Origin of the sequence: Coprococcus sp. OM06-34AC (genome assembly GCF_003462545.1) — a bacterium.
GTDB lineage: Bacteria > Bacillota > Clostridia > Lachnospirales > Lachnospiraceae > Coprococcus > Coprococcus aceti.
The window spans coordinates 115343-173013 of the sequence record NZ_QTZF01000005.1 but is presented as its reverse complement, the minus strand read 5'-3'; the positions used below and the strand labels follow the sequence as shown (position 1 = coordinate 173013).

Here is a 57671-nt window from a genome sequence, read left to right as displayed (position 1 = left end):
ATTTTTGGTTATGCTTGCTGGCGCAACACTCAGTGTACCTGTGAGTGCACCCGGAGTAGTGCTTACTGTATTGTCACTTATCGTGGCTAGATATGTTCTCATGAGAATGGGACAGCCGCTGTCGGTGGTGTGGAACATTGCAGTTCCTGTGACGGTATTTGCCGCGTGCCTTGTTGTCACCCTTCTTGTATATGACAGCGTATACGACAGAGGTGTGAAGGAACAAGGGAAACTGCTCGACATGGTGGACAATATGGAATATTTTCTGTCGGGGGAAAGTAACAAAGGATATTCAGGTTACTATAAGGTGGATGATTCTGAGGTCAATCCCGGTGATGAAGTTGTGGATGAGATAATCAGGGAGGATAAGCCTCAGGGAAATCTCTACGTCAAGTCGAGAAGCTATGTTACATATGAGAATGGGTCGTGGCACGGAAGGGCGGATGGACACAGCCCTGATGATGAGGTCATGGTGTATTATGATAAGGATACATTTGCAAGATACGAATCAGAGATACAGGGATATGCGCCAGATAAGAAGTTTTCCAATGAGGTCATGGACAAATTGGTGACATATATAAGACAGCATATGTCATATACCACAGCACCAAAGAAATTTACCGAGGGTGAGGATCCGGTCAACAGTGCGATGTATGACGTTCATGAGGGATATTGTGTTCACTTTGCTTCTGCGGCGGCGGTGGGCTTCAGGATACTGGGAATCTCCACCGTGTATAATACAGGTTATGTGGTGCCGTCGTCTGCGTGGATAAAGCAGTCGGATGGAACATACCGTGCGGTGGTTCTGGATAAATACAGTCATGCGTGGATTGAAGCGTACAGTGAGGATGCCGGTGACTGGGTGATCGTGGATGCCACACCGCTTGGAGACAGGGCGGATACTTTGGGGATACCGAAGGAACCGGATTACAGCGGTGATAATACTGCGGACAATTCATCGGATGATACAGAGGAGCCGGAGACTTCTGAGGAGACTTCAAGTCCGGATGTAACAACGGAGGCGACAACTGATTCGACAACCCAGATGTCAGAGAATACAGAAGTCACTACGGAGACGGATGGTGATTCTTCAAATGGCACAGGAGAAAATGGTAATCAGGTCGATGTCCCGAATGATGGCAGTGGAGATGCGCAGTCGGGATCACCAGGGGATGCCGGGGATGGTCTGTCGGAGCTTGTACAGAACAGAGTGTTCAGAACAGTCGTTGTTGTGCTTGCCGTGATACTGATATTGTGGGGCGCAGTCATCTTCAGAAGAAGGACGATAGTTGCGCGCAGGAGACGCAGGCTTGTGGGAAGAAACAGGATATCAGCTATATACGAGATGTCCACGGCGATGTATGATATGATGGTGTTTTCTGGTGCCATAGAGAACGTCAGTGAGAACGACACGGAGTATGCCGACACTGTCACGGAGTCGTGCAGCTTTATAAAGGGCGATGAGTTCACAGAGTTTATAAAATGGGTTCAGGCTGCTGTATACGGACGCGTTGAGCCGGATGACAGGCAGATCGCGGCTGCCAGAAAGCTGTATACAAAGGTAAGGGCATACACATATCTTGGCCTTGGGTTCAAGGACAGATTTGTGTGGAAGTATGTAAAGTGTTACGACTGCGGAGGACGCAGAAGGAAGAGATAACATAATTTGTCACGAAAGAAGTAGTATTTAAGATGGAATTTAGAAAAGGGTTAAAGGATGGAATACCGATAGCACTGGGGTATTTCGCAGTAAGTTTTAGTTTTGGTCTGCTGGCGGTAAAGGGCGGACTCACAAGTTTTCAGGCGGTCATCATAAGCCTGACAAATGTAACCAGTGCGGGACAGTTTGCAGGACTCAAGATTATCCTTGCAGGGGGAACGCTGGTTGAGATGATACTCACCCAGTTCATAATCAATCTGAGATATTCTCTCATGAGCCTGTCACTTTCACAGAAGCTTGGGGAGGCAGTTGGAATCAAGGAGAGACTCGTAATAGCATTTGCAAATACTGACGAGATATTTGCGGTGGCGATGGGCCATGTGAAGAAATTGACATTTGGGTATATGATAGGACTTCAGCTCCTTCCGATAGTCGGCTGGACGGGCGGAACGCTGTTCGGTGCGGTGGCATCCGGGATCCTTCCGAAGTCCATCAGCAGCGCATTAAGCTTGGCACTCTACGGAATGTTCGTTGCCATAGTCATGCCGGTCGCTAAGAAATCGAGACCGGTTGCCATAGTTGCGCTTGTGGCGGCAGTCATATCATGCGTGCTGTATTACGTTCCGATATTCAAATTCATATCGACGGGAATCGCCATAATCATAAGCACTGTGGCAGCGTCTGTGATCGGAGCTATATTCTTCCCTGTGGGAGCTGAGAAAGAAGAGGTGCAGTGATGAATATATACATATATATAATAACCATGGCGGTCGTCACCTACCTCATAAGAATGGTGCCGCTGGTGGCATTCCGCAAGAAGATAGAGAACAGATTCGTCAATTCATTCCTCTATTATGTACCGTATTCATGTCTCACGGCGCTGACACTTCCGTCTATACTATACAGTACGGAGAGTGTCATAAGCGCTGTGTGTGGATTTGCGGTTGCACTCATACTTGGAATAAAGCAGAAGGGACTTATAGTTGTGGCTGCTGCGGCGTGTGTGACGGTGTTCGTGGTTGAGTGGATATTAAAACTGATGTAGAAATTTATGATGTCTGGAGATTTGGACCGGATGTCTGAATATGATAAAACGATAAGAAGGAGGTAAGCAGGAAATACCTGTGTATGATATATGAGATTTCCGAAATTTATAAAAAGGGGCGATGCGATAGGTTTCGTTGCGCCATCATTTGGCTGTGATACAGAGCCGTATAAGACTGCATTTGGCAGAGCGCAGGAGAACTTCAGGAATATGGGTTTTGGTATACAGATCGGGCCAAACTGTTATGTCGGAGAAGGCATAGGAATCAGCAACAAGCCGGAGCTGTGCGGTCAGGAGATAAATGACTATTACACATCGGAGAAGAACGATGCACTCATATCCTGCGGCGGCGGAGAACTCATGTGCGAGATACTTAACTATGTTGATTTGGACAGACTGAGGGCAGCAGATCCGAAGTGGTTTATGGGATATTCGGACAACACAAATCTCACATTCCTGCTCACGACATTGTGCGATACGGCGTCCATATATGGTCCGTGTGCGGCGGCATTTGGACAAGAGCCGTGGCACCGATCAGTTGCGGATGCTATGGCGGTCCTTCAGGGACAGAAACTGTCATTTGCCGGATATGACGGATGGGAGAAGGAATCCCTCAGGGATGAGGAACATCCATTCCTGCCATACAACATCACAGAGCCAAGAGTGATAAAGGGCTATCCTGAGAAGTTCCAGGTGAGCGGGCGAATGATAGGTGGCTGCGTGGATTGTCTGGTGAACCTTATAGGAACAAAGTTTGACCATGTTGGCGAATTCCTTGAGAGATATAAGGATGATGGATTTATCTGGTTCCTTGAGTCATGTGATCTGAACGTCATGTCCATAAGGCGCGCCATGTGGCAGATGGATGGTGGCGGATGGTTCAGATACTGCAAGGGATTTATGATAGGCAGACCGCTGCAGTTCGGACAGGAGATGATGGGCCTTGACCAGTATCAGGCTGTGCTGGGGATCATAGGAAAATACAATGTGCCTGTCGTGATGGATGTGGATCTCGGACATCTGTCACCGATGATGCCTGTGGTATGCGGCAGCATGGGAACTCTTATGGTGGACGGCCAGGATATGAGTCTTTCCATGGAGATGAGGTAGAGAGAAGTCTGTTGGCTGTTTGATTGGCTGAAAATGGTTGAAAAAATAAAGACAAAAAAATAAAAAATACTATTGTGAAAAAAAATATATCGTGCTACACTAGGTGGCAGATATGACAAAGGCATAGACGGAAAGAGTAGTGTGGTGGATGCATCCAGAGAGAGCTGCATATGTGAATCGGACTCAGATATGAATCAGACGTGAGCCAGAACATATGGTGGGAGCAGCTTATGATATATCACATGAAGACCACTCCCGAGCCGTGCGCGATATAAGCGTCACCGCGTAGCTGCGTTAAAGGCATAATTGAGTTAAAAGTTAAGGTGGAAACGTGCATACGCACCCTTAGATAGATTATATCTAAGGGTGCTTTTTTAGTTGTTACATGCAATTTATTTTCACTTTATAAGAAGTAAGAAGGAGAACTGACATGGTTAATTTCAAAGAAGACGAACAGCTTAAGACACTGAATCATTCCTGTGCACATCTTATGGCACAGGCTATCAAGCATCTGTACCCACAGGCAAAGTTCTGGGTAGGACCGGTAGTTGCAGAAGGATTCTACTACGATGTAGATCTCGGCGATGACGTTATCAGAGGCGAGGAAGATCTCGCAGCCATCGAGAAAGAGATGAAGAAGGTTGCCAAGAGCGGCAAGAAGATCATCCGCAAGGAGATATCCAAGGAAGAAGCTCTTGAGATGTTCAAGGATGACGAGTACAAGCTCGATCTTATAAATGGACTTGAGGATGGAACGATCACATGCTATGAGCAGGGTGATTTCACAGACCTCTGCCGTGGACCTCACGTAGACAATGTAAAGCTTTGCCGTAACTTTAAGCTCATCAGACATTCAGGAGCTTACTGGAAGGGCGACAGCAAGAACAAGGTTCTTCAGAGAATATATGGTGTGTGCTTCCCTACAAAGGAGGAGCTTGAGGAGCATCTTCAGTTACTTGAAGAGGCTAAGGAGAGAGACCACAGAAAGATCGGCAAGGACATGCAGCTCTTCATGGTTGATGACCTCGTAGGACGTGGACTTCCAATGTTCCTTCCAAAGGGATATACAGTATGGCAGGAGCTTGAGAACTATATCAAGCGCAAGGAGAGAAAGCTTGGCTACCTCCACGTTATGACACCTTGTGTAGGTACAGTAAACCTCTACAAGACATCAGGTCACTGGGATCACTACAAGGACAACATGTTCCCGGCAATGGAGATGGAGGGAGAGTCATTTGTACTTCGTCCAATGAACTGCCCACACCACATGATGATATATGCAAACAAGATGCACTCATATAAGGATCTTCCTATCAGGATCGCTGAGATCGCACACGACTTCAGATTTGAGGCAAGTGGTACACTCAAGGGTATTGAGAGAGGAAGACACTTCTGTCAGAACGATTCACATATATTTGTGACACCAGACCAGATCGAGGAAGAGTTTGCAGGAGTTGTTAAGCTCATATTTGACACATACAAGGATTTCGGAATCACAGATTACAGATGCGTACTGTCACTCCGTGACCCAGAGGACAAGGTAAAGTATCACGATGACGATGAGATGTGGAACAAAGCAGAGAATGCACTCAGAAGAGTTCTTGATGATATAGGAATCGATTACACAGAGGAGATCGGTGAGGCTGCATTCTACGGACCAAAGCTTGATGTAAATGTTAAGCCGGCCGTAGGAAATGAGTATACACTCTCGACATGTCAGCTCGACTTCTGTCTGCCAGCTAAGTTCGATCTGAAGTATATCGACAAGGACGGCGAGAAGAAGACACCTGTAGTTCTCCACAGAGCTATCCTTGGATCTCTCGACAGATTCATGGCTTACATCCTTGAGGAGACAAAGGGCAATCTGCCAACATGGCTTGCACCTGTACAGGTAAGAGTTATGCCTGTAAAGACAGACAACGAGGATCTTATGGCTTATGCTCACAAGGTTGTTGATGCCCTTGATGCCATCGACGTTCGTGTAGAGCTTGATGACAGAGCAGAGAAGCTTGGTTATCGTATGCGTGAGGGTCAGGTTCAGAAGGTTCCATACCTTCTCGTAATCGGATTCAACGAGGCTGAGAACGGAACAGTATCATACAGACTCCACGGTGAGGCTGACACAACAGTTCTTCCACTTGACGAGTTCGTACAGAAGATCGACACAGAGATCAAGACAATGGCTCACAAGTAAGAGCGAAAATTTTATACCACAGGTTCACTTACCCTGTCCGCAAGGACAGGGTATTATTTTTTGTAAATAAATGCATAATTTGAGGGAGGTATATGATCTCTGTGAAAAATATGGTGAATACATAGATAACAGGTATTATATGTACCGTGAGGAACACGGATTTGAGATGCCGGAAGATGTGTTCCCTGGGAATGGTGTAAAGCCGTATGTTGAGAAAGTTGTACGGATTTTGAAGTCAAAAATATAAAAATATAACAAAAGCATGTATATATGAATCCCAGCTGCCCTGCTGGAAATCATATATACATGCTTTTATGCTTTGATAGGGCAAATATGATTTAAATGCAATAGTTATCTGCCGCCTCAGGTCTTTCTGCCACAAGGTCAGCGATGGTGGTGGTGTCTACCACGTCCCGGATCGCTTTGTCCAGTCTGCGCCAGAGACCTATGGTGGAGCATCTTGCCTCGCGTTCGCACTGGAATTCATCTGCATCAAGGCACGCAACAGGAGATATGCCGCCCTCAGTGAGCCTTAAAACCATTCCAACTGTTATGTCTTCAGGGGCTTTTCGGAGAAGATAACCTCCCTGTGGACCTCTGGTGCTCTTCACCAGCCCGCCGGAGTTCAGCACAGAAGTGATCTGCTCAAGATATTTCTCGGATATTTCCTCCTGTGCGGCAACATCCTTGATGCTCACTGGCTTGCCGTCTGTCCTCGATGCTATATTTATAAGGAAACGCAGAGCGTAACGCCCTTTTGTGGATACTTTCATAATATAAACCTCCCAAATGCCTGTATTTACTGATGATTTCACATCATTTACACGTCTATTATAACATCTGAAAAAAAACAATCAAGATAATTCATAAAAAACCTATTGACAAAGTGGGAATTAGGCTGTAATATACAGCTATGCTTAATTCATAGTTTCCGAGTAGGAATTATGTGAAAAGTAAAAATAATCACAGAAATGATGCGATCAAGTCAAATTTCAAAGACGAAAATCGAGAAAGAGGTGTTGATATGCTGGGAAGTACATTTAAACCACAGTACCTTAACGAAGACAGACGAATGTGTTTCATAGAAGTCATGTGTTGCTGCTGTTAAAGCGAACACAGAACAAATAATCATGACACAGATATAAATAACAGATCATACATAATAGACAGAAGATAATAAAGAAGAGTATAATGCCACATGAGCTCATATACATGACAAGATGAATGGGCAGGTGCGCATGACAGATAAACTATTTGAATTTAAGGAGAATAAGATCATGGCAAAGAAGACAAGAGCAGAGAGAAATTTAAAGTTTGAGACATTACAGTTACACGTAGGACAGGAGACAGCAGACCCGGTTACGGATGCAAGAGCGGTACCAATCTACCAGACATCATCATTCGTATTCCACAACTCACAGCATGCAGCTGACAGATTTGCACTCAAGGATGCCGGCAACATCTACGGAAGACTTACAAACCCAACAGAGGATGTATTTGAGAGAAGAATCGCAGCCCTCGAGGGTGGCGTTGCAGCACTGGCAGTTGGCTCAGGCGCAGCAGCAGTAACATACACAATTCAGAACCTTGCACTTGCAGGAGACCACATCGTAGCAGCAAAGAATATCTACGGCGGAACATACAATCTCCTTGCACATACACTCAAGGATTACAATGTAGATACAACATTCGTTGATCCACTTGATCCACAGGCATTTGAGGATGCTATTCAGGAGAACACAAAGGCTCTCTACATCGAGGTCCTTGGAAATCCTAACTCAGAGGTTTCAGATATCGAGACAATTGCAAATATCGCTCACGCACACAAGATTCCACTTGTGATCGACAGCACATTTGCAACACCATATCTCGTAAGACCTATCGAGTACGGCGCTGACATCGTAGTTCACTCAGCAACAAAGTTTATCGGTGGACACGGAACAACTATCGGTGGCGTCATCATCGACAGCGGTAACTTCGACTGGAAGGCATCAGGCAAGTTCCCACAGCTCACTGAGCCAAATGAGAGCTACCACGGCGTAAGCTTTGTAGACGCAGCAGGTCCTGCAGCATTTGTCACAAGGATCAGAGCTATCCTCCTCCGTGACACAGGTGCTACGATCTCACCAATACACTCATGGATATTCCTTCAGGGACTTGAAACACTGTCACTCCGTGTTGAGAGACATGTATCAAATGCACTCAAGGTAGTTGAGTACCTGAACAATCATCCACTTGTTGAGAAGGTAAACCATCCTTCAGTTTCAACAGATCCTGAGCAGCAGAGACTGTACAAGAAGTACTTCCCTAACGGTGGTGGTTCAATCTTCACATTTGAGATCAAGGGTGACGCAGAGACAGCCAAGAAGTTCATTGACAATCTGGAGATATTCTCACTTCTTGCAAATGTCGCTGATGTAAAGTCACTGGCTATCCACCCGGCATCAACAACTCACTCAGAGCTGAATGAGGCTGAGCTTATCGATCAGGGAATCAAGCAGAACACTATCAGACTTTCAATCGGTACTGAGAACATAGACGATATCATCGAGGATCTTGACGAGGCATTCAAGGCAATTCAGGAGTAATCGATATAAATAATGAATATAAGAGAAGACCACAAATAGTGAGCATAATAAATATCAGGAAAGGTAATGGTACGATAATATGAGTAATATATATAAGAGTGCAGCAGAACTTATAGGTAAGACTCCACTTCTGGAGCTTTCAAACATAGAGAAGAAGAATGATCTCAAGGCAAATATCCTTGCAAAGCTTGAGTATTTCAACCCAGCAGGAAGTGTAAAGGACAGAATCGCATTCCAGATGATCGAGGATGCTGAGAAGGATGGAACACTTAAGCCGGGTGCAACCATCATCGAGCCTACATCAGGTAACACAGGTATCGGTCTTGCATCCATAGCAACAGCCAAGGGTTACAAGGCGATCATCGTTATGCCTGAGACCATGAGCGTTGAGAGACGTAACATCATCAAGGCATACGGTGCTGAGATAGTTCTCACAGACGGAACAAAGGGAATGAAGGGAGCCATCGCAAAGGCTGATGAGCTTTCAAAGGAGATCCCTGGCAGCTTTGTAGCTGGACAGTTCGTAAATCCATCCAATCCAAAGGCACACAGACTCACAACTGGTCCTGAAATCTGGGAGGATACAGACGGCAAGGTAGATGTATTTGTAGCCGGTATCGGAACAGGTGGAACTATCACAGGCGTTGGCGAGTATCTGAAGGAGAAGAATCCAGATGTAAAGGTCATCGCCGTTGAGCCTGCCACATCACCAGTCCTCTCAAAGGGCGTTTCAGGAGCACACAAGATACAGGGAATCGGTGCAGGATTTGTTCCTGACACACTTAACACAAAGGTATATGACGAGATCATCGCCGTTGAGAATGATGACGCATTTGTAGCAGCAAAGGAGATCGCATCAGCAGAGGGAATCCTCGTAGGAATCTCATCAGGTGCAGCTTACTTTGCAGCAAAGCAGATCGCAGAGCGCCCTGAGTATGCAGGCAAGAATATCGTAGTACTTCTTCCAGACAGTGGAGACAGATATTACTCAACTCCGTTATTCGGCTAAATGGATATATAGTAATTGCTGTGATATAGAATTTATATGAAAAAGCCACCACATCGTGTTTTGATGTGGTGGCTTTTTTTGAAAGTACCCTTAATTAGCTGCATAAATAGTATACAATTGGATAACCTTAAAACTGATAGAACTTTGAGGGGAAATGCCCTTAATTGGGTTGACTTTCCCTTAAAATGTGCTAATATTTAAGGGAAAAGGAGCAAATTAAGGGAATGAGAACTTTTAATTACAGTAAAATAAAAGAAGAAAAATGGGATTCTGAAGTGCTTGGACTCATAGCTGCAATATATAGATATGCAGGTAAACAGGAACTGTATTTAAGACAGCGTCCGGATGAACTGGATAAGCTTGTTGAGATAGCAAAGATCCAGAGCACGGAGGCGTCCAATGCCATAGAGGGTATAGTCACAACAAATACAAGAATAAAGCAGTTGGTTGAGGAGAAGACCACACCGAAGAACAGAGCCGAGGAAGAGATAGCAGGTTACAGGGATGTGCTGGGGGTTATACATGAAAGCTTTGATGCAATACCTATAACTCAGAATTATATACTTCAGCTGCATAAGATGTTGTACAGTCATATGAATAACCCATTTGCAGGAAGAACAAAGACGGTGCAGAATTATATCAGCGCAACTTATCCTGATGGGCAAACGGAAGTCCTGTTCACGCCGATGGCTCCATTTGAGACACCGGAAGCGCTGGACAGGATATGTGGGGAATACAACAGGGTGATCGGTAATTTCGAGGTGGAGCCGCTGATCGTCATTCCTGTTTTTATACATGATTTTCTGTGCATACACCCGTTTAATGATGGCAATGGCAGAATGAGCAGACTGCTCACAACGCTTCTGCTATATAGAAGTGGATTCTATGTTGGAAAGTATATTTCTCTTGAGGCAAAGATAGCGGGGAATAAGGAGTTATATTATGAGTCGCTTGGGAAAGCCCAGGCAGGCTGGCACGAGGGCACAGAGGACGTGATCCCGTTTATAAAATATCTCCTTGGGACAATACTGGCTGCTTATAAGGATTTTGAGGAGCGCTTTGAAATCGTAGAGGAAAAGTTGCCGGCGATTGAGATGGTGCGAAAAGCAATACTGCTGAAAATAGGAAAGTTTACAAAGCAGGATATAATGGAACTTTGTCCGTCTCTCAGCATCAGTTCGGTAGAGGGAGCACTCAGAAAACTCGTAAAAGAGGGCGATATAGGCAGAGGCGGTACAGGCAAGTCTACCTATTATGTCAGAATGAAATAACAAATGCTTGTTTTTTTCACTTTAGCTTGTTAATCTATTGTACGAAACATGAGATCAGCCGCTAATTGCCGGTGCATTTGAGATGGTGGGCAGATTGGGATAAGACTGATCTGAATGAATTGATATTAGGGGAAAAGGGATATAAGACTATGAAAAAACTATCAGATAGACAGAAAACACTTATAAAATGGTTGTGTGTGCTGGTGCTGGTCGGACTTATCATATATGTGTTCCGTGACATGGCAGGCCCTATAATGTCGCAGCTTGTAAAGACAAGTCCTGTGGTCGTGGCAGCTATTCTCGGAGCGACGCTTTTATACGGAGTGATAGAGAGCTGCATAACGTTTATCCTCATGCGACAGGTGGAGAACAATATGACATTTTTCGATGCAAATATTATGACGTATTTTGTGTCATTTTACAGGGTGTCAACGCTTGGGAGCGGTACCATAGTGGCATCCACATTGTTCATGAAACACTGCAGAATACAGCCGTCGAAAGCGCTTGGTCTGTACTCTATTGATTATGCGATACACAAGATGACCATATGTGTTATGGCGGTGGCATTGTTTCTTGCGAACAGAGAATATATGCTTGGAGTATTTGGCAAATACAGTTCATATGTTGTCCTCGGCGTTATAGCGACCATACTCATAACGATGGCGATAGTGCTCTTTGCGTGCTGGCCGCCGTTTCACAGATTCCTCAGATGGCTTCTTGAAAAAGCTGATGCTTTGTTTAAAGGACGATTTGCAAAGCAGATTGACAGTTTAAGTGGGCAGACAGCTATGATGGAGGATGCCACCAGGGTTGTACTTAAGAAACCGTGGCTTATAGTGGTAGTCATGCTACTTGATATATGCAAGTTCGCGTGCTGGTTTGCCATACCTTATATAGTGTGTCACAACTTGTGTGATATGAATATTGTCACGTCAATAGGTATAACAGCCATGAGTGTCATGCTGGCGGCAGTCATTCCTATGCCGGGAGGAATCGGATCAAGTGAGCTTGTTATGACAGCGATCTATTCGGGACTTGTTGGTTCTGCTGCAGCCGGAGCCATGGCACTTCTCTATAGATTTGCCACATTCATGTTCCCTTTTATCATAGGTGCATTTACAGCCATATTCTTCAAGAGGTTCAAGAGATATAAGGCGGCGCAGAATGAAAAACAGGGAATCCCGGATGGCGATAGCATGGCGGATACAGACTCATAGCTGAACCGATAAATGAGTTTATAAAGAACCGATATATATCAATGGTCAGCAAGATGCATGGCAGGTGATATATATCGGCTGGTGAAGGGAAAAAGATACATATGAAGAACATAGTCGCGGGCATACTGGCCCACGTTGATTCGGGTAAGACCACCCTGTCGGAGGCGATGCTCTATCAGGCAGGACAGATAAGAAAGCTTGGACGTGTGGATCATCAGGATACATACCTTGACACGGACAGTCAGGAAAAGGACAGGGGAATCACGATATTTTCCAAGCAGGCGGAGCTTAACTTTGGTGATATGCATATAGCACTGCTTGACACTCCAGGACATGTGGATTTCGGAACGGAGATGGAGAGGACTCTTCAGGTCCTCGATTATGCAGTTCTGGTCATCAATGGCATGGACGGTGTTCAGAGCCACACGGAGACTCTGTGGAAACTGCTTGAGAGATATGAGATTCCTGTATTTATATTTGTAAATAAGATGGACATGACGGGGTATGACAGGGAGTATCTAATGGACAATATCAGACACAGACTGAGTGATGGCTGTGTCGATTTTTTATGTGAAGATTCAGGAGAGCAGATCGCCATGTGCGATGAGGCCATGCTTGAACATTTCCTTGAGACTGGGGCAAATGATGAACAGGACGTGGTAAATGCCATTGCGGGCAGAAAGCTGTTCCCATGTTACTTTGGCTCTGCACTCAAGAATGAGGGCGTGTCAGAGCTTCTTGACGGCATGAACAGATATGTAGTGGAACCTGTGCGCGGGGAAGAATTTGGCGCCAGAGTGTTCAAGATAGGACGTGACGATAAGGGCGAGAGACTTACCTACATGAAGGTCACTGGAGGAGTGTTGAAGCTCAAGGATGTGCTGACGCTCAGAAACAGTCAGGGGGAGGATAGCCATGAGAAGGTCAACCAGATAAGGGTATACTCCGGTGCAAAGTATGACATGGTGGATCATGTCACTGCGGGCTGTGTATGTGCTGTTCCGGGACTGGTGAATACCTACGGCAGACAGGGAATCGGTGCCTGCCCGGATGGAGAGCTTCCAAGTCTGGAGCCGGTTCTCAGCTATAAGGTCATGTACCCGACTGATGTGGATGCGGTCACGATGGTGTCAAAGCTCAGACAGCTTGAGGAAGAGGATCCATTGCTGCAGGTGCAGTGGAATGAGGCAGCCGGTGAGATATACATCAAGGTCATGGGCCAGGTGCAGCTGGAGGTCGTGGCGCAGATGGTCAGAGACAGATTTGGCATAGCCATCACGTACGGTCAGGGCAGGATATCATATAAGGAGACGATTGCAGCTCCGGTCATGGGAGTGGGACACTTTGAACCGCTCAGACATTACGCTGAAGTACATCTGCTGCTTGAACCTATGGAAAATGGCAGCGGTATGTGCTTTGACAGCATTTGCAGCGAGGATGTTCTGGACAAGAACTGGCAGAGATTGATCCTGACTCATCTACAGGAAAGGGAATTCAGAGGGGTGCTGACGGGATCCCCGATCACGGATGTGAAGATAAGCATCACCGCAGGCAGGGCACATCAGAAGCACACTGAGGGTGGAGATTTCAGACAGGCGACTTACAGGGCTGTGAGACAGGGACTTATGATGGCGGAAAGTGTCTTGCTTGAGCCAGTGTATGCATTTAAAATAGAGGTACCGCAGGAGTATGCGGGCAGAGTGCTTGCTGACATAGTGAAGATGAGCGGCAGCATGGACGGGCAGGAGATCGCAGGCGAGACAACGGTTATCACTGGACATGCCCCGGTATACACTATGAGAGAGTATTATAGTGAGCTCACGGCATTTTCCAGAGGTACAGGCAGGCTTCAGGTGGATATAGACGGATATCAGCCGTGCCACAACACCGAAGAGGTTCTGGCTGAGAGACATTATGATCCTGAGCTTGACAGGTTTAATCCATCATCATCGGTATTCTGTGCCCATGGTGCAGGTTATCTGGTTGATTGGTACGATGTGTATGAGAACATGCATGTGAAGGAGGATCCGGGATTTGAGATCTCAGGTCAGCTGGGGTATACAGAGGATGGTGATGTTACGGATATTCCTGTGAACAGGCCGGGAAAGAGCGTGTCGGATATGTCCATCACGGACGAGGAACTCAGCGAGATATTTGCAAGGACATTTGGCGGAGATTACAAGGATAAGGATGTGGCACTGAACGGAAGATTCAGGAGAACTACATCTGAATATAAGGTAAATGGAACTTCCGGCAGAGGAAGTGATGGCATAGCCGGAAACGGTATGTCTGCTGGTGCCGCAGGGACATCGGTCCAGTCTGAATATCGAGGCGGTGCACGGTACAATAGAAGTCAGTCGAGAGACAGGCAGCCCGGAAATGGACCGTTTGTGGGCAGCAGACCCGCTGATAGAGGTATAGCCACGCCTGGAGCATTCAAGCGCAGAAAGAGTGGCGAGGACTATGTCATAGTGGATGGCTACAACGTCATATTTGCGTGGGATACACTTCGGGAACTGTCGGAGCACAACATAGACTCCGCCAGAGGTAAGCTCATGGACATACTGTCAAACTATCAGGGATATATGAACTGTAAGTTAATAGTGGTATTTGACGGCTACAAGGTGAAAGACAACAAGGGCGAGAGATTCCCTTATGATGATATAGAGGTGGTGTACACCAAGGAGGGTGAGACCGCGGATGCGCATATAGAAAAGCTCACACATGAGCTTGCGAGAAAGCACAAGGTCACTGTGGTCACATCGGACGGACTGGAGCAGATAGTCACCATGGGACAGGGCGCGATCCGCATGTCCTCACGGGACTTCAAACTAGAGGTCGAGAGGGTGAACGAACATTTGAGAGAGAACTATCTGAAAAACGATTGAGAAAATTTGATCAAAACAATTAAGCTGAACTATTTGATTCTGGCTTATTTGATAGATACTTAAAAGAAAGAAGGAAAAAAGGTTTGTCAGGGCAAAATTGCCCGACGAACCATACATAATTACGGAGAACAGCGAGGCTTAACAGTGTATATAAACCAAGCTGATGGGTATGCCTTCGCAGGGGCATTTGAGCCCGCCGGTCCTTAGATGGTGCGCTAAGCAGCATCTTAGTACCGCTGCAGGGCGAAACGAGCGGGAGCGTCCCCTGAGAAGGCATACCCATCAGTTTGGTTGCAAAACACTAGAACCGAGCGTCCGTGTTAATAGGAGGGCAATTTGGCAGATTATATAATGGCGCTGGATCAGGGAACGACCAGCTCAAGGGCGATAATATTTGATAAGGAAGGCAGGATATGCTCAGTGAAACAGAAGGAGTTCACCCAGCATTTCCCGAATAACGGCTGGGTGGAGCATGACCCTATGGAGATATGGGCAACCCAGATGTCGGTGATGATGGAGGCGAGGGAGACCATGGGAATCCGCACCGAGGACATAGCCGCAATAGGAATTACCAACCAGAGAGAGACAACCATAGTGTGGGATCGAAAGACCGGTAATCCGGTGTACCATGCCATAGTGTGGCAGTGCAGGAGAACTGCGGACAGGATAGAGCAGCTTAAGGCTGAAGGATATGACAAGGTGATAAGAGAGAAAACGGGACTGATAGTTGATCCGTATTTCTCTGCAACGAAGATAGAGTGGATACTTGACAATGTGCCGGGAGCCAGGGAACGCGCAGAGGCAGGGGAGCTGATGTTCGGAACTGTTGACACATGGCTTATATACAAGCTCACAGGCGGAAGAGTCCATGCAACGGACTACACAAACGCATCGCGTACCATGCTATTCAACATTCATACACTGGAGTGGGACAGGGAATTGCTTGCAAAGTTCAACATACCGGAGAGCATGCTTCCGGCAGTGAGAAATTCCAGTGAGATATACGGATACACGGACAGAGAGATATTTGGCGGTGAGGTGCCTATAGCGGGAGTTGCCGGAGATCAGCAGGCCGCGCTGTTCGGACAGTGCTGCTTTGAGGCCGGTGATGTGAAGAACACCTACGGAACAGGTTGTTTCCTCCTCATGAATACGGGGGATAAGGCAGTTGACTCGCAGCAGGGACTTCTCACCACCATAGCCATAGGACTTGACGGAAAAGTCAGCTATGCGCTTGAGGGAAGTGTGTTTGTGGCTGGAGCAGCCATCAAGTGGCTCAGGGATGAGATGAAGCTCATAGACAGTGCGGCGGATACTGAGCGCATTGCTCTGTCGGTGCCGGACAGTAATGGTGTATATGTGGTACCTGCGTTTACTGGCCTTGGCGCTCCTTACTGGGATGCGTACGCCAGAGGGGCAGTGTTCGGCCTCACAAGGGGAACAAATAAGGCGCACTTTGTCAGGGCGACAGTTGAATCACTGGCATATGAGACATCGGATGTTCTTGCGGCTATGGAGATGGATGCAGGACTTTCAATCACAAGCCTTCGAGTGGACGGTGGTGCAAGTGCCAACAACTTCCTGATGCAGTTCCAGGCAGATATAGAGAATGCCGAGATAGTGCGGCCTGTGATCACGGAGACAACAGCTCTGGGAGCTGCATATCTGGCTGGACTTGCGGTTGGCTACTATGACAGTCTGGATGAGATCAAGGGCTACTGGAAGGCCGACAGAAGATTTAAGCCGGGGATAACTGAGGATAAGAGGGAGAAGCTCCTTGCAGGCTGGAAGGATGCTGTGGAGAGAACGAGAGTGACAAGGTGAATATAAAAAAATATATAGAAAGAAAAAAACAATGGGTAATGAGAAAAGTAGGAGGGACTTATGTATTTAGTATTTGATGTAGGGGCAACATTTATAAAGTATGCGTTAATGGACGATGAGGGCAATATATCGGGAAAGGGTAAGACTCCAACCGACAGATATGCCGAGGCTGGAACTCCGGCATTTGTGGCGCAGATCAAGAAGGTGTATGACGAGAAGGTACTGGACTGTGACATAACAGGAATTGCCATGGGGCTTCCTGGACAGATAGATGTCGAGCGCGGCATAGTGTACGGCGGTGGCGGGATCAAGTATCTTGATGGTGCACATCTTGGTGATCTCATATCAGAGGCATGCGGCGGTGTGTCTGTAGCCCTTGAGAACGATGGCAAATGTGCGGCCCTCGCAGAGTTGTGGCTGGGCAATGCCAGCACGGCTACAAATGCAGCAGTCATTGTCGTGGGTACAGGAATCGGCGGTGGAATAATCATTGACAGAAAGATCCACAGAGGCAAGAGACTTCTGGCAGGTGAATTGTCATATGCCCTCATGAACATGACAAGGGAAGAAGCTGATAATGTCAGATGCTGTGAAGAGCTGACTGTTGAGGAGACATTTGAATATAACCCGTTCATGGTAACCTCAACATGTACTGCAAGCTCCATTACATACAAGGCATCCAAGATAATGCATATGAAGCCAGAAGAGGTGACCGGTGAGATGGTATATCAATGGATAGATGAGGGCAATCAGGAGATCATAGATATGGTTGAGGACTCATACTTCTCCATAGCAAAGCTCTGCTGTAACCTGTACATGACGATAGATCCGGATGTCATACTTATCGGAGGTGGAATGAGTGCCAATCCGAACTTTGTTCCGGGGGTTAAGAAGTATGTGGACAAGATAAGAAAGATTACAAAGACCTACGATGGCATGGTTATCGACACATGCAAGTTCCGCAATGATTCGAATCTTCTTGGCGCGCTTTACAACTATAAGCAGAAGTATGAGGGCGTGAAATAAAATCGCAATAAAACAAACGTAAGATGGAGATGAACTGGAACAGATGGTTCATCTCTTTTATAAATACTATTGAAAATGTAAATCCATGGAGGGAAAATTATGATAATCACAAAGAAACATGGACTCCCGGAGAATTTTCTCTGGGGAGCATCGACAAGCGCATATCAGGTTGAGGGTGCCAATCTGTCACACGGCAAGGGTCCAAGTGTGCAGGATATCAAGACAGTTCCAGCGGGAACAAGTGAGCTGGATGTGTGTGCTGATTTTTATCACAGATATGCAGAGGACATAGCCCTCATGGCTGAGATGGGATTCAAGACATTCAGATTCTCCATCGCGTGGAGCAGAGTCCTCCCAGAGGGAACCGGCAGAGTCAACCAGGAGGGAATTGACTTCTACAACAATGTGATAAATGAGTGCCTCAAGTACGGAATCGAGCCGCTTGTCACAATGTTCCATTTTGATCTTCCTGCGGCTCTTGAGAAAAAAGGTGGCTGGTCGAGAAGAGAGAGTGTTGACGAGTTTGTTGAATTTGCAAAGCTTCTCTACACAAATTATGGCGACAGAGTAAAGTACTGGCTGACTATCAATGAGCAGAACATGCTCACACTTGTGGGTGACGTGATCGGAACCTGCAACATGGAGGGCGTGACAAATAAATACAAGAAGCTTTACCAGGAGAATCACCACATGCTCCTTGCTCAGGCAAAGGCCATGAAACTTCTCCACGAGATGTGCCCTGGAGCAAAGATTGGTCCTGCCCCGAACATCTCTCTGGTATATCCTGCCACATGTAAGCCGAAGGATGTCCTGGCAGCACAGAACTTCAACGCGATAAGAAACTGGCTTTACCTTGATATGGCAGTGTATGGAAGATACAACGACCTGGTGTGGAAGTTCCTTGAAGAGCATGACGCTATCCCTGTTATTGAGGCTGGAGATATGGATATCATGGCGCAGGCAAAGCCTGATTTTATAGGTTTCAATTATTATAACACTGCAACGGTTGAGTGGGATGACAGCCCGGTTGCTGTGACGGACTCAGAAAAAAAGGATCAGCAATCAGCCGGTATTGAGCCGGGGGTATACAAGGCGTATCCAAATCCAAATCTTCTCCGCACAGAGTTTGGCTGGGAGATAGACCCTGACGGCTTCAGGGCAACTATAAGAGAGATGTACAGCAGATATCACCTTCCTATGATTGTGACAGAAAATGGTCTTGGCGCATATGACAAGCTTACAGAGGACGGCAAGGTACACGACGACTATCGTATAGAGTACTTAAGAAAGCATATAGAGCAGATTAAGCTGGCAGCAGACGAGGGCGCAGAGATGATGGGTTACTGTCCTTGGTCAGCAATTGATCTCGTGTCCACCCACGAGGGAATCACCAAGAGATACGGCTTTATATATGTCAACAGAGATGAGTTTGACATGAAGGATCTTGCGAGATACAGAAAGGATTCCTTCTACTGGTACAAGAAGGTCATCGAGACTAACGGCGAGGATCTGAGCTAAAAATTATCCAGAAATCAACAATTTAGGCCTAAAAGATACAAAGTTCCAGAAAATTGTATCTTTTAGGCTGTTTTATAATTTTTTGCGAGAAAATTATTTTGGGATCTTGATTTTCATTGTATTTTTTGAATAAAGTCCTTGCATTAATTTTTTTATGTGCTATACTGAACAAAGTCACCAACATACACCAACGCGTTAAAGTGACGCAAGTTTAAATTGAGAAAACATCGGCCGTTATCAAAAATCCCATTGAAAGGTTGATGTAAAAAAGAAGAAGGAGGACACTATTATGATAGGCGGAGATCTGATCACCTACAGACCTGACATTCAGGTACTTGACGCAACAATAAGAGATGGAGGACTTGTCAACGATTTCTATTTTACTGACGAGTTTATAAGAGCCCTCTATGAAGCGAACATCAAGGCGGGGGTTGATTATATGGAATTCGGCTATAAGGCCTCCAAGGAAATGTTTGATGTGAACAAATTCGGCAAATGGAAGTTCTGCAACGAGGAGGATATAAGAGCCATCGTTGGAGAGAACAATACAGATCTGAAAATTTCAGTTATGGCTGATGTCGGAAGATGCGACTACAAGAAGGATATCATCGACAGAGCCGACAGTGTTATCGATCTGGTGAGGGTGGCGACATACATCAACACCATGCCTGCAGCCATCGAGATGATTGAGGATGCACATGCAAAGGGATACGAGACTACATGCAATATCATGGCAGTTTCAAAGGATCAGGAGTCGGATATCGATCTTGCCCTTGAGCTGCTTGGTAAGAGCAATGTAGATGGAATATACATTGTTGACAGCTACGGTTCACTGTACCCTGAGCAGATCAAGAAACTCGCGGAGAAATATGTCGCAGTTGGAGAGAAGTATGGCAAGAAGATAGGAATACATGCACACGACAACTTAAAGCTTGCCTATGCCAACACTGTTGAGGCAATGAGGAGTGGTGCGAGCATGCTCGATGGAACTGTAAGCTGTATGGGCAGGGGCGCAGGAAATTGTGCGCTTGAGCTTCTTCTTGGATTCCTCAGAAATCCAAAGTACAACCTGTACCACATCTTGAAGTTCATAGAGCAGTACATGGTTCCGCTCAAGGCAAAGGGAGATGCAGTATGGGGCTATGATGTGCCATACATGCTGACCGGAATGCTGAATCAGCATCCAAGGGAAGCCATCGATTTCATCAAGAATGAAAGACATGATTATGCAGATATGTACAGCTACCTTATGTACAGAGAGTAACATGCGGATTGTGGAACAACATATTTTACACTGTAGAATATGTGTAGCCGATAGAGATGCATAGTACAACATATATAGTGGGTTGGGTGCTTATTATGGTGCTCAAGATAAAGGGGAGGACTCCTGGTGTCAGTTATCGCTGGCATCAGGAGTTTTTCTTCTATTTTCCCGTCTGTGTGTTATAATCTGATATGTAGTGTCAAAATATGTCGAAAACAAAAAGAGATGTACTTTTGAAGATATATATGCAGTGTCAGCGCTGGAAAACAGATAGAAAAAACAGGAGGATGACAGCATATGAACATAGGAATATTAGGCGCAGGCAAGATTGCCGGCGTTATGGCGGACACGATAAACAGGATGACTGATGTGAAGCTGTATGCTGTAGGTTCGAGAAGCTGGGAAAAGGCAAATGCATTTGCCAACGAGTTTGCAATAGATAAAGCTTACGGAAGTTATGAGGAACTGGTCAGTGACGATGCGATAGATCTGGTATACATTGCAACGCCGCATTCGCATCACTATGAGCAAATGAAGCTCTGCATAGAACATGGAAGAAATGTGCTATGCGAGAAGGCATTTACCTACAATGCTGCACAGGCTGAGGAGATCGCAGGTCTGGCAGCAAAGAAGAATGTGTACGTGGCAGAGGCAATATGGACGCGGTATATGCCGTACAGACAGATGATAAATGAAATTCTGGAATTTGGCGTAATAGGTGATGTCAGGACTATGACATGTAATCTGTCCTACCCGATATCAAATATAGAGCGGCTTACCAACCCGGAGTTGGCAGGCGGAGCACTTCTGGATGTGGGAGTTTACGGATTGAACTTCATTGTCATGCATATGGGAAAGGATATCTCGGATATTGAGTCCTCTGTTATGATGCACGAGACTGGAGTAGACGGACAGGAGAGTATAACCGTCAAATACAGAGACGGCAGGATGGCAGTGACAACCCACAGCATGTACGGAAGATCAGACAGAAAAGGCATCTTTTACGGTGAGAAGGGATACATGATAGTCCAGAATATAAATAATCCACAGTGGATAGATGTATTTGACTGCGAGGACAGGCTTATCAGACACGTGGATGTGCCGGAACAGATAAGTGGTTATGAGTATGAGATCATGGAAAGCCTTGATATGATCAGACAGGGACAGTTCCAGAGTAAATCGATGCCTTTGTCAGAGTCTATATATATGATGAAGCTTATGGATGATATTAGAAAAGGGTGGAATAAAAAGTGATAATTATATATATACTTGGCGGAATCATAGCCATATTTCTGATGTACATACTTTTTCTCTTCGTGTGCAGTCTGTTCGTGAGAACTGACAGGCAGTATACGGAGGACAGCAGGTTCTACAGGCATCTGCTGTATGGTGTCACCGGATTTGCCATGTGGTTTCTAAGAGTGAAAATGCATGTGACTGGCATGGAGAAGATTCCAGTGGATGTCAAACCACTCTTTGTGGGAAATCATCTGTCAAATTATGATCCGCTGATAGAATGGCAGGTATTTAAGAAGTGGGATGTGGCATTTATATCCAAGCCGGAGAATTTTAAGATACCGATATTCGGCAGGATCATCAGAAGATGCTGCTTTATGCCGATAGACAGATCAGATCCGGGTAAGGCATTGTCTACGATCAAGATGGCTACCGAGATTCTCCAGAAGGGAGATATGGCAGTTGGAGTATACCCGGAGGGAACGAGAAACAGACAGGGCGGACTTCTGCCATTTCACACGGGTGTTTTCAGAATAGCCCAGAAAGCGCATGCGCCGATAGTCGTCATGGCGATACATGGAACGGAGAACATCTACAGGAATGTGCTGAGGCGCAGATCTGACGTCTATATAGATGCGGTGGATGTGATACCTGCCGATGAGGTAAAAGCAATGAAGAAGAATGAGATCAGCGACAGGGTGAGACTTGTTCTTGAGAAAGATGAAAAGGGTAAAAACTATGGGAAGGAAGTACATTTTATATAATTCACTGGCGGGCAACGGCAAATGTATGTATGACGTGCAGGCACTTGCAGATACATATCCTGATGCGATACTCAAGAAGATGACAGAGATCGCTTCATATGCGGAGTTCATGGGATCGCTTGCAGAGGATGACGAGGTTATCCTGTGCGGCGGTGACGGAACGCTGAACATATTTGTGAATGACATAAAGGACATGGATGTGAAGAATACCATCTACTATTATGCCTCCGGAAGCGGCAATGACTTTGCAAAGGACATAGGACATAACAGTCATGACACTCCGGATTACCAGATAAATCAGTACATACAGCATCTCCCGGAGGTGACGATCAACGGCAAAAAGTGGCTGTTCATCAACAATGTTGGATTCGGAATAGACGGTTACTGCTGTGAGGAGGGCGACCGCCAGAGGACAAAGAATGAGAAAACTCATAAGAACAAGCCTGTGAACTATACGGCTATAGCTATCAAAGGCCTGCTCTACGCATTCAAACCGAGAAATGCTGTGGTGAAAGTGGATGGAGTCCGTCATGAATATAAAAATGCCTGGCTCGTGCCAACTATGAATGGCAGATATTATGGCGGCGGAATGATGGCTGCCCCCGGGCAGGACAGACTGAATCCGGAGCATACAGTTTCGGTTATGGTGTTCCGCGGCAAGGGCAAGCTTGGAACCCTTATGATCTTTCCTTCTATATTCAAGGGAGAGCATGTCAAGTACGAAAAGTATGTTGATATATTCAACGCAAAAGAGGTTGAGGTTGAATTTGATCGTCCGACACCACTTCAGATAGACGGCGAGACGATACTTGGAGTTACATCATATAAAGTTAAAGCGTGGAGCCTGGATCAGAAATAAAAAAGTTTTGAAAATCCGAATAATATAAAGTTCAAAAAACTTGCAAATATGCTGACGTCATTTATACTATTTTAATAGATTGTACGCTGAAAAAGGAGGTATTGTATGCGGGAGATGCGGAGAAGTGACAGGATGATAACAGATCGTGAAGAGATAGTGGATGTACTTGATTCGTGTAAGGTGTTCCGGATGGCGGTTCACGATGAAGAGGGAATGTACATAGTTCCGCTGAATTTCGGTTATACCTACGAGGAGGATGTTCTGAAGCTTTATTTCCACTCTGCCGGTGAGGGCAGGAAGGTGGATGCTCTGGCAGCGGATCCGAAGGTGGCCATAGAGATGGACACAGATCACTATCTGGTTGAGGGACCAAATGCCTGCAGCTTTGGTTATCTCTACAGCAGTATCATGGGAAATGGCACAGCCAGAAAGCTGACAGATCCTGAGGAAAAGTGCGAGGCACTCAACTGCCTTATGAATCATCAGCTTGCGAGAAATACCGAGAATATGAGATCGTTTGACAAGGTAGAAAAGAAGAAGTATAACTACTCAGACCAGATGCTGGCAGCGGTAAATGTGTATGAGATAGTTGTGGAAAATTTTACGTGTAAGTCAAGGCGATAAGTATATGGAATCTATGCAATTGCCATTGTGGTTTAAGGAATTGACGTAAAACATAATACAAATTATAATCAGACAGGATATAATGAAGCAATCATCAAGCAGACTCTTGATGATAAGTGATATAGCAGAAAGGTGAAAACAGGAGATGGATTACAACAAATTAGCGGATTTGATATTTGCAGATATAACAGATACAGTGGATGACCTTGAGAAGAGATTTCCGGAGAGAGAGCTTCCAGAGGGGGCAAGGGTAACAAGATTTGCGCCAAGCCCTACAGGATACATGCACATCGGTGGACTGTATGCAGCCATGATCTCAAGAAAGCTTGCAAAGCAGAGTGGCGGCGTGTTCTACCTCAGAATAGAGGACACTGACAGAAAGAGAGAGCTTGAGGACGGTGTAAATGAGATCATCAATTCGCTGAAGAAGTTTGACCTTGGATTTGACGAGGGACCATTTGAGGGCGGTGAGACTATATATGGTCCATATAAGCAGAGTGAGAGAAAAGAGATATATCAGACATGTGTCAAGAAGCTTATGCAGGAGGGATATGCATATCCTGACTTCACAACAGCCGAGGAGCTTGATGAGATCAGGGCAAAGCAGGAGGCTGCAAAAGTTGACATAGGATATTACGGCGAGTATGCAGTAGGAAGAAATCTGACATATGAGCAGATAGAGGAGAAGCTTGCAGCGGGCGAGCCATATGTTGTTAGACTTAAGAGTCCGGGCGAGGCAGGAAAGACTGTTATCTACAGCGATCCTATCAGGGGCAAGATCGAGATGCCTGAGAATATCATGGATGTGGTACTTCTGAAGTCAGACGGAATACCTACATACCATTTTGCACATGCAGTTGACGATCATTTCATGAGGACAAATCTTGTCATCAGAGGTGACGAGTGGCTTGCATCATATCCACTTCACAAGCAGCTCTTTGATCTGTGTGGATTTGCGCTTCCAAAGTATGCGCACATCGCACCTATCATGAAGCTTGAGGTTACAGTGGACGAGGAGGGCGAGCACCAGAGAAAGAGAAAGCTCAGCAAGAGAAAGGACCCGGAGGCTGCGGTTGGCTTCTATGCAGAGCAGGGATTCCCATCAGTCAGCGTGCTTGAGTACCTTATGACAATAGCAAACTCCAACTACGAAGAGTGGCATGCAGCACATGCAGACAAGACAATAGACGACTTTACATTATCACTCAAGAAGATGCCTGTCAGCGGTGCACTTTTTGACATGGTGAAGCTCAATGATGTCAGCAAGGAGATGATCTCAAAGCTCACAGCCGAGGAGTGTTACGACCTCATCATGGAGTGGGCAAAGGAGCATGACGAGAATATATACACATTTGGCACACAGGATAAGGACGGCTTCATGAAGACCATCAACCTGTGGAAGATGTCAGGCAAGAAGGTCCGCAAGGACGTCGGCAAATGGTCAGATCTGCGCGCGATGTTCGGTTATCTGTACACACCTGAGGACGAGCTGGATCTCCAGTATGAGATAGACGAGAAGTACACACCGGAGATGATCACAGAGGTTATCGAGGAGTACAAGAAGGATCTCTTCCTTGACTCAGAAGACTGGTTCTCAAGCATGAAGGTCATGGGTGAGAAGATCGGCTACTGTCCAAATGTCAAGGAGTACAAGCAGAATCCTGACGGATACAAGGGAAGCATCACAGATGTATGTACTATAGTCAGAGTTGCCATCACAGGCAAGCAGAACTCACCTGACCTGTTCACAATCATGAACGTGATAGGAAAAGACAAGACCATGGGCAGACTGGACAAGTTCCTTGCGTGGGTGAATAGATAGGATGTATCAATTGGCTGCGAACATTAAGTTGGCATCCAATTGATGAAGATTGGTTAAAATACATTTTAGAAGGGATTGGATTACTATGAACAAGAAGATATATGACGGTTATACATATGTAGACGGTGGCGTGTGCGCGGCCAAGGGTTTCACGGCAAATGGACTTAACTGTGGACTGAACCCTGACAAGAACAAGAATGATCTTGGAATGGTATTTTCAGAGGTGCCATGTGTGGCAGCAGGCGTGTATACACAGAACAAGGTGAAGGGCGCGCCGGTTACAGTTACCAAGGAGCACCTGAAGAAATCTGGCAACAAGGCACAGGCAGTCATTGTGAACTCCAAGAATGCCAACACATGCAACGCAGATGGAATAGAGAAGGCTGAGAAGATATCCCAGCTTGCAGCGGATGCCCTGGGTATAGATGTGAACCTTGTCATCAATGCTTCAACAGGCGTCATCGGACAGATCATCCCTATCGAGCCATTTGAGGAGCATATGAAAGAGCTTGCAGACGGTCTCTCAGCAGACGGCAACGACAAAGCTGCAAATGCTATCATGACCACTGACACAGTGGACAAGCAGGTTGCGGTCCGGTTTGATATAGACGGAGTGACATGTACTCTCGGCGGTATGGCAAAGGGAAGCGGAATGATCCATCCAAACATGGCTACAACGCTTAACTTCATCACATCAGATATAGCCATCACATCAGAGCTGATCCAGAAGGCGCTCTCAGAGATCGTAAAGGTGACTTATAACTGTCTCTCCGTAGACGGGGACCAGTCCACAAATGATACCCTGACAGTCATGGCAAATGGCATTGCGGGCAACAAACTCATCGACACGGAGAACGAAGCTTATGAGAAGTTCAAGAAAGCACTCTACATAGTTATGGAGTGTATGACCATGATGCTTGCCTCAGACGGCGAGGGCGCAACCAAGATGATAGAGTGTACAGTCGCAGGAGCACCTGACCTTGACACAGCCATCATCGTGGCAAAGAGCGTTATCCGTTCCCCACTTACAAAGTGCGCTATGTTCGGCGAGGACGCCAACTGGGGACGTATTCTCTGTGCCATCGGATATGCGGAGGCTGACTTTGATATAGACAAGGTTGCAGTTGATCTTGAGTCAGAATTTGGCGTGGTTCCTGTATGCCGCAACGGCGCAGGTGTACCATTCTCAGAGGAGAAGGCAGCCAAGGTATTGAGCTCAGATGAGATACACATCAACATAGATCTCGGAATCGGCGATGTAACAGCCAAGGCATGGGGCTGTGACCTGACATATGATTACGTGAAGATCAATGGGGATTATCGTTCTTAATATATCAAACAAATCAGGGAGACAGCCGAATGCCATTTAAGATTATTAGAAGCGATATAACAAAAGTTCATGCAGATGCGATAGTAAATACGGCAAATCCGCACGTTGCCGTGGGAGCTGGAGTGGACTCTGCAATATATGCGGCTGCGGGGCGTGACAGGCTTCTGAAGGCAAGGGCAAAGGTTGGAACTATGGCTGCGGGAGAGGTAGGGATAACGAAAGCATTTGATCTTCCTGCGAGATACATCATTCATTCAAGCGGACCTGCCTGGGTGGATGGAAGACATCAGGAGCCGGAGCTTCTCAGAAGGTGTTATGACAAAGCATTAGTTATGGCATATGCACACAGATGTAAGTCGATTGCATTTCCACTGATGGCTACGGGCTCTTACGGCTTTCCTAAAGAGCTTGGAATTCAGATCGCAATTGATGCATTTACATCATTTCTGCAGGAGCATGAGATGGACATCACGCTTGTGGTGTTTGATGATCATTCATATCATGTATCAGGAAAATGGTATGATGATGTGAAGAGCTTCATAGATGACGAATATGTTGCTGAAAAAAATCTGAGTGAATATCGCACCTTGTCAGCGTGTGATGAATGCCAAGACACTGCAAGGTTCGCTGAAGAATATCTTTGCGGTCAGCAGAGACCTCAGTTTATGGGATATGGAGCACCGGCACAGTCAGCTAAGAGTTCGGGAATACATGAAAACACCTCAAATGGTTCTCTGGACGAAATGCTGAAGGGCATTTACACAGACAGCTTTGAAAAACATCTACAGCAGTTAATCAACAAAAGGGGACTTAAGAATTCAGAGGTTTACACTGCGGCAAATATAAGCAAGCAGTATTTCTCAAAGCTCCTGAAGGGCAGGATAAAGCCGTCGAAGGAAAAAGTTCTGTCACTGGCAGTCGGGCTTCGCCTAAATCTTGATGAGACTGTTGACTTCCTGGGGCTTGCCGGATACGCACTCTCACCGATCTCTCAGACGGACAAGATCGTGGAGTATCATATAGTACATAAAGAATACAGCGTCATAAAGATCAATATAGTTCTGTTCGACTATGGACTTGCCTCGCTGTCAGAATAAAACAAAGTAAAATGAGAAGGTCGCCTGCGGGGTGACCTTTTTGTTTGTTATACAGGTTATTATTAACTCATATTAAGGGAAAGCAGAGTGGACATGCCAAGGTTAATTTCTAAAACGCACGTGCATGCAGATTGTTTACACATTTGCATTTCCTGACACATAAAAACAATAAGATAAAAGAATGTGAGGTTGATGATTATGAAAAAAGGACTTACGGAGATAGTATTTATTCTGGACAGAAGTGGTTCAATGCACGGACTTGAGGCTGACACGATAGGTGGATTCAATTCAATGATGGAAAAGCAGAAGAAAAATAGCGGTGATGATGGAGAGGCGTACGTTTCGACTGTGCTCTTTGACGACTTCAGCAGAGTACTGCACGACAGGATTCCTATTGAGAATGTACCAGAGATGACGGACAATGACTATTACGTGGGTGGCTGCACAGCACTGCTTGATGCGCTTGGAGGTGCGATTCACCATATCGGCAATATCCACAAGTATGCAAGAAAAGAGGATGTGCCTGAGAAGACATTGTTCGTGATAATCACAGACGGAATGGAGAACGCCAGCCGGAATTACAGCTATGAGATGATACAGAAGATGGTTAAGCGCCAGCAGAAAAAGTATGGCTGGGAATTCATCTTCATCGGAGCAAATATCGATGCTGTCATGGAGGCAGGACGCTTTGGAATAAGACCGGAGCGGGCGGTGAATTATGTGTGCGACGAGGCTGGAACAGAGAATGTGTATGGAGCTGTAGGGAATGCGGTGCATGCGATGCGCTCATCCGAGCCGATGGCGGGGGCTGCCGCCCTCGATGACAGGGAATGGAGTACAAAGCTTGATGAGGATTATATAAAGCGTGGCATATGACAAACAACTATATCTTCCGTTTCCGGCAGTATGAATGGGGAGTAAACTGTCTGACTCGCTTGCGTTTTGCACAGCAAAAAGTTAAAGTTTTCCATATCAAAGTTTACTTGTATGATGTACAATATCACCATATGGAATTGAGCAAAGATATATTGGGAGGTAGGCAGATGGAAGATAGAGTACTTGACTGGGCGGTCTATGAGAAGACAGCTCGTGAGATGGCTGCAGAGGGCCTGGTTCTGTTAAAGAATGACAACAAGGCTCTGCCGCTTAAGCAGGGAGAGACGGTTTCTGTATTTGGACGTATGCAGAACCATTATTATAAGAGTGGAACCGGTTCGGGTGGCATGGTGAATGTTGCCAAAGTGGTAGGAATCATTGATGCACTTAATGAGTGCAAGGATGTAAATGTCAATCAGAAACTGGCAGAGACTTATGCCGCATGGGATAAGGAACATCCTGTGGAGCTGGGACTTGGCTGGGGACAGGAGCCGTGGTCACAGGCGGAGATGCCGGTTACAGAGGAGCTTGTGCAGGAGGCTGCCGGCGAGTCGGATTCAGCCATAGTGATAATCGCAAGAACAGCTGGCGAGGACAAGGACAATACACTTGAAAAAGGAGCATTTATGCTCACTGATATAGAGACTGATATGCTTAGACTTGTCAGGGAGAATTTCCAGAAGATGATCGTTCTCTTGAATGTCGGCGGTCTTATAGATATGTCATTTCTCGACACGATTTCCCCGGATGCCTGCATGTATGTATGGCAGGGTGGAATGGTCGGAGGATACGGAGTGGCTGATGTCCTCGTAGGAGATGTCAGCCCTTCAGGAAAACTCACAGACACGATAGCCTACGATATCAAGGATTATCCTGCGTATGACAATTTCGGCGGCGAAGAGAGAAATTTCTACGCCGAGGATATCTATGTTGGATACCGTTATTTTGAGACATTTGCAAAGGATAAGGTCAGATATCCGTTTGGATATGGATTGTCATACACAGACTTCAAAATCGGTGTAAAGCATGCAAGCATGGATTTTGAAAAAGGTGTGGCGAATATCTGTGTCAAAGTCACAAATACAGGAAAGAGACTTGGCAAGGAGGTTGTCCAGGTGTACGGTGAGATGCCACAGGGCAGGCTTGGCAAGCCATCCAGAGTACTCATTGATTTTGCGAAGACAAAGGAGCTTGTTCCGGGACTCAGCGATGAGCTGAAGTTTGAGATTCCGCTTGACCGTATGGCATCATTTGACGATTCAGGGGCGACAGGCCATAGAAACTGTTATGTGCTTGAAGCTGGAGACTACACTATCCATGTAGGAAACAGCATAAGAAATACAACAGAGTGTCTGTTCTTTGAGCTCGCTGAGACAGTGGAGCTTCAGAAACTTCAGGAGGCACTTGCACCATATGAGAAGTTTGACCGCATGAAACCATTCTGTGATGAGAACGGCAGGATGCTTATAGAGTATGAGGAGGCACCTCTAGTCACTGTTGATATGTATGACAGGAGAGAGCAGGAACTGCCGGAGGAGATACCGGTTACTGGTGACAAGGGAATTACGCTTCTTGATGTAAGGGAAGGCAAGGCTTCCATGGATGAGTTCATAGCGCAGTTTGATGATGAGGATCTGGCATGCTTTGTTCGCGGCGAGGGAATGGGAAGTTCTCTTGTGACGGCGGGAACAGCGTCAGCATTTGCCGGGGTATCGCCAAATTTGATCGCACATAAGATTCCGTCGGTGTGCTGTGATGACGGACCATCGGGAATGAGACTCGACTCAGGTATGAAGGCATTCTCACTTCCAAATGGCACTCTGTGCGGATGTTCATTTAACAAAGAATTGAACACCAGACTTTACGCACTTCTCGGACTTGAGATGACAGCAAATAAGGTTGAGGTTCTTCTCGGACCGGGAATGAATATCCACCGTCACCCGCTTAATGGACGAAACTTTGAGTATTTCTCCGAGGATCCATACCTTACGGGTTCCATTGCAACTGCACAGTTAGAGGGACTTAAGTCCAGCGGCGTGTCCGGAACGATCAAGCATTTCTGCGGAAATAATCAGGAGTATCACCGCCATACGACGGACTCGGTCATCTCCCAGAGGGCACTCAGGGAGATATACCTGAAGGGATTTGAGATAGCTGTCAAGTCGGGATATGCCGACTCTGTTATGACAACATATGGTCTGGTAAATGGTCTCTACACCGCAGGAAGTTATGATCTGAATACCACGATACTCAGAAATGAGTGGGGATTTACAGGCGTGGTCATGACAGATTGGTGGGCATCCATCAACCGCAGGGGTATGGAGCCGGATGCAAATGACTTTGCGACTATGATACAGGCACAGAATGACATGTATATGTGCTGCCCGGACGGCTCGAAGAACATGGGCGGAGATAATGTCATAGAGGCACTTCAGGACGGACGTATATTGAGAGCTGAGCTCCAGAGAATTGCAAAGAATGTGTGTAACTTTGCCATGAATACGAATGCATTTAAGCGTCTTGTGGGAGAGCCTGTAGAGGTAGAGATAATAAACCGTCCAAAGCAGGCGGACGATTTTTCAATTGATGATGTGGAATACATCAATGTCGACAGAGACATACTTATAGATCTGACAGAGAAGGCCAGCACCGCCGACACGAATTATGTCATAGCCCTTGATGTTGAACATCCGGGAGAGTATGAGGTGAGCCTGAGGGGAAGCTCGACACTCGAAAAGCTTGCCCAGCTGCCGTGTACCCTGTTTTTCAACGGATTCCCTGTGAGCAACTTCACATTTAACGGAACTGACGGCAAGGATGTTGTGATCAGGAAAGAGGTCAAATTTTACGGCAGATTCAATGTGCTCCGACTGTATGTGAAATCGAATGGACTTGATCTCAAGGATATTAAGTTCAGTTTTGAAAAAGAATTTTGATCTGAAAATAAATATTGACATAGACTGCCATAGATGGTAACCTAAATTAACTCTTTGCACTGCATATAAATCTACAGTACAAACTGAGCAGACCATTGGCGAAAGCCAAGGAGTCGGGCCATCATGGCAGTGGAATCTTTACATCCACGGGACAGTAGTTACTAATACTGAGTCGTGGGTGTTTTTTTATACTCTTTTAGACATTCTATAAAATCTCCCACATATATTTAGTGATAAGAGCTTTCTGAAATTTATTGATCGCACAGTATCGGTCTTTTGATTAAGGTGATTATCAATAGACTGGTGTTCATTTAAGAAAGGATGGCTGATTATATGGAAAGCGCAAACAAAATAAACACGATGGCGGCATCTGCCGTATCAGAGGATGAGTTTAAAAAGGTTGCAAATAAAGTATCGTTTATAACGATAGTACAGAACGTACTGTTGTCAGTATTCAAATTATTTGCGGGAATATTTGCACATTCAAATGCAATGATAAGTGATGCGGTACATTCAGCATCAGACGTGTTCAGCACCATAATAGTCATAATCGGGGTGAAGCTGGCGTCGAAGGAATCCGACAAGGAACATCCTTACGGCCATGAGAGGCTTGAGTGTGTGGCAGCGATCGTGTTGTCTATAGTGCTGTTGTATACCGGTATCAAGATCGGCTCGCAGGCGGTTAAGGACATAATCGGTGGCAATTACCAAAGCCTGCAGAAACCGGGGGTGCTGGCACTGGTGGCGGCTGTTGTATCCATTGTCACAAAGGAGATAATGTACTGGTACACAAGACACTATGCGAAGAAGATAGATTCAAGTGCACTTATGGCAGATGCATGGCATCACCGATCAGATGCGCTGTCATCGGTCGGCGCGCTTGTCGGTATCGGTGGTGCGATGATGGGATTCCCGGTTATGGATTCCATTGCAAGTATTGTTATCTTTATATTCATAGCTAAGGCGGCATACGATATCTTCAAGGATGCCATGGACAAGATGGTGGATCACTCCTGTGATGATGAGACAGAGAAAGAGATGAGGGATTTTGTGCTCGCCCAGAAAGAAGTTCTCAGTGTTGATCTTCTCCACACAAGGATATTTGGCAACAAGATATACGTAGATGTGGAGATAGGTGTAAACGGTTCATATACATTGCGACATGCGCATGAGATAGCGGAAGAGGTCCATGAGGGCATAGAGAAGAATTTTCCAAAGGTAAAGCATGTGATGGTGCATGTAAATCCTGCGGATGTGGCAGAATAATCATAGATTGATAACGCAGAGTAAGGCACGGATCAGATTTGGTCGGTGTCTTATTTTGTGTGCTGGAAGCTGCAAAACGAGTACCAAACCTGCAAATAGTCAAAAACAATCAAAATAATTCAAAAATCTTCAAAAATATGCAGAATAATGATTGACAATCTTCATTTGCGATGATATTATGCATATAGATTGATTGAAAGTGACTGAAATCAAGTGAAAACCACCTTGAAACAATCACAAATAATTGAAAACAGTCAAAAAATATGTTATCCTAAAGAAAAGTTAAAAGCACCGGATGCAGATATATGCATTCTGAAAAGCCACGAAAAAAGAAAATACACAAACACGAAAAACACATATACAGGAGACATACTTAAAAGGCAGGAGGCAATTATTATGATGACCGAGGATAGATACACAACGATTTTAGATGCACTGAAAGAGAAAAAGTCTATGACAGTTGCAGAGTTCACGGAGATCACGGGAGCGTCCGAATCTACTATAAGAAGAGATTTGATAGCTCTGGACGATATGGGTAAGATCAAGAGATTCCATGGTGGTGCCAAGGCGATCGAGCATGAATATATCACCAATGAGGCACCGGTTTCAGCCAAGGCACAGCTCAACGTCGAAGAGAAAAGTGCCATTGCAAAATATGCGGCAACGATGATCAATGATGAAGATTTCATATTTATAGATGCAGGAACCAGCACGGAGCTCATGATCGACTATATCGGCGAAACAAATGCTACATTTGTCACCAATGGAATAGCACATGCCAAGAGACTTCTGAAGAAGAACCTCAGAACATACATGATAGGCGGACTTGTTAAGCCGATCACAGAGGCGATCATCGGAGCCGAGGCAGTCAATTCCATGAAAAAGTTCAATTTCACAAAGTGCTTTCTTGGAACGAATGGAATCCATATGGATTACGGATTCACAACGGTTGATGTGGAAGAGGCTATGGTGAAGATGGAAGCGGTGAACAGATCTTATGCGAGCATAGTCCTTGCTGACAGCAGCAAGTTCGACAAGGTGACAGCGGTGACATTTGCGGCAATCGAAAAAGCCTGTATTATCACTGACAGACTTGTAAATGATAAGTACATAGATGCCACAGTTGTAAAGGAGGTACTCAGATAATGATTTATACGGTGACATTCAATCCGGCGCTCGATTATGTTGTCAAGATGGACAGCCTTGAGCTTGGAATGGTGAACAGAAGTAAGTCAGAAGCCATATTCTATGGCGGCAAAGGTATCAATGTCTCAACCGTACTTAAGAACATAGGAGTTGATTCCGTAGCTCTCGGTTTTGTTGCCGGATTTACCGGTAAGGAGATTGAGGACGGAGTCAAGGCCATGGGAGTTAAGACAGATTTTATCCAGCTGAAGGATGGTCTCAGCAGGATAAATGTCAAGATCAAGGCAGAACAGGAGACGGAGATCAACGGCCAGGGACCCGACATTAAGAAAGATGAGCTTCAGCAGATGTTTGATAAGCTGGACAAGCTTCAGTCCGGAGATTGCCTGGTACTTGCAGGAACCATACCAGCATCACTTCCAGCTGACATATATGAGCAGATCATGGAGAGGCTTATGAACAGGAACATCGATATCGTGGTGGATGCGACAAAGGATCTTCTGCTCAATGTATTGAAGTTCCATCCATTCCTCATCAAGCCTAATAACCATGAGCTTGGCGAGATGTTCGGAGTAGTCTTAAAGAGCGATGACGAGATCGTTGAGTATGCGAAGAAGCTTCAGGTCATGGGTGCAAGAAATGTACTCATATCCATGGCGGGAGATGGCGCAATACTCATCACAGAGACAGGAGAGGTTCACAAGATCGGAGTTCCAAAGGGAACAGTTGTGAACTCAGTAGGGGCAGGTGATTCTATGGTGGCAGGATTCACAGCAAGCTACCTGAAGGATCACGATTACATGGAAGCATTGAAGAGAGGAACAGCAACCGGAAGTGCCACAGCATTTTCAGAAGGCCTCGCCACAGCGGACAAAGTAGAAGAACTCTATAAGCAGTTATAGTAAATTGTACGTGTTCCGTCATGAGAGGGAATACTTAGGAGATTCAGATATCGCACAGTAGCATATGTGGATGCGGCTGATTATTTAAGAGGAGGTTACGCTTATGAGAATTACAGAGCTTTTATCAAAGGAAAGCATTGCTCTGGGTGTAAAGGTAGATTCAAAGGATGCAGCGATCGACTACCTTGTAAACCTGCATGATGCAGCAGGCAACATCTCAGACAAGAAAACATACAAAGAAGGAATACTTAAGAGAGAGGAAGAGGGCTCAACAGCTATAGGAGAAGGAATAGCAATCCCTCACTCCAAGAACAAGGCAGTCAAGAGACCTGGACTTGCAGCTATGACAGTTCCAGATGGAGTTGATTACGACTCACTTGACGGACAGCCATCAAACCTGTTCTTCATGATCGCAGCACCGGAGAGCGGATCAGATGTACATCTTGAGGTGCTTTCAAGACTGTCTATGCTCCTCATGGATGAGGACTTCAGAGCAGAGCTTCTGAAGGCAGCAGACAAGGATGCATTCCTTGCAGTCGTTGACAAATATGAGAACGCAAAGTTCCCAGAGGAGACAGCAGAGAAGCCTGAGGAAAAGGCAGTTGAGAAGGCTCCTGAGAAGAAAGGCTTTAGAGTGCTTGCCGTTACAGCGTGTCCTACAGGAATAGCTCACACATATATGGCAGCCGAGGCACTTGAGAAGGCCGGCGCCAAGATGGGATATGCCTTAAAGGCTGAGACAAATGGTTCAGGCGGAGCAAAAAATATACTTACTGATGAAGAGATCGCAAACTGTGATGGTATCATAGTTGCAGCTGACAAGAATGTTGAAACAGCAAGATTTGATGGAAAGCCAGTTCTTTTCACAAGAGTAGCAGATGGAATACACAAGCCTGAGGAACTCATACAGAAGATCGTGGATGGTCAGGTTCCTGTTCACCACGAGGAGGGCGGCAGAAAAGAGTCAAGCAGTGCAAATGGCAGTGTGGGAAGTAGGATCTACAAGCATCTTATGAACGGAGTATCACACATGCTCCCATTCGTAATCGGCGGTGGTATCCTCACAGCTCTTGCATTCCTTATAGATACACTTTGTGGATTCGGTGCAACAGGTGGATCCAACTTCGGTTCCATGACACCGCTCTCAGCATTCTTCAAGTATGCCGGTGGCCTGGCGATGGGCGTGATGGTTCCGGTACTTGCAGGATTTATAGCAGAGTCCATAGCGGACAGACCTGGACTTGCAGTCGGATTCCTCGGTGGTATCCTGGCATCTTCCGGAAATGCAGCCTTGTCTGGTTATGTATGGGCAGGAGATAACCTTGGCGGATTCCAGTCATTTATATCAAAGTTTGGATTTGTAGCAGAGGGCGGCGGAAATACAGTATCAGGTTTCCTCGGCGGTATCGCAGCAGGTTTCCTTGCAGGATATGTAGTTCTTCTTCTTAGAAAGATCTGCTCCAAATTCCCTAAGTCACTGGAGGGAATTAAGCCAACACTTATATATCCACTTGTTGGTATGTTTATAGTTGCAGTACTTATGATATTTATACTCAATCCAATTATTGGATTGATCAATACAGGACTTTCAGATATGCTGACAGCCCTTGCAAATAAAAATCTTCTCATCCCACTTGGAATTATCCTCGGCGGTATGATGGCGATAGACATGGGCGGCCCTATAAACAAGGCAGCTTATGTATACGGAACAATGGTTCTCGCAACAGCGTCAGAGCTTGTCGCAGGCGGCGCACAGCTCTCAGATCCAGCAGTTCAGGCATGCTATATCTCAATGGCATCAGTTATGGTAGGTGGTATGGTACCTCCACTTGGAATTGCTCTTGCATGTATCTTCTTCCCTAAGAAGTTCACAAAGGCAGAGAGAAACTCAACAGTATCAAATATTGTAATGTCATGTGGATTCATCACAGAGGGTGCAATACCATTTGCAGCAGCAGATCCACTCCACGTAATACCATGTACGCTCGTAGGCGCAGCAGTTGCAGGTGGAATGTCAGCAGCATTCAAATGTACACTGATGGCACCTCACGGCGGAATCTTTGTATTCGCAACAGTAGGCAACTGGTTACCATACATCATCTCATGGCTTGTAGGATCAGTGATCACATGTATCATGCTCGGTCTTATCAAGAAAAATGCTCAGGATTAAAAATTGCACAAAAGTAATGCACAAAAAACGACAGAATGTTATAATTTATACAATTGGGGTTTGCGAAAGAAATCTGATAAAAATATGGATCAAGTAAAGATGGCAGGTCATCTGGCTGTGATACCATATGGTTAGAATGAAACAGGATTATTTCACGAAATTCCACAAATATAAGATTTTATTAAGAGACAGGACCACGCACAGAATAGATTGGCTGCTGGATACTGGATGTGTCATTAGCCCAAAGCTTCATAATGAATACCGGTGGTCCGTCCGTAAAAGGAGGAGAAGAAATTATGGTAGCACAGACAGTAAAAGTAGTAAATGAACAGGGACTTCACATGAGACCAGCAGGAGTGTTTGCAAAGGAGATGACAAAGTTCTCATGCGCAGTAACTCTTGATGTGGCAGGCAAGAAGATCAATGCCAAGAGCGTAATGCTCATCATCGCAGCATGCATCAAGTGTGGTGCTGAGGTTACAGTAGAGTGTGACGGTGCAGACGAGAAGGAGGCTCTTGCAAAGGCAGTTGAGCTCATCGAGTCAGGATTCGGCGAGTAGGACATGTAGATGTTCTGACGTTGCAGCAGGGAAATGATAAGTGAAATCTGATATCAGACTTCAGTAAATGTTACGGACAAATGGTACTCAGATTGAGTACCATTTGTTGTATAGAGAATAATTGGAGGTTTTCTTATGAATAAAGGAATCGCGGGTTCAGCCGGCTACGGCGTTGGAAAGGTTGTGATCATATCTGACGCAAAGCCGGAATATGAGAACAGAACAATCACAGATACAGATGCAGAGATTAAGAGATATGACGATGCAGTTGCAGCATTTACAGAGAAGACACATGCCATGGCAGAGGCCATGAAGGAGAGTGTCGGAGAGCACAATGCGGAGATCCTTGAGGGACACATACTGCTCCTCACAGATCCGGGGATGGATGAGATCACAAAGGGCGCGATTATGAGCGGAACCTGTGCAGAGGCTGCATTTGAGAGTACATGCGATATGTTTGCCGGAATGTTCCAGATGGCAGATGATGAGCTCACAAGACAGAGAGCAACTGATATCGGCGACATCAAGGTGAGAATGCTCAAGATACTTACAGGCACACCAGATGTGAACATATCTGAGGTCCCGGCTGGAACTATCCTTGTGGCTGAGGATCTCACCCCATCCATGACAGCAGGAATCGTCAAGGAGAATGTGGCAGGAATCATCACCGCAGTTGGCGGTAAGACATCCCACTCGGCTATTCTTGCGAGGGCGCTTGAGATACCTGCGGTACTCAGTGTGGACGGAATAGTTGACAAGGTTTCGGATGGTATGACAGCAGTAGTTGACGGATGTGAAGGAATTTGCATACTTGATCCGTCCCAGGAAGAGATAGACGAATATCAGGCAAAGAGAGAGAAGTATCTTAGTGACAAGGCACTTCTTGAGGTATATAGAGGCAAAGACACAGTTACAGCTGACGGTGTAAAGGTACATTTGTATGGCAATATTGGTAATCCGGAGGATGCAAAGCAGGTTGCTGCATGCGACGGAGAGGGTGTTGGCCTTTTCAGAACAGAGTTCCTGTTCATGGGCGCATCGGAGCTCCCATCTGAGGAAGAGCAGTTCCAGGCGTACAAGGCGGCTGCCGAGACCATGGAGGGCAGAGAAGTCATCATCAGAACCCTTGATGTGGGTGGTGACAAGGATATCCCATACCTTGGACTTGAGAAAGAGGACAATCCGTTCTTAGGTTTTAGAGCAGTGAGATATTGTCTGCAGAATAAAGATTCATACAGAGTACAGCTGAGGGCACTTCTCCGCGCAAGTGCATTTGGCGATATCAAGATTATGGTACCGCTTGTCACATGTGTTGATGAGATCAGAAGCGTGAAGGCTCTTGTTAAGGAGCTCATGGCTGAGCTTGATGCAGAGAATATAGCATACAATAAGGATATCCAGGTCGGTGCAATGATAGAAACGCCTGCGGCAAGTCTCATAGCAGACCTGCTCGCAAAGGAGGCAGACTTCTTCAGTATAGGCACAAATGACCTGACACAGTATACCATGGCGGTCGACAGAGGCAATGCAAAGGTTGCGTATCTGTATTCGTCCTACAATCCTGCAGTCCTCCGCTCCATGAAGAATATCATCGAGGCGGCAAATGCAGCGGGCATCATGGTAGGCATGTGCGGTGAGGCGGCAGCAGATCCGTTGCTCATACCTCTCCTCATATCATTTGGACTGGGAGAGTTTTCAGTCAGTGCCACTTCAGTCCTTGCGACAAGAGGAACGATAGCCAAGTGGTCGAAGGCTGAAGCAGATGAGTTGGCAGCAAAGGCACTCTCACTTGCAACAGAGACGGAGGTTGCGGAACTTCTCAAAGCAAATGCAAGATAGATAAAAAGTGCACAATATGGCTTGGTAAAAATACAAGCACATTTTGTGTGGTTCATGAGTTTGAGAAATCAATAATGAACAAAAACAATGACTCGCAGTGACTATTTTCACGAAAATAAAAAAGTCGGCATTTTTAACTGGAAAAAGTGCCGATTTTTTTGTTACAGTATAATTAGTAGCAGGAAGAACACATAGTGAACAGAGTCAGCATTGTGAATCGAAACAGACAGGTGCATCATATCGTAATTTTAGTGAGTTTGTTTTAACAGTATTGTAGATGGAAATAATATGGATAGGAGGATGTAATAATGTTTGAGAATGAAAAAGTAAACCATGTGAAGTTTGGTGAAGGCAGTGTGATGGAATGTGATGGAAGCCATATAAGAATTGTATTTTCTTATAATAATGTAGAAAAGACATTTGCCTATCCGGGAGCATTTGACAAGTTTGTCAGCTTCCAGAGTGAAGAGGCACAGCAGATGGCTGAGAGTGAGCTTGAGCAGATAAGGCTGAACCAGAAAAAGCTGGAGGGAATGAAGAAGCTTATAATTCAGGAGAACGAGAGAAGGAAAGAGGAAGCACTCAAGGCCAAGGCGAAGAGGAAGAGACAGTAATATAAAGTAAGATATAATAGTCCCTGCCAGAGAGAAAATTTTCTCTTTTGGCGGGATTTTTTGCACCTGAGGATCATTTTTAGAACAGTGATATTTTTACATATACCTTGATTTTGTTGATATTTTTTGCTAAATTAAGTACGTACGTGTATAAATAGGGGCGTTTGCACCCATTTACAGAATAAAATGATCATAACAGTCAGAATTTGGCTGTCGGAAAGGACGGAGCACAGAGTGTATAAGATTACTAAGGTTGAACAGTTGACAGAGACCATATACCTCATGGACGTGGTTGCACCACGAGTTGCAAATAAATGTCTTCCGGGACAGTTTGTAATTGTCAGAGGTTCAGAGGATGGAGAGAGAATCCCTCTCACTATCTGTGATTACTCAAGAGAGGACGGAACCATCACTATAGTATTCCAGGTAGTTGGAGCTGCTACAGAGATGATGAAGAATTTGAAGGCAGGAGATTCATTTGCAGATTTCGTTGGACCACTTGGATGTCCATCAGAGTTCTGCAAGGAAGATATAGAAGAGCTTAAGAAAAAGAAGATACTTTTCGTAGCAGGTGGTGTTGGTACAGCACCTGTATATCCACAGGTTAAGTGGCTCCACGAGCAGGGCATCGATGCTGATGTTATCGTCGGAGGAAGAAACAAGTCACTCATCATTCTTGAGGACAAGATGAAGAAGGTAGCCGGCAACCTGTACATCACAACAGATGACGGTTCATATGGAAGCAAGGGTGTCGTTACAAATGAGATCCAGAAGCTTGTAGACGCTGGCAATAAGTACGATGTGTGTGTTGCCATCGGACCTATGATCATGATGAAGTTCGTATGTAAGCTCACAAAGGAGCTGGAGATTCCTACAGTTGTCAGCCTTAACCCTATCATGGTAGACGGAACAGGTATGTGTGGTGCCTGCCGTGTAACAGTAGGAGGAGAGGTTAAGTTTGCATGTGTTGACGGACCGGAGTTCGACGGACACAAGGTGAACTTTGAGGAGGCTATGCAGCGTCAGCAGCTCTACAAGACTGCAGAGGGCAGAGCATTCCTTGCAGCAAAAGAGGGCGATACACATCATGGCGGATGTGGAAACTGTGGAGGTGACAAGTAATGGCTATAGAAGTAGATGTTTGGAAGAGAGTGCCGGTTCGCGAGCAGGAGCCACAGGTACGTGCAAAGAATTTTGAAGAGGTTTGTTACGGATATAATGAAGAGGAGGCTATGGCTGAGGCTTCAAGATGTATAGGATGTAAGAACGCCCCATGTATGAATGGCTGTCCTGTATCTATCAATATTCCTGGATTTATAGCTCAGGTCAAGGAAGGCAACTTCGCTGAGGCATTCAAGATCATCAGCGAGTCATCAGCACTTCCTGCTGTATGTGGCCGTGTATGTCCACAGGAGACACAGTGTGAGCAGAAGTGTATCAGAGGAATCAAGGGCGAGGCGATATCCATCGGTAAGCTTGAGAGATTTGTTGCTGACTGGGCCCGTGAGAACGGAATCAAGCCAGAGCCTGCAAAGGAGATGAATGGTCACAAGGTGGCAGTCATCGGATCAGGCCCTTCAGGTGTGACAGCAGCCGGAGATCTTGCAAAGATGGGTTACGATGTAACTATATTCGAGGCACTTCACCAGCCGGGCGGAGTTCTCGTATACGGAATTCCAGAGTTCCGTCTTCCAAAGGAGAAGGTAGTTGCCAAGGAGATCGAGAACATCAAGTCACTTGGTGTTAAGATAGAGACAAATGTAGTAGTAGGAAAGTCAGTTACCATCGATTCACTCCTTGAGGATGAGGGATTTGACGCAGTGTTCATCGGATCAGGTGCAGGACTTCCTAAGTTCATGGGTATCCCAGGCGAGAATGCCAACGGCGTATTCTCAGCAAATGAGTACCTCACAAGAAGCAACCTCATGAAGGCATTTGACGAGAATTCAAATACACCTATCATGAGAGGTAAGAAGGTTGCCGTTGTCGGCGGCGGAAATGTTGCTATGGATGCAGCAAGAACAGCACTCAGACTTGGCGCTGAGACACATATCGTATACAGACGTTCAGAGGAGGAGCTCCCAGCCAGAGTTGAGGAGGTTCATCACGCTAAGGAAGAGGGAATCATATTTGATCTCCTCACAAACCCAACAGAGATCCTTGAGGATGAGAACGGCTGGGTATGTGGTATGAAGTGTGTGAAGATGGAGCTCGGTGAGCCAGACGCATCAGGCAGAAGAAGACCTGTTGTGATTCCAGATTCAGAGTTCACAATGGACGTTGACACAGTAATCATGTCACTTGGAACTTCACCAAACCCACTTATCTCATCTACAACAGAGGGACTTGAGACAAACAAGTGGAAGTGTATCGTTGCAGAAGAGGCAAACGGACAGACAACCAAGGAAGGCGTATATGCCGGTGGCGATGCCGTAACAGGTGCTGCAACAGTTATCCTTGCAATGGAAGCTGGTAGAGCTGGTGCAAGGGGAATTGATGAGTACATCAAGAACAACAAGTAATAATTATATAGAGTCATAAAAACAGGGCTGATGTGTATAGGGAATACTTCACATCAGCCTTTGTTTTATATACGGGGGATTAGTTATGTATGATGAATTTGCAAAATGGTTAGACAGAATTTTAGATGAGAATATGCCGCTGCCGGGGGTGGCGATCAACTTCAATATATATGAAGAGGTGGACTTGCATTGGTCGATCCAGTTGATAAGTTCAACTTATTTTGACGAGGAGGACGAGGACTGGAATTGTTACGAGGAGTTCACGACAGGGGAAGATCTGTACGAATGGCAGCAGGGTGTAGGCTGGGAGAAGATACTTGATATTTCCTGTGAGATGATCAGAAAGTATCTCACAGAAGGAAAATATGCTGAGAAACTTAAGAAGTACGAGGCTGTTGCCGCTGGATTTGTGGACGGCGATGTGGAAATCCTGTACAGAAGATAGAGTGTTATGGAAACTAGTATGTAGTAGAAAATTGAAAATCTAGTGGGTAGTAGGAAATCGAGTGAATTGTGGGAAAACGAAAGCATTATAAGAAATAATGCACGTTGTATGAAAATGTGTGAGTTGTAGAAATATAGTATGTATTGCAGAAAAATTGTGATAGGTGGGTGACAACATGAAAACTTTATATGTATCAGATCTGGACGGTACGCTTCTTCGCAGCGATGAGACCACATCCGAGTATACAAACAGTGTAATCAATAATCTGACAGATAGAGGAATGATATTCTCTTATGCCACGGCGCGTTCACTTGTTACAGCGAAGAAGGTGACAAGCGGACTGCGGGCAGAAATTCCACTGATCGTATACAATGGGGCGTTTATCGTAGACAATGTTACCGGTGAAGTCCTTGCTGCAAATTACTTTGATGAATCGGTAGGATCAGTGCTCGACGATCTATTCGGTAATCAGATATTTCCGATAGTGTATGCGCGGATAGATGGCAGGGAGAAATTTTCGTATGTTCCGGAGCTGTGCACAGATGGTATGAAGAAATTCCTGCTCAGCAGGCAGGGGGATGTCAGGACAAATGTCGTAAAGTCTGCGGAGAACTTGAAAGTGGGAGATATTTTCTACATAACCTGCATTGACAGTCCGGAAAAATTAAAGCCAATGTACAATAAATATAAAGAAACATTTCACTGTGTATATCAGAAAGACATTTATACAGATGAACAATGGCTGGAGATCATGCCGTTTGCAGCATCTAAGGCAAATGCAATAAAACAGTTGCAGGAACTTCTGGAATGCGACAGGGTGGTTGCCTTTGGAGATGGCAGGAATGATATAGATATGTTTGAACTTGCTGACGAAAGCTACGCAGTGCAAAATGCTGATGAACAGCTAAAAAGGTATGCCACATCGGTTATATCATCAAATGATGAGGATGGGGTGGCGCACTGGCTTGAGGATAATTATATCGTAAAATGACGAAAACTTATGGGTAAAAATCCAGGTTGAGTATAACGGTAAATATACATAAAAATCAGGTTGTAATTTGCGCAGAGCAGGGTATATAATGACACTACACATTTATAATCTTAAGTAAATATGCTAATATGATTGTGAAACACAAGTTGCACCACGAGATAAGGTGCTTGAATAGGGAAAAGGACAATTGCGGTTATGTAGGATAATATTGTAATTGCCTTAGAAAGTGAGAAGGAGAAGACATCTTATGGAAAAGAAAGAACTGATATACTACAGACTGGATGAGGTGGATGAGAAGATACTTGCCATGCTTCAGGACAATGCACGCGTATCACTCAAGGATATAGGCGCTGAGGTGTCCATGTCACCTACAGCGGTTGGCACCAGAATAGACAGGATGCTTGCCGAGGGCGTGCTTGAGGGATTTACCACCAAGCTCAACCCAGAGGCCATGGGCCATTATATCAAAGCATTTATCAATCTGGAGGTTTCGCCGGAGCAGAAGGCAGAGTTCTATCCATATATAGACAGCGTGTTAAATGTTGTGGAGTGCAACTGCGTGACAGGAGATTACTCAATGCTCATAGAGGTACGTTTCAAGACAACAGCGGATCTCGATCATTTTGTCGGAGAGCTTCAGAGATTTGGCAAGACAAAGACTCAGATTGTATTCTCCACAAATGTAAAGCACAGATGCAGATACTGGAAGAATGATCTTCACCACGATGAGGAGAAGAAGTAGAATAGTCAAAAATATGAGAAGTGTGACAGAATATGGCGGGACAATAATAAGATTTGTCCTGCTATATTTTTATGTTGAAAGATGTGTGTGATTTCTGTATCGCATTACTGATCATTTGCTGCAGGGGCATCTGAAATATTTTGCAAAAGACAGAAAACTGCATACAAAATCCGAACGTACAGGGTACTGAATGTTTACAAACAGTATGTGTAATTCGTAAAAACAGGATAAAATAAAGTAAAAACAAAAAAATACTTAGATTTCACAAGTTTTTTCTTTACAATCTTAATTTCCTATACTATAATAGGGAGCGTGGTCAGGAAATAATTAACAGGTCACGATATATAATCAGTTTAGGAGGATTTTTACTATGTCATATGTTGATGAAGTACTCGAGATAGTACAGAAGAAGAATGCAGATCAGCCTGAGTTCTTACAGGCAGTAACAGAGGTTCTTGATTCACTCAGACCTTGTATCGAGGCAAATGAGGAGCTTTACAGAAAGAATGCTATCCTCGAGAGAATCACAGAGCCAGATAGACAGCTCATGTTCAGAGTACCATGGGTAGATGACAACGGACAGGTACAGGTCAACAGAGGTTTCCGTGTACAGTTCAACAATGCCATTGGACCATACAAGGGAGGTCTCAGACTTCACCCATCAGTAAACCTTGGTATCATCAAGTTCCTTGGTTTCGAGCAGGTTTTCAAGAACTCACTTACAACACTTCCAATCGGTGGTGGTAAGGGTGGTTCAGACTTCGACCCTAAGGGTAAGTCAGACAGAGAGATCATGGCATTCTGCCAGAGCTTCATGACAGAGCTTTGCAAGTATATCGGTGCTGATGTCGATGTTCCAGCTGGAGATATCGGAACAGGCGCTAGAGAGATCGGTTTCATGTTCGGTCAGTTCAAGAGAATCCGTGGATCATACGAGGGAGTTCTCACAGGTAAGGGACTTACATATGGTGGATCACTTGCTCGTACAGAGGCTACTGGTTACGGACTGCTTTACCTTACAAACGCACTGTTAAAGGATCATGACATTGATATCGCAGGCAAGACTTGTGCAGTATCAGGTGCTGGTAATGTTGCAATCTACGCAATCCAGAAGGCACATCAGTTAGGTGCTAAGTGTGTTACATGTTCAGATTCTACAGGTTGGATCTACGATCCAGAAGGAATCGATGTTGCACTTCTTAAGGAAGTTAAGGAAGTTAAGAGAGCACGTCTTGATGCTTATGCTGCTGCTAGACCATCAGCTGAGTACCATGTAAAGAAGGATGCAAATGATCACGGCGTATGGTCAATCAAGTGTGACCTTGCTCTTCCATGTGCTACACAGAACGAGCTTAACCTTGACGATGCTAAGATGCTTGTTGCAAACGGCGTTATCTCAGTAACAGAGGGCGCTAACATGCCTACAACTCTTGAGGCTACTAAGTACCTTCAGGAGAATGGTGTTCTCTTCGTTGGTGGTAAGGCTGCAAATGCAGGTGGTGTTGCTACATCAGCTCTTGAGATGAGCCAGAACAGCGAGAGACTTTCATGGACATTCGAGGAAGTTGATGGCAAGCTCAAGGGAATCATGGAGACAATCTACGCTAACATCTCAGATGCAGCAAAGAGATACAACATGACAGTTGGCGGAAACGCAGACTATGTTGCAGGTGCTAACATCGCCGGTTTCGAGAAGGTTGTTGACGCTATGCTTGCTCAGGGCGTTTGCTAATCCTAGGTAATAGGCGAGAGCCATATCTTCAAATCAACTAGACATAAGATTATAATATAAGACTATAGACGTCCATCTGTGGAGTGATCCGCAGATGGGCGTTTTTGCGTTGCGGTTGTCTTCGGTGACTCCTGTTGGTGTAATCTCTATGTTGTATATCCAATCACGTTTGTCTACCCTCACTTTGATTTTGCTTCCATCGTGCACGCCGCGCCAAGCACGATAAGGGCGCCTAGCTCTCTGCGGCGGCACAGAAGCGTCAAAGTTCGGTCGCCGGCACTACCGATTGGATATACAACGTAGAGAATACACACCAACAGGAGTCACCGAAGACAATTTTTTATATTTAAAGTTCGTTTAAGTTTTACAGGCTATTATAGCATCATCAAGAGGAGATAAGGTAAAGAAAGGATGATGCTTATGGCAGACAACACGTTTAAAAGATATGAACTTAAGTACATGTTAGATAGAGAACAGTACGAGCAGATAATGAGCGAAATGATAAGGTATATGCAGCCGGACAGGTTTGCGCATAGCCAGATCATTAACATATATTTTGACACTCCTTCCCACAGGCTCATCAGAGACTCCATAGAAAAGCCGGTTTACAAAGAGAAGCTCAGGCTCAGAAGCTATGGAGTCCCGGATGACGATTCAGAGGTTTTTATCGAGCTCAAGAAGAAATACAAATCTGTTGTGTACAAAAGGAGGCTGGAGGTGCCTGAACAGGAGGCTATGGATTATCTGGTGGGCGGCCAGCCGCTACACAAGGATTGTCAGATCGGCAGAGAGATCGATTATTTCATGTAGGTATACAAAGATCTGGAGCCTGCGGTGGTTCTCTCGTATGAGAGAGATTCCTACAAAGGGATAGATGATCCGGAGCTCAGGATCACGTTTGATTACAATATACTGTGGCAGAATGATGATCTGGCACTTCAGAAAGAACCATATGGGTACAAGGTCATACCAGAATATAAGGTGTTGATGGAGATCAAGATGGCAGGTGGGTTCCCGCTGTGGCTGTCACATCTGCTCACAAAGTATGGAGCATACAAGACGTCATTTTCAAAGTATGGAGAGGCGTATAAACAGATGGTAGGCTGACATAAGTCAAGAATAAATAATATTGACAAAAAATGGATACAAAAGAGTGACTGTACAAAATCAGTAGAACAATCAGTAAAAATATATATCGATCATATTAAATTAAAACCTAAAATTATAAAAAGACGAATTATGTAAATCATAAAGTGACAAACATGAGCAGGAGGAGATAGAAGATGACAGGATTATTTGACAGTATATTTGGAACGGCGACAACGATAACGGTGCAGGAGTTTCTGATCTGCATAGCGGTATCTTTTGTGATAGGCGTATTCCTTGCTGGGGTGTACGCGTTTAGGAGCAGATATACACAGAGCTTTTTGGTGACACTGGCACTCATCCCAGCGGTTGTGTGCGTGGTGATCATGATGGTAAATGGAAACGTTGGCGCGGGCGTTGCGGTGGCAGGAGCATTCAGCCTTGTAAGGTTCAGATCGGTTCCAGGTTCGGCAAAGGAGATATGCGCCATATTCCTTGCGATGGGAGCTGGGCTTGTGACCGGAATGGGATTTATAGGATATGCAGTATTATTTGCCGTCATACTTGGCGGAGCGATGTTCATTTGCAGCCTTACTGGATTTGGCGGTGGAAGGGATGGAGAGAGAGCCCTGAAGATCACCGTGCCTGAAAATCTCGACTATACAGAGGCATTTGATGAGATACTTGCCGACTGTACAGACAGCTACAGACTGATAAATGTGAAGACGACCAACATGGGAAGCTGTTCAAGCTTACATATGTGGTGAAGCTTAAGAAGGACACAAATCAGAAGGATATGATAGATAAGCTCAGAGTGAGAAATGGCAACCTTGAGATCATGCTGGCACAGGTGGATTCGGGGGACATGACATTGTAGAAGTCAGTTGATAAGGCAGATACTTAGTAAGGAGATGATCGTATGAGGAAGAATAAATATATGAGACATATAGCGGGAATCCGCAAATGTCTGGCTATAGGGTTGACAGCGGCCATGTGCATGGCAATGCTTGCCGGATGTTCAACCAGCCAGAGCACAAGCTCGACTTCAGATACTGAGGTGACAAGTGATGTGAGCACAGAGACTGACGCTGATAAAGAAAGCCCAAATGGCAGTGCGGATGCAGAGAATACCAGTGTAAAGACAGAGATGACTGTGGAGGAAATGCAGGCGGCTATAGATGAAGCCATGAGCGATGCGGCTATAGATATAACAGATATGTTCACGAAGCGGGATCTGGCGGGAACCTATGATGAGAGCGAGGCTGTAAAGATAACATTATCGGGAAAGACAGCCGCATGTAATAGTTCAAATGTTCAAATCGAGGATGGAGTGGTGACTATCAAAGCGGCAGGTGTATACGTTCTGTCAGGGACACTCACAGACGGCACCATCGTGGTGGATGCGGGCGATGATGATAAGGTTCAACTTGTACTTGACGGAGTATCGATCATGGCTGCGGACTATGCGGCTATATATGCAAAGAACGCTGACAAGGTGTTTGTTACGTTGGCGGAAGGGGCAGGGAACAGTCTTACGGTATCCGGAGACTACGTCCAGACGGATGACAATAATGTGGACGCTGTGATATTTGCCAAATGTGATCTCACACTTAATGGCACTGGAAGCCTGACGGTCAAGGATAACATGGGACATGGAATCGTGTCCAAGGATGACCTGGTGGTTACAGGCGGTACTTATACCATATACAGTCAGGATCACTGCCTGAATGGCAAGGATAGCGTGAGAATTGCGGATGGAACATTTAACCTGAGCTGTGATGAGGATGGTATACATGCGGGAAATGACGACCAGCAGGATGGATATGTATATATAGAAGGCGGAGACATCAACATATCGGTTGGGGATGACGCGCTCCATGCGGAGGGACTTCTGATAATAACTGGTGGAGATATAGATGTATCTAAGAGTTGTGAGGGGGTAGAGGGGTATAAGATCCTTGTGACTGGCGGTGATATAGACGTGGTGTCAAGCGATGACGGATTTAATGCGGCCGGAGGAAGCTCAGGCTCGGGATACAACCATGATGGTTTTGGAGGCGGCCCAGGCATGGGCGGAGTGTACATGGATGCCGACAGTGATGCATATATTTTTATAACAGGAGGAACGATAAACATAAATGCTGATGGTGATGGAATAGACTCCAACGGCTGCATTGGAATTACAGGAGGCAGCGTGTATGTACTCGGCCCTTCTGACAATGGCAATGGCGCGATGGACTACGGAATCTGTGCTGCGATAACAGGCGGCGAGATCGTGGCTGTAGGTGGTTCTGGTATGGCACAGGGATTTGGAGATGAGTCCACACAGTGCTCGGCTCTGGTCAACTTTGACGAGTGGATAGACGCCGGAGAGACGATCACACTCACCAATTCCGATGGCAAAGAAGTGCTCAGCTACAAGGCAGACAAGAAATTTAACTCGGTTGTCATCAGTACATCAGATATGAAACAGGGTGGGATCTACACTCTGACTGTTGGAGACCAGGGCAGTACATTTACACTGGATGATATTACATACAGCGAGGGCTCAGGCGGAATGCAGAGACCGGGTGGCAATTTAGATAATGGCGGAATGCAGAGACCGGGCGGCAACTCAGATGATGGAAATATGCAGAGACCAGGTGGCAATTCAGATGATGGAAATATGCAGAGACCAGGCGGCAACTCAGATGATGGAAATATGCAGAGACCAGGTGGCAATTCAGATGATGGAAATATGCAGAGACCGGATGGCGATTCAGATAATGGGCAGAATGACAGCGCAAATGGCAGTTCACAGAACAAAGACAATAGTTCGAGCTCAGACAGCATGAGCATATAGAAGATAATTCCAGACGCTTTAATAGCCGAAAACAGTTGATTAATTTGCAAAAATGCTTAATATTATAAAGACATGAGATTTTTGTAGTTAATACACAGTTGGTAAAAAGAGCAGATACCCAATATGACTGGAAGGAGAAAACATATGAAGTTATATGTTGCAAGACATGGAGAGACGGAATGGAACAGACTTAATAAGGTCTGTGGCAGGACAGATTCCCATCTTACAGATAAAGGACTTCAGCAGGCACAGCTCCTTGCAGAGAGATTGGATAGCTGCTCTATTGACGTGATAATAGCATCGCCGCTCTCCAGGGCACAGGAGACAGCACGAGCGGTGGCGGAGAGAAAGCATTTGCCGGTACTTACGGATGAAAGGCTTATAGAACAGGATTACGGTGTGTATGAGGGTGTCCAGAGGGACGACAGGGATTTCCTGAACAATAAAAGAATGTTCGCATACAGATATCCTGGTGGAGAATCCATGATGGATATTGCCAGGAGAACGTACGATCTGATAATTGAAACCCGCGAGACCTATCCGGATTCGTCGGTACTGTTTGTTTGCCATAACGGAATATGCAGGGTGATATGCAGCTATTTCATGGATATGACCAACGAGGAGTATTTTGGATTCAGTCAGGACAATTGTGGGTACAATATCTACGAGTGCTGATCTGAGAAGGAGTGTTTTATAATATGAAGGAATTGCTTATAGATTCATTTAAGGATGCACTGTTTGATACGGTGAAGCTCATCCCGTTTCTGCTCATCACCTATGTGGTCATGGAGTGGCTTGAGAGAAAAACTGCAGGCCGACAGGCACATGTGCTTGGAAAGGCAGAGAAGCTTGGGCCATTGATTGGCGGAGTGCTGGGAATAGTGCCACAGTGCGGATTTTCACTTATGGCATCCAACCTGTACAGCGGAGGCGTGATAGGGGCGGGCGTGCTCATAGCCGTGTTCATGTCAACCTCGGACGAGATGCTGCCGATCATGCTGTCAAATGACGCGATAAGCGCGGGGACAATAGTGAAGATCCTTGCGACAAAGGCGGTCATAGCCGTAATAACAGGCTATATAGTAGGATTTGTGCTGGACAGACTGAGAAAGCCGGTCCAGGTAAAGAAGATAGATCCAGTCCACAGACATGGCGGACATGATGAACACGAACACCATGGCGGACATGTGCACAGTGACACTGCAAAAGCGGCAGAAAGCTCCATACATACACAGAATATAGTGTATAAGGATGCTGCTGAGAAGAAAGGAAAGGGACATGTGCATGACTATGTCCATGAGCACAGTCACGACCACGGACATTTGGGAGAGAAGAATATCCATGAGGTGTGCGAACAGGAACACTGCGACTGCGAGGGTGGAATATTCAGATCTGCTCTGGTGCACACTGCAAAGATTGCGATATTTATATTTATATTCTCACTTGTGATAAATGTGATCATAGAGGCTGTAGGAGAGGAATCCATAGCCCGCATATTCAATGATGTGCCTGTGCTTGGAGAGGCGGCAGCAGCGTTGGTGGGTCTTATTCCTAACTGTGCGGCATCAGTCATAATAACCGAGCTGTATCTTCAGGGAATACTCAGCGCGGGTGCTATGATGTCAGGACTTCTGGTGAGTGCAGGAGTAGGCCTTGTGGTGCTCTTTAGGATGAACAGACATAGACCTGTGGAGAATATAAGGATAGCAGTGGTGCTGTATGCTGCAGGACTTGCGTGGGGACTCATAATAAATGCTCTTGGAATCACATTTTAGCAGAGTGTAGAGAAAATAAATGTAAGCGATGCGCAGTGACCGCATTGCAATAAAGTAAAAAAGGGCTGCGAAAAAACTCAATCGAGTTTTTTCACAGCCCCTTGTGTGTGTGTGTTGTTACTTTGTGCGTTTCTTACCGCAGACAGGACAGATATCCTGATCCGTAGGCTGTCCGCATCCCCAGCAGATCCAAGTGTTCCCTTCACTGGATGGTTGCTCCGCCAGCTTTTGTGTCGGCTTCATCTTGAAGTTTTTGGAAACAATCTCCACATTGCCGTCCTCGTCAAGAGTAGTCTTGATATCTGCGGCGGCGGGAGTTGTGTCCGATGAAATATTTTTCTTCTTTTTCCCAAATCCAAATCCCATTTTATAACCCCGATTCTATAACATATATAAAATATTCTAATGCAATATATACAATTAAGCAATAGAAATTTGGACGAAATTGCCTATACTGTTGTAAAATTTGATGAAAAGCACCTATTGCCATGCGCCATCAAATGTGATCACCTGACCATTCAGGTATTCTCCACACTCGGCAATGTGCACAATGAAATCTGCCGCTTCAGAAGGTTTGGCCATTCTTCCTGCAGGTATTTCATCCTCCAGCATCTGGCGTTCCTCCGGTGACAGATGACCGTTCATGGAGGTGTCAATTGCGCCAAATGCTATGGCGTTGACGGTTATACCGCTTGGAGCAAGCTCCTTTCCAAGAGCCTTTGAGAAGGAATTTACAGCACCCTTGGAGGCTGAATATGCGACCTCACACGACGCACCGACATTTCCCCACACGGACGAGATATTGATTATGTGTCCTTTGTGGTGCTGGATCATGTGAGGAACCACGAGTCGGCAGCTATTGAAAACCGAGTACACATTTGACTTCATGGTTCTGTCAAAATCCTGTGCGGTCATATCGTTTATAAGCCCCACATAAGATATGCCGGCATTGTTGATGAGGAGATCGATGTCGCTGCCGAGATGATCTATGGTATTTTGTATAAACTTCTCCATAAATTCCATATCCCCGGCGTCTCCGGTCTCACAGTAACAGATGCAGCCTTTTGCCGTAAGTTCGTCTCTCAGAGAGAGAAGCTCTTCTTTGTGTTTGAATGAAGTGATAGATATGCTGTTATATTTGCCTGAAAGCGCCAGTGCTGTCGCCCTTCCGATGCCTGTCGAGGCGCCAATTATTATCGCTGTTTTCAAATCTGTACCTCCGCTATTTGTGAACAAAAATTTAATTCTAGTATATCATGCGAATTAAATGTTGAAAATAAAAAAGCACTTTGGTATACTCTAGTTGTTTTTGTTAACAAATGAGAATATACATTTATATTGAGATGGAGGCTATATAATGGGTAAGAAAGTAATGAAATTATTCTTAGATACAATGCTCAGAGCAGCGGTTATCATACTTGCAGTGGCTATAGTTGTCATGCTCGTACTGCTTGCACGAACCGTCAGCAAGAGCAAGAAATCAGACGCATCGGACACGGGCAATAAGACAAGCATCGTGACTGAGGAGTCAGATCCGTCAGATCCTACATTTGGAGGTTCAGGCGATGCTGCAGACAGCTCAGACACATCAGCGGATGACAGCTCACAGGACGCTTCAACAGAGGATGCAAATGCAGGAAATGGCAAGAATGCAAAAGTAGTAGTGCTCAACGCATCAGGCGTGTCAGGTGTGGCAGCTACATGGCAGACAACACTCACAGCGGATGGATACACATCAGTAGATATAGGAACATATGACAACGGAGATCAGTCAACAACAGTTATCTACACATCAGATTCATATGATGTGAGCGGACTTGTAAGCCTTCTGGGTGGAGCGGCAACGGCTGACAGATCAGATATTGACTCATCTGTTGCTTCAGATGTCGACATTTCAGGTGCAGACATTGTCGTAGTAATAGGTGTGGACAACGCAGCCAACAACTAGATATAGAAGAATATGTAGAAAATATATAGAAAACTCTGCTGATATCGGAATAGAAAACACCGATATCAGCAGAGTTTTTTTACTGTAGTACAAAATGTTACAGATTTTGCCGGCTGTTCTACATTTTTCTGGTTTGTCAAGTATATATATGAGTAAAAACAATAGGCAAAAGTAATAAAATATACCGAAAACGTGACGAAAAACTCTATTGACATAAATGGGTATGGTGAAGGTTTCACAAAAAAGGAAGTTTAAACCAAGGGAAAACGGTTCGAAAACCGTCAAAATGTTGCAAAATTTGTGCATGTATACAATTTAGACAAAAGTTTAAAAATTTTTTTGAGCAATAATCACATAGAATGAAAAATGCCAATGATGTAGAATAACAATAGTTTTTAGGGTGAACAAAAACAAGATTATATACACTACGGAGGTAATTTCAAATGGCAAGTTTATCACTTAAGAACATTTACAAGGTATATCCTAACGGATTCAACGCAGTTAAGGACTTCAACCTTGAGATCGAAGACAAGGAGTTCATCATCTTTGTTGGACCATCAGGATGTGGAAAGTCAACAACTCTTAGAATGATAGCAGGACTTGAGGATATCAGCTCAGGTGAGTTATGGATCGGCGACAAGCTCGTAAACGATGTAGAGCCAAAGGACAGAGATATTGCGATGGTATTCCAGAACTACGCTCTGTACCCACATATGTCAGTATATGATAACATGGCATTTGGACTTAAGTTAAGAAAGGTTCCAAAGGAGAAGATCGACAAGGCTGTACATGAGGCAGCTAAGATTCTTGATATCGAGCATCTTCTTGACAGAAAGCCAAAGGCTTTATCAGGTGGACAGAGACAGCGAGTTGCTATGGGACGTGCAATTGTCCGTGAGCCAAAGGTATTCCTTATGGACGAGCCTCTTTCAAACCTTGACGCTAAGCTTCGTGTACAGATGCGTGTTGAGATCTCAAAGCTTCATCAGAGACTCCAGACAACTATCATCTACGTAACACATGACCAGACAGAGGCTATGACACTTGGTACAAGAATCGTAGTTATGAAGGATGGTATCATCCAGCAGGTAGATACACCTCAGAACCTCTACGACAAGCCATGTAACCTGTTCGTTGCCGGATTCATGGGTATGCCACCTATGAACTTCATCGATTGTAAGGTTGTTAAGTCAGGTGCTGACGTTCTCCTTATGTTCGGTTCACATTCAATCAAGGTTCCAGACAGCAAGGCTGAGAGACTTATCGCACTTGATGCTATCGATAAGGAAGTTGTTCTTGGTATCCGTCCAGAGGATATTCATGATGAGCAGCTCTTCATCGAGTCATCACCAGAGAGCGTAATCGATGCAAGAATCAACATCTACGAGATGCTTGGTGCCGAGGTTTACTTATACTTCACAATCGACCAGTTCGATATCACAGCAAGAGTAAATGCTCGTACAACAGCTAGACCTGGCGACACAGTTCAGTTCGCATTTGACTTAAGCAAGATTCATATCTTCGATAAGGAGACAGAGGAGATCCTTGTTAACTAGTCTTAGATAACACATAGAACTTACAATTACACTCCAGATAACTGGAAACAGTAGTTTAATTCTTGGAAAATTGAGAAAATGCAGAAAATACATATAAAAAATCTGCATTTTCTCTTTTTTTTTCTGCATTTTTGCTTTAAAATAAGAGTAATGGATTACGGGATAAAACGTATAATGAGTATAAGGAGTGAAAAGAATGATATCAAACCAGATTCTTCAGGATACAATAGACGGATTAAAAGGTATAACAAGAACTGACCTGTGCGTGTTGGACACAGAGGGAAAAGTGCTTGCGTCAACACTTAAGGATATAGATGACTGCGAGGATTCAGTTCGTGCATTTGTTGATTCACCGGCAGAGAGCCAGGTTGTAAGAGGTTATCAGTTCTTCAAGGTGTTTGACGATAACCAGTTAGAGCATATTCTCATGGCAAAGGGCGAGACCGATGATACATATATGGTCGGCAAGATTGCAGCATTTCAGATCCAGAACCTTCTGGTCGCATACAAGGAGAGATTTGACAAGGACAACTTTATCAAGAACCTTCTTTTAGACAATCTCCTTCTGGTTGATATCTACAACAGAGCAAAGAAGCTCCACATAGATACTGATGTGAGAAGAATCGTATTTATCATAGAGACAAAGAATGAGAAGGATACCAATGCACTTGAGACAGTACGTAATATCTTCTCAGCCAAGACAAAGGATTTCATCACTGCTGTGGACGAGAAGAACATCATTCTTGTCAAGGAAGTCAAGTCCAACGAGACATATGACGACATGAACAAGATTGCCAAGGTCATCGTTGACATGCTCAATACCGAGGCGATGTCATCTGTACATGTATCATTCGGAACAATTGTCAATGAGATAAAGGAAGTTTCACGTTCATACAAAGAGGCTAAGATGGCTCTGGATGTTGGAAAGATATTCTATGAGAACACAGATATCATAGCATACAGCAATCTTGGAATAGGACGACTTATTTACCAGCTTCCACTTCCTCTGTGCAAGATGTTCATCAGAGAGATATTTGACGGCAAGAGCCCTGATGAGTTTGACGAGGAGACTTTGTCAACTATCAACAAGTTCTTTGAGAACAGCCTGAACGTATCAGAGACATCAAGACAGTTGTACATCCACAGAAATACTCTGGTATACAGACTTGATAAGTTGCAGAAGAGCACAGGCCTTGATCTGAGAGTATTCGAGGATGCCATCACATTCAAGATCGCTCTTATGGTTGTAAAGTACATGAAGTACATGGAGTCACTGGATTATTAAAATGTCCGGTGGACAGTTATCTGGAATATAGATTGCATAGAAGCGGCAGCCTTACATATGGATATATGAAGACTGCCGCATCGTGTATTAAT

General features: G+C 45.2%; 45 protein-coding genes, 2 pseudogenes and 1 riboswitch (1 of these 48 cut by a window edge). Of the genes and pseudogenes, 44 read left to right on the top strand and 3 right to left on the bottom strand.

Annotated features, from left to right (window positions below):
• From DXB91_RS09915 to thrS, 5 genes are all read left to right on the top strand, one after another.
• Nucleotides 1-1660, top strand: the 3' portion of a protein-coding gene (locus DXB91_RS09915; protein WP_117874836.1) for a transglutaminase-like domain-containing protein. The gene continues 461 nt to the left of window position 1, outside the view; the window shows 1660 of its 2121 coding nt (coding positions 462-2121); the start codon falls outside the window, past its left edge; it ends in the stop codon at nucleotides 1658-1660.
• Between the two features lie 32 nt (nucleotides 1661-1692).
• The gene (locus DXB91_RS09910; protein WP_117874835.1) at nucleotides 1693-2397 is read left to right on the top strand and encodes an AzlC family ABC transporter permease; all 705 of its coding nucleotides are present in this window, start codon (nucleotides 1693-1695) and stop codon (nucleotides 2395-2397) included.
• Nucleotides 2397-2705, top strand: coding sequence for an AzlD domain-containing protein (locus DXB91_RS09905; protein WP_117874832.1), 309 nt, complete (start codon nucleotides 2397-2399; stop codon nucleotides 2703-2705). Before DXB91_RS09910 ends, DXB91_RS09905 begins: the two co-directional genes overlap by 1 nt.
• A 90-nt stretch (nucleotides 2706-2795) precedes the next feature.
• Nucleotides 2796-3815 (top strand): S66 family peptidase, encoded by a 1020-nt coding sequence (locus DXB91_RS09900; protein WP_118017806.1) that lies wholly within the window; start codon nucleotides 2796-2798, stop codon nucleotides 3813-3815.
• Between the two features lie 430 nt (nucleotides 3816-4245).
• Nucleotides 4246-6009, top strand: a complete 1764-nt coding sequence (gene thrS, locus DXB91_RS09895; protein WP_118017804.1) for a threonine--tRNA ligase — start codon at nucleotides 4246-4248, stop codon at nucleotides 6007-6009.
• A gap of 338 nt (nucleotides 6010-6347) precedes the next feature.
• Here thrS and DXB91_RS09890 read toward each other — a convergent pair whose 3' ends face one another.
• Nucleotides 6348-6782, bottom strand: a complete 435-nt coding sequence (locus DXB91_RS09890; protein ID WP_015534027.1) for an RrF2 family transcriptional regulator — start codon at nucleotides 6780-6782, stop codon at nucleotides 6348-6350.
• Between the two features lie 504 nt (nucleotides 6783-7286).
• Here DXB91_RS09890 and DXB91_RS09885 point away from each other — a divergent pair.
• The 36 genes and pseudogenes from DXB91_RS09885 (at nucleotide 7287) to DXB91_RS09710 (ending at nucleotide 52790) form a co-directional block, all read left to right on the top strand.
• The gene (locus tag DXB91_RS09885) at nucleotides 7287-8597 is read left to right on the top strand and encodes an O-acetylhomoserine aminocarboxypropyltransferase/cysteine synthase family protein (protein ID WP_015534026.1); all 1311 of its coding nucleotides are present in this window, start codon (nucleotides 7287-7289) and stop codon (nucleotides 8595-8597) included.
• A 79-nt stretch (nucleotides 8598-8676) separates the two neighbouring features.
• Complete coding sequence (cysK, locus tag DXB91_RS09880) at nucleotides 8677-9606, top strand: cysteine synthase A (protein WP_015534025.1); 930 nt, start codon at nucleotides 8677-8679, stop codon at nucleotides 9604-9606.
• Nucleotides 9607-9830: 224 nt separating this feature from the next.
• Entirely contained in the window at nucleotides 9831-10877 is a 1047-nt protein-coding gene (locus DXB91_RS09875; RefSeq protein WP_015534024.1) for a Fic family protein, read from the top strand.
• A gap of 149 nt (nucleotides 10878-11026) precedes the next feature.
• Complete coding sequence (locus DXB91_RS09870) at nucleotides 11027-12094, top strand: lysylphosphatidylglycerol synthase transmembrane domain-containing protein (protein WP_022216924.1); 1068 nt, start codon at nucleotides 11027-11029, stop codon at nucleotides 12092-12094.
• Nucleotides 12095-12195: 101 nt separating this feature from the next.
• Nucleotides 12196-14982 (top strand): translation factor GTPase family protein, encoded by a 2787-nt coding sequence (locus DXB91_RS09865; protein WP_118017802.1) that lies wholly within the window; start codon nucleotides 12196-12198, stop codon nucleotides 14980-14982.
• Nucleotides 14983-15318: 336 nt separating this feature from the next.
• Nucleotides 15319-16806 (top strand): glycerol kinase GlpK, encoded by a 1488-nt coding sequence (gene glpK / locus DXB91_RS09860; protein ID WP_117551172.1) that lies wholly within the window; start codon nucleotides 15319-15321, stop codon nucleotides 16804-16806.
• Nucleotides 16807-16866: 60 nt separating this feature from the next.
• Nucleotides 16867-17832 (top strand): ROK family protein, encoded by a 966-nt coding sequence (locus tag DXB91_RS09855; protein ID WP_118017800.1) that lies wholly within the window; start codon nucleotides 16867-16869, stop codon nucleotides 17830-17832.
• 99 nt (nucleotides 17833-17931) lie between these two features.
• On the top strand, nucleotides 17932-19350 hold the full coding sequence (locus DXB91_RS09850; RefSeq protein ID WP_055224569.1) for a glycoside hydrolase family 1 protein: 1419 nt from the start codon (nucleotides 17932-17934) through the stop codon (nucleotides 19348-19350).
• Between the two features lie 289 nt (nucleotides 19351-19639).
• Complete coding sequence (locus DXB91_RS09845) at nucleotides 19640-20614, top strand: aldolase catalytic domain-containing protein (protein WP_015534020.1); 975 nt, start codon at nucleotides 19640-19642, stop codon at nucleotides 20612-20614.
• A gap of 297 nt (nucleotides 20615-20911) precedes the next feature.
• The gene (locus DXB91_RS09840) at nucleotides 20912-21868 is read left to right on the top strand and encodes a Gfo/Idh/MocA family protein (RefSeq protein WP_118017798.1); all 957 of its coding nucleotides are present in this window, start codon (nucleotides 20912-20914) and stop codon (nucleotides 21866-21868) included.
• Nucleotides 21865-22614 carry a lysophospholipid acyltransferase family protein gene (locus tag DXB91_RS09835; protein WP_118017796.1) on the top strand — a complete coding sequence of 250 codons (750 nt, stop codon included), beginning with the start codon at nucleotides 21865-21867 and terminating at the stop codon, nucleotides 22612-22614. Before DXB91_RS09840 ends, DXB91_RS09835 begins: the two co-directional genes overlap by 4 nt.
• Nucleotides 22589-23473 (top strand): diacylglycerol/lipid kinase family protein, encoded by an 885-nt coding sequence (locus tag DXB91_RS09830; RefSeq protein WP_118017794.1) that lies wholly within the window; start codon nucleotides 22589-22591, stop codon nucleotides 23471-23473. Before DXB91_RS09835 ends, DXB91_RS09830 begins: the two co-directional genes overlap by 26 nt.
• 105 nt (nucleotides 23474-23578) lie before the next feature.
• Nucleotides 23579-24097 carry a pyridoxamine 5'-phosphate oxidase family protein gene (locus DXB91_RS09825; protein ID WP_015534017.1) on the top strand — a complete coding sequence of 173 codons (519 nt, stop codon included), beginning with the start codon at nucleotides 23579-23581 and terminating at the stop codon, nucleotides 24095-24097.
• Between the two features lie 145 nt (nucleotides 24098-24242).
• Entirely contained in the window at nucleotides 24243-25919 is a 1677-nt protein-coding gene (gene gltX, locus DXB91_RS09820; protein ID WP_118017792.1) for a glutamate--tRNA ligase, read from the top strand.
• An 85-nt stretch (nucleotides 25920-26004) separates the two neighbouring features.
• Nucleotides 26005-27249 (top strand): bifunctional glutamate N-acetyltransferase/amino-acid acetyltransferase ArgJ, encoded by a 1245-nt coding sequence (gene argJ / locus DXB91_RS09815; RefSeq protein ID WP_118017790.1) that lies wholly within the window; start codon nucleotides 26005-26007, stop codon nucleotides 27247-27249.
• A 29-nt stretch (nucleotides 27250-27278) separates the two neighbouring features.
• Nucleotides 27279-28346 carry a macro domain-containing protein gene (locus tag DXB91_RS09810; protein WP_118017788.1) on the top strand — a complete coding sequence of 356 codons (1068 nt, stop codon included), beginning with the start codon at nucleotides 27279-27281 and terminating at the stop codon, nucleotides 28344-28346.
• Between the two features lie 198 nt (nucleotides 28347-28544).
• Nucleotides 28545-29222 carry a vWA domain-containing protein gene (locus tag DXB91_RS09805; RefSeq protein WP_118017786.1) on the top strand — a complete coding sequence of 226 codons (678 nt, stop codon included), beginning with the start codon at nucleotides 28545-28547 and terminating at the stop codon, nucleotides 29220-29222.
• A gap of 167 nt (nucleotides 29223-29389) precedes the next feature.
• Nucleotides 29390-32158, top strand: a complete 2769-nt coding sequence (locus DXB91_RS09800; RefSeq protein WP_118017784.1) for a glycoside hydrolase family 3 protein — start codon at nucleotides 29390-29392, stop codon at nucleotides 32156-32158.
• 73 nt (nucleotides 32159-32231) lie between these two features.
• Nucleotides 32232-32315: riboswitch (NiCo riboswitch) on the top strand.
• A gap of 176 nt (nucleotides 32316-32491) precedes the next feature.
• Complete coding sequence (locus DXB91_RS09795; RefSeq protein ID WP_118017782.1) at nucleotides 32492-33424, top strand: cation diffusion facilitator family transporter; 933 nt, start codon at nucleotides 32492-32494, stop codon at nucleotides 33422-33424.
• Between the two features lie 396 nt (nucleotides 33425-33820).
• Nucleotides 33821-34570 carry a DeoR/GlpR family DNA-binding transcription regulator gene (locus DXB91_RS09790; protein ID WP_118017780.1) on the top strand — a complete coding sequence of 250 codons (750 nt, stop codon included), beginning with the start codon at nucleotides 33821-33823 and terminating at the stop codon, nucleotides 34568-34570.
• A complete protein-coding gene (pfkB, locus tag DXB91_RS09785) occupies nucleotides 34570-35472 on the top strand; it encodes a 1-phosphofructokinase (RefSeq protein ID WP_118017778.1) in 903 nt (300 codons plus the stop codon). Before DXB91_RS09790 ends, pfkB begins: the two co-directional genes overlap by 1 nt.
• A gap of 103 nt (nucleotides 35473-35575) precedes the next feature.
• A complete protein-coding gene (locus tag DXB91_RS09780) occupies nucleotides 35576-37642 on the top strand; it encodes a PTS fructose transporter subunit IIABC (RefSeq protein ID WP_118017775.1) in 2067 nt (688 codons plus the stop codon).
• 296 nt (nucleotides 37643-37938) lie between these two features.
• Entirely contained in the window at nucleotides 37939-38202 is a 264-nt protein-coding gene (locus tag DXB91_RS09775; RefSeq protein ID WP_022216909.1) for an HPr family phosphocarrier protein, read from the top strand.
• A gap of 135 nt (nucleotides 38203-38337) precedes the next feature.
• Nucleotides 38338-40041 carry a phosphoenolpyruvate--protein phosphotransferase gene (gene ptsP / locus DXB91_RS09770; RefSeq protein WP_118017773.1) on the top strand — a complete coding sequence of 568 codons (1704 nt, stop codon included), beginning with the start codon at nucleotides 38338-38340 and terminating at the stop codon, nucleotides 40039-40041.
• Between the two features lie 308 nt (nucleotides 40042-40349).
• Nucleotides 40350-40655 carry a hypothetical protein gene (locus DXB91_RS09765; protein ID WP_118017771.1) on the top strand — a complete coding sequence of 102 codons (306 nt, stop codon included), beginning with the start codon at nucleotides 40350-40352 and terminating at the stop codon, nucleotides 40653-40655.
• 234 nt (nucleotides 40656-40889) lie between these two features.
• Complete coding sequence (locus DXB91_RS09760; RefSeq protein ID WP_118017895.1) at nucleotides 40890-41777, top strand: sulfide/dihydroorotate dehydrogenase-like FAD/NAD-binding protein; 888 nt, start codon at nucleotides 40890-40892, stop codon at nucleotides 41775-41777.
• Nucleotides 41777-43177, top strand: a complete 1401-nt coding sequence (gene gltA / locus DXB91_RS09755) for an NADPH-dependent glutamate synthase (RefSeq protein WP_118017769.1) — start codon at nucleotides 41777-41779, stop codon at nucleotides 43175-43177. The genes DXB91_RS09760 and gltA overlap by 1 nt, the downstream gene beginning before the upstream one ends.
• A gap of 85 nt (nucleotides 43178-43262) precedes the next feature.
• Nucleotides 43263-43622, top strand: a complete 360-nt coding sequence (locus DXB91_RS09750; RefSeq protein ID WP_004851321.1) for a hypothetical protein — start codon at nucleotides 43263-43265, stop codon at nucleotides 43620-43622.
• A 175-nt stretch (nucleotides 43623-43797) separates the two neighbouring features.
• Nucleotides 43798-44613 (top strand): HAD family hydrolase, encoded by an 816-nt coding sequence (locus DXB91_RS09745; RefSeq protein WP_118017767.1) that lies wholly within the window; start codon nucleotides 43798-43800, stop codon nucleotides 44611-44613.
• A gap of 247 nt (nucleotides 44614-44860) precedes the next feature.
• The gene (locus DXB91_RS09740) at nucleotides 44861-45355 is read left to right on the top strand and encodes an Lrp/AsnC family transcriptional regulator (RefSeq protein ID WP_015534003.1); all 495 of its coding nucleotides are present in this window, start codon (nucleotides 44861-44863) and stop codon (nucleotides 45353-45355) included.
• A gap of 370 nt (nucleotides 45356-45725) precedes the next feature.
• A complete protein-coding gene (gene gdhA, locus DXB91_RS09735; protein WP_004851315.1) occupies nucleotides 45726-47087 on the top strand; it encodes an NADP-specific glutamate dehydrogenase in 1362 nt (453 codons plus the stop codon).
• Between the two features lie 411 nt (nucleotides 47088-47498).
• A pseudogene (locus DXB91_RS09730) lies at nucleotides 47499-48194 on the top strand (polyphosphate polymerase domain-containing protein).
• A gap of 176 nt (nucleotides 48195-48370) precedes the next feature.
• Nucleotides 48371-49050 (top strand): annotated as a pseudogene (locus tag DXB91_RS09725) (DUF4956 domain-containing protein).
• Nucleotides 49051-49092: 42 nt separating this feature from the next.
• Nucleotides 49093-51015, top strand: coding sequence for a carbohydrate-binding domain-containing protein (locus DXB91_RS09720; RefSeq protein WP_118017765.1), 1923 nt, complete (start codon nucleotides 49093-49095; stop codon nucleotides 51013-51015).
• A 144-nt stretch (nucleotides 51016-51159) separates the two neighbouring features.
• Nucleotides 51160-51690, top strand: coding sequence for a histidine phosphatase family protein (locus DXB91_RS09715; RefSeq protein ID WP_015533999.1), 531 nt, complete (start codon nucleotides 51160-51162; stop codon nucleotides 51688-51690).
• Between the two features lie 23 nt (nucleotides 51691-51713).
• Nucleotides 51714-52790 carry a putative manganese transporter gene (locus DXB91_RS09710; protein WP_055273844.1) on the top strand — a complete coding sequence of 359 codons (1077 nt, stop codon included), beginning with the start codon at nucleotides 51714-51716 and terminating at the stop codon, nucleotides 52788-52790.
• 117 nt (nucleotides 52791-52907) lie between these two features.
• Here the strand turns inward: DXB91_RS09710 and DXB91_RS09705 are convergent, their stop codons facing one another.
• Nucleotides 52908-53156 carry a hypothetical protein gene (locus DXB91_RS09705; RefSeq protein ID WP_118017763.1) on the bottom strand — a complete coding sequence of 83 codons (249 nt, stop codon included), beginning with the start codon at nucleotides 53154-53156 and terminating at the stop codon, nucleotides 52908-52910.
• 114 nt (nucleotides 53157-53270) lie between these two features.
• Nucleotides 53271-53999, bottom strand: a complete 729-nt coding sequence (locus DXB91_RS09700) for an SDR family NAD(P)-dependent oxidoreductase (RefSeq protein WP_118017761.1) — start codon at nucleotides 53997-53999, stop codon at nucleotides 53271-53273.
• A 148-nt stretch (nucleotides 54000-54147) separates the two neighbouring features.
• Here DXB91_RS09700 and DXB91_RS09695 point away from each other — a divergent pair, with 148 nt between their 5' ends.
• The 3 genes from DXB91_RS09695 (at nucleotide 54148) to DXB91_RS09685 (ending at nucleotide 57579) form a co-directional block, all read left to right on the top strand.
• A complete protein-coding gene (locus DXB91_RS09695) occupies nucleotides 54148-54738 on the top strand; it encodes a LytR C-terminal domain-containing protein (RefSeq protein WP_055147189.1) in 591 nt (196 codons plus the stop codon).
• A 443-nt stretch (nucleotides 54739-55181) separates the two neighbouring features.
• Nucleotides 55182-56294 carry an ABC transporter ATP-binding protein gene (locus DXB91_RS09690; RefSeq protein WP_004851294.1) on the top strand — a complete coding sequence of 371 codons (1113 nt, stop codon included), beginning with the start codon at nucleotides 55182-55184 and terminating at the stop codon, nucleotides 56292-56294.
• Between the two features lie 196 nt (nucleotides 56295-56490).
• Nucleotides 56491-57579 (top strand): PucR family transcriptional regulator, encoded by a 1089-nt coding sequence (locus DXB91_RS09685; protein WP_055224350.1) that lies wholly within the window; start codon nucleotides 56491-56493, stop codon nucleotides 57577-57579.
• The last annotated feature ends 92 nt before the right edge of the window (nucleotides 57580-57671 follow it).

Coding starts and splice junctions, on each gene's coding strand:
- DXB91_RS09910 (WP_117874835.1), top strand. CDS start 1,693: ATGGAATTTAGAAAAGGGTTAAAGGATGGAATACCGATAGCACTGGGG.
- DXB91_RS09905 (WP_117874832.1), top strand. CDS start 2,397: ATGAATATATACATATATATAATAACCATGGCGGTCGTCACCTACCTC.
- DXB91_RS09900 (WP_118017806.1), top strand. CDS start 2,796: ATGAGATTTCCGAAATTTATAAAAAGGGGCGATGCGATAGGTTTCGTT.
- thrS (WP_118017804.1), top strand. CDS start 4,246: ATGGTTAATTTCAAAGAAGACGAACAGCTTAAGACACTGAATCATTCC.
- DXB91_RS09890 (WP_015534027.1), bottom strand. CDS start 6,782: ATGAAAGTATCCACAAAAGGGCGTTACGCTCTGCGTTTCCTTATAAAT.
- DXB91_RS09885 (WP_015534026.1), top strand. CDS start 7,287: ATGGCAAAGAAGACAAGAGCAGAGAGAAATTTAAAGTTTGAGACATTA.
- cysK (WP_015534025.1), top strand. CDS start 8,677: ATGAGTAATATATATAAGAGTGCAGCAGAACTTATAGGTAAGACTCCA.
- DXB91_RS09875 (WP_015534024.1), top strand. CDS start 9,831: ATGAGAACTTTTAATTACAGTAAAATAAAAGAAGAAAAATGGGATTCT.
- DXB91_RS09870 (WP_022216924.1), top strand. CDS start 11,027: ATGAAAAAACTATCAGATAGACAGAAAACACTTATAAAATGGTTGTGT.
- DXB91_RS09865 (WP_118017802.1), top strand. CDS start 12,196: ATGAAGAACATAGTCGCGGGCATACTGGCCCACGTTGATTCGGGTAAG.
- DXB91_RS09855 (WP_118017800.1), top strand. CDS start 16,867: ATGTATTTAGTATTTGATGTAGGGGCAACATTTATAAAGTATGCGTTA.
- DXB91_RS09850 (WP_055224569.1), top strand. CDS start 17,932: ATGATAATCACAAAGAAACATGGACTCCCGGAGAATTTTCTCTGGGGA.
- DXB91_RS09845 (WP_015534020.1), top strand. CDS start 19,640: ATGATAGGCGGAGATCTGATCACCTACAGACCTGACATTCAGGTACTT.
- DXB91_RS09840 (WP_118017798.1), top strand. CDS start 20,912: ATGAACATAGGAATATTAGGCGCAGGCAAGATTGCCGGCGTTATGGCG.
- DXB91_RS09830 (WP_118017794.1), top strand. CDS start 22,589: ATGGGAAGGAAGTACATTTTATATAATTCACTGGCGGGCAACGGCAAA.
- DXB91_RS09825 (WP_015534017.1), top strand. CDS start 23,579: ATGCGGGAGATGCGGAGAAGTGACAGGATGATAACAGATCGTGAAGAG.
- gltX (WP_118017792.1), top strand. CDS start 24,243: ATGGATTACAACAAATTAGCGGATTTGATATTTGCAGATATAACAGAT.
- argJ (WP_118017790.1), top strand. CDS start 26,005: ATGAACAAGAAGATATATGACGGTTATACATATGTAGACGGTGGCGTG.
- DXB91_RS09810 (WP_118017788.1), top strand. CDS start 27,279: ATGCCATTTAAGATTATTAGAAGCGATATAACAAAAGTTCATGCAGAT.
- DXB91_RS09805 (WP_118017786.1), top strand. CDS start 28,545: ATGAAAAAAGGACTTACGGAGATAGTATTTATTCTGGACAGAAGTGGT.
- DXB91_RS09800 (WP_118017784.1), top strand. CDS start 29,390: ATGGAAGATAGAGTACTTGACTGGGCGGTCTATGAGAAGACAGCTCGT.
- DXB91_RS09795 (WP_118017782.1), top strand. CDS start 32,492: ATGGAAAGCGCAAACAAAATAAACACGATGGCGGCATCTGCCGTATCA.
- DXB91_RS09790 (WP_118017780.1), top strand. CDS start 33,821: ATGATGACCGAGGATAGATACACAACGATTTTAGATGCACTGAAAGAG.
- pfkB (WP_118017778.1), top strand. CDS start 34,570: ATGATTTATACGGTGACATTCAATCCGGCGCTCGATTATGTTGTCAAG.
- DXB91_RS09780 (WP_118017775.1), top strand. CDS start 35,576: ATGAGAATTACAGAGCTTTTATCAAAGGAAAGCATTGCTCTGGGTGTA.
- DXB91_RS09775 (WP_022216909.1), top strand. CDS start 37,939: ATGGTAGCACAGACAGTAAAAGTAGTAAATGAACAGGGACTTCACATG.
- ptsP (WP_118017773.1), top strand. CDS start 38,338: ATGAATAAAGGAATCGCGGGTTCAGCCGGCTACGGCGTTGGAAAGGTT.
- DXB91_RS09765 (WP_118017771.1), top strand. CDS start 40,350: ATGTTTGAGAATGAAAAAGTAAACCATGTGAAGTTTGGTGAAGGCAGT.
- gltA (WP_118017769.1), top strand. CDS start 41,777: ATGGCTATAGAAGTAGATGTTTGGAAGAGAGTGCCGGTTCGCGAGCAG.
- DXB91_RS09750 (WP_004851321.1), top strand. CDS start 43,263: ATGTATGATGAATTTGCAAAATGGTTAGACAGAATTTTAGATGAGAAT.
- DXB91_RS09745 (WP_118017767.1), top strand. CDS start 43,798: ATGAAAACTTTATATGTATCAGATCTGGACGGTACGCTTCTTCGCAGC.
- DXB91_RS09740 (WP_015534003.1), top strand. CDS start 44,861: ATGGAAAAGAAAGAACTGATATACTACAGACTGGATGAGGTGGATGAG.
- gdhA (WP_004851315.1), top strand. CDS start 45,726: ATGTCATATGTTGATGAAGTACTCGAGATAGTACAGAAGAAGAATGCA.
- DXB91_RS09720 (WP_118017765.1), top strand. CDS start 49,093: ATGAGGAAGAATAAATATATGAGACATATAGCGGGAATCCGCAAATGT.
- DXB91_RS09715 (WP_015533999.1), top strand. CDS start 51,160: ATGAAGTTATATGTTGCAAGACATGGAGAGACGGAATGGAACAGACTT.
- DXB91_RS09710 (WP_055273844.1), top strand. CDS start 51,714: ATGAAGGAATTGCTTATAGATTCATTTAAGGATGCACTGTTTGATACG.
- DXB91_RS09705 (WP_118017763.1), bottom strand. CDS start 53,156: ATGGGATTTGGATTTGGGAAAAAGAAGAAAAATATTTCATCGGACACA.
- DXB91_RS09695 (WP_055147189.1), top strand. CDS start 54,148: ATGGGTAAGAAAGTAATGAAATTATTCTTAGATACAATGCTCAGAGCA.
- DXB91_RS09690 (WP_004851294.1), top strand. CDS start 55,182: ATGGCAAGTTTATCACTTAAGAACATTTACAAGGTATATCCTAACGGA.
- DXB91_RS09685 (WP_055224350.1), top strand. CDS start 56,491: ATGATATCAAACCAGATTCTTCAGGATACAATAGACGGATTAAAAGGT.